Origin of the sequence: Clostridium sp. UBA3061, assembly GCF_002367465.1 — a bacterium.
Taxonomy (GTDB): domain Bacteria; phylum Bacillota; class Clostridia; order Clostridiales; family Clostridiaceae; genus Clostridium_J; species Clostridium_J sulfidigenes.
On sequence record NZ_DFCF01000002.1, the window covers coordinates 461373 to 519043 of the forward strand.

Annotated in this window: 47 protein-coding genes, 5 tRNA genes and 3 other annotated features (1 of these 55 only partly in view); of the genes, 42 read left to right on the top strand and 10 right to left on the bottom strand. The window is 29.7% G+C overall.

Features of this window, described 5'->3' with window-relative positions:
- The first annotated feature begins 237 nt into the window (after positions 1-237).
- The 3 genes from B2P65_RS02290 to dhaS all read left to right on the top strand — a co-directional run bounded on the left by B2P65_RS02290 (position 238) and on the right by dhaS (position 3135).
- Entirely contained in the window at positions 238-1428 is a 1191-nt protein-coding gene (locus B2P65_RS02290) for a pentapeptide repeat-containing protein (RefSeq protein WP_346848567.1), read from the top strand.
- Positions 1429-1614: 186 nt separating this feature from the next.
- Entirely contained in the window at positions 1615-2376 is a 762-nt protein-coding gene (locus B2P65_RS02295; protein WP_346848568.1) for a 4Fe-4S dicluster domain-containing protein, read from the top strand.
- A 192-nt stretch (positions 2377-2568) separates the two neighbouring features.
- Complete coding sequence (gene dhaS / locus B2P65_RS02300; RefSeq protein WP_035133092.1) at positions 2569-3135, top strand: dihydroxyacetone kinase transcriptional activator DhaS; 567 nt, start codon at positions 2569-2571, stop codon at positions 3133-3135.
- A 92-nt stretch (positions 3136-3227) separates the two neighbouring features.
- On the opposite strand, the gene B2P65_RS02305 is transcribed toward dhaS, so the two are convergent.
- Together B2P65_RS02305 and B2P65_RS02310 are read right to left on the bottom strand one after the other, a co-directional pair.
- Complete coding sequence (locus B2P65_RS02305; protein WP_346879524.1) at positions 3228-4670, bottom strand: WG repeat-containing protein; 1443 nt, start codon at positions 4668-4670, stop codon at positions 3228-3230.
- A 133-nt stretch (positions 4671-4803) separates the two neighbouring features.
- The gene (locus B2P65_RS02310) at positions 4804-6372 is read right to left on the bottom strand and encodes a DEAD/DEAH box helicase (protein ID WP_035133090.1); all 1569 of its coding nucleotides are present in this window, start codon (positions 6370-6372) and stop codon (positions 4804-4806) included.
- 248 nt (positions 6373-6620) lie between these two features.
- Here B2P65_RS02310 and B2P65_RS02315 point away from each other — a divergent pair, with 248 nt between their 5' ends.
- Genes B2P65_RS02315 through B2P65_RS02325 form a run of 3 tightly spaced genes read left to right on the top strand, consistent with a single transcriptional unit; the run spans position 6621 to position 9998 of the window.
- A complete protein-coding gene (locus B2P65_RS02315) occupies positions 6621-7868 on the top strand; it encodes a pitrilysin family protein (protein WP_346848570.1) in 1248 nt (415 codons plus the stop codon).
- Between the two features lie 37 nt (positions 7869-7905).
- The gene (recX, locus tag B2P65_RS02320) at positions 7906-8769 is read left to right on the top strand and encodes a recombination regulator RecX (protein ID WP_346879525.1); all 864 of its coding nucleotides are present in this window, start codon (positions 7906-7908) and stop codon (positions 8767-8769) included.
- Between the two features lie 41 nt (positions 8770-8810).
- The gene (locus B2P65_RS02325) at positions 8811-9998 is read left to right on the top strand and encodes a transglutaminase-like domain-containing protein (protein WP_346848572.1); all 1188 of its coding nucleotides are present in this window, start codon (positions 8811-8813) and stop codon (positions 9996-9998) included.
- Between the two features lie 115 nt (positions 9999-10113).
- Here B2P65_RS02325 and B2P65_RS02330 read toward each other — a convergent pair whose 3' ends face one another.
- Positions 10114-10473 carry a tetratricopeptide repeat protein gene (locus tag B2P65_RS02330; RefSeq protein WP_035133086.1) on the bottom strand — a complete coding sequence of 120 codons (360 nt, stop codon included), beginning with the start codon at positions 10471-10473 and terminating at the stop codon, positions 10114-10116.
- Positions 10474-10637: 164 nt separating this feature from the next.
- Positions 10638-10855, top strand: a binding site (T-box leader).
- Positions 10856-11054: 199 nt separating this feature from the next.
- Between B2P65_RS02330 and B2P65_RS02335 the strand changes: the two genes are divergently transcribed.
- The 3 genes from B2P65_RS02335 (at position 11055) to B2P65_RS02345 (ending at position 16182) form a co-directional block, all read left to right on the top strand.
- Complete coding sequence (locus B2P65_RS02335) at positions 11055-13697, top strand: valine--tRNA ligase (RefSeq protein ID WP_346879526.1); 2643 nt, start codon at positions 11055-11057, stop codon at positions 13695-13697.
- Positions 13698-13905: 208 nt separating this feature from the next.
- Positions 13906-15210, top strand: coding sequence for a folylpolyglutamate synthase/dihydrofolate synthase family protein (locus B2P65_RS02340; protein ID WP_346848574.1), 1305 nt, complete (start codon positions 13906-13908; stop codon positions 15208-15210).
- A gap of 87 nt (positions 15211-15297) precedes the next feature.
- Complete coding sequence (locus B2P65_RS02345) at positions 15298-16182, top strand: YncE family protein (protein WP_346848575.1); 885 nt, start codon at positions 15298-15300, stop codon at positions 16180-16182.
- Positions 16183-16231: 49 nt separating this feature from the next.
- Here the strand turns inward: B2P65_RS02345 and B2P65_RS02350 are convergent, their stop codons facing one another.
- The gene (locus B2P65_RS02350; protein WP_035133078.1) at positions 16232-16756 is read right to left on the bottom strand and encodes a DUF4364 family protein; all 525 of its coding nucleotides are present in this window, start codon (positions 16754-16756) and stop codon (positions 16232-16234) included.
- Between the two features lie 164 nt (positions 16757-16920).
- Here B2P65_RS02350 and pdaB point away from each other — a divergent pair, with 164 nt between their 5' ends.
- Positions 16921-17685 (top strand): polysaccharide deacetylase family sporulation protein PdaB, encoded by a 765-nt coding sequence (gene pdaB, locus B2P65_RS02355; RefSeq protein ID WP_346848576.1) that lies wholly within the window; start codon positions 16921-16923, stop codon positions 17683-17685.
- Between the two features lie 223 nt (positions 17686-17908).
- Complete coding sequence (locus B2P65_RS02360; RefSeq protein ID WP_150846033.1) at positions 17909-18643, top strand: single-stranded DNA-binding protein; 735 nt, start codon at positions 17909-17911, stop codon at positions 18641-18643.
- A gap of 69 nt (positions 18644-18712) precedes the next feature.
- Here B2P65_RS02360 and dapD read toward each other — a convergent pair whose 3' ends face one another.
- Positions 18713-19423, bottom strand: a complete 711-nt coding sequence (dapD, locus tag B2P65_RS02365) for a 2,3,4,5-tetrahydropyridine-2,6-dicarboxylate N-acetyltransferase (protein ID WP_150846032.1) — start codon at positions 19421-19423, stop codon at positions 18713-18715.
- Positions 19424-19646: 223 nt separating this feature from the next.
- Here dapD and B2P65_RS02370 point away from each other — a divergent pair, with 223 nt between their 5' ends.
- Positions 19647-20186, top strand: a complete 540-nt coding sequence (locus B2P65_RS02370; protein WP_035133066.1) for a cob(I)yrinic acid a,c-diamide adenosyltransferase — start codon at positions 19647-19649, stop codon at positions 20184-20186.
- Between the two features lie 19 nt (positions 20187-20205).
- Positions 20206-21354, top strand: a complete 1149-nt coding sequence (locus B2P65_RS02375) for a pyridoxal phosphate-dependent aminotransferase (protein ID WP_346879527.1) — start codon at positions 20206-20208, stop codon at positions 21352-21354.
- 92 nt (positions 21355-21446) lie between these two features.
- Here B2P65_RS02375 and dapB read toward each other — a convergent pair whose 3' ends face one another.
- The 3 genes from dapB to B2P65_RS02390 are packed head-to-tail and all read right to left on the bottom strand — an operon-like array spanning position 21447 to position 24114.
- Positions 21447-22196 (bottom strand): 4-hydroxy-tetrahydrodipicolinate reductase, encoded by a 750-nt coding sequence (gene dapB, locus B2P65_RS02380; protein ID WP_346848578.1) that lies wholly within the window; start codon positions 22194-22196, stop codon positions 21447-21449.
- Positions 22197-22208: 12 nt separating this feature from the next.
- On the bottom strand, positions 22209-23087 hold the full coding sequence (gene dapA / locus B2P65_RS02385; RefSeq protein ID WP_346848579.1) for a 4-hydroxy-tetrahydrodipicolinate synthase: 879 nt from the start codon (positions 23085-23087) through the stop codon (positions 22209-22211).
- A gap of 25 nt (positions 23088-23112) precedes the next feature.
- The gene (locus B2P65_RS02390; RefSeq protein ID WP_346879528.1) at positions 23113-24114 is read right to left on the bottom strand and encodes an aspartate-semialdehyde dehydrogenase; all 1002 of its coding nucleotides are present in this window, start codon (positions 24112-24114) and stop codon (positions 23113-23115) included.
- Positions 24115-25174: 1060 nt separating this feature from the next.
- Between B2P65_RS02390 and B2P65_RS02395 the strand changes: the two genes are divergently transcribed.
- From B2P65_RS02395 to B2P65_RS02420, 6 genes are all read left to right on the top strand, one after another.
- Positions 25175-26107: an ABC transporter permease gene (locus tag B2P65_RS02395; protein ID WP_346848581.1), complete on the top strand. Its 933-nt coding sequence runs from the start codon at positions 25175-25177 to the stop codon at positions 26105-26107.
- 11 nt (positions 26108-26118) lie between these two features.
- Positions 26119-27039, top strand: coding sequence for an ABC transporter permease (locus B2P65_RS02400; protein WP_346848582.1), 921 nt, complete (start codon positions 26119-26121; stop codon positions 27037-27039).
- 14 nt (positions 27040-27053) lie between these two features.
- Positions 27054-28076, top strand: a complete 1023-nt coding sequence (locus B2P65_RS02405; RefSeq protein ID WP_346848583.1) for an ABC transporter ATP-binding protein — start codon at positions 27054-27056, stop codon at positions 28074-28076.
- Position 28077: 1 nt separating this feature from the next.
- Positions 28078-29046, top strand: coding sequence for an oligopeptide/dipeptide ABC transporter ATP-binding protein (locus B2P65_RS02410; RefSeq protein ID WP_150846023.1), 969 nt, complete (start codon positions 28078-28080; stop codon positions 29044-29046).
- Between the two features lie 671 nt (positions 29047-29717).
- On the top strand, positions 29718-31403 hold the full coding sequence (locus B2P65_RS02415; RefSeq protein WP_346879529.1) for a peptide ABC transporter substrate-binding protein: 1686 nt from the start codon (positions 29718-29720) through the stop codon (positions 31401-31403).
- Positions 31404-31935: 532 nt separating this feature from the next.
- Complete coding sequence (locus tag B2P65_RS02420) at positions 31936-33633, top strand: peptide ABC transporter substrate-binding protein (RefSeq protein WP_346879530.1); 1698 nt, start codon at positions 31936-31938, stop codon at positions 33631-33633.
- Between the two features lie 144 nt (positions 33634-33777).
- On the opposite strand, the gene B2P65_RS02425 is transcribed toward B2P65_RS02420, so the two are convergent.
- Complete coding sequence (locus tag B2P65_RS02425) at positions 33778-35463, bottom strand: peptide ABC transporter substrate-binding protein (protein ID WP_346879531.1); 1686 nt, start codon at positions 35461-35463, stop codon at positions 33778-33780.
- Between the two features lie 565 nt (positions 35464-36028).
- On the opposite strand from B2P65_RS02425, the gene B2P65_RS02430 reads away from it, so the two are divergent.
- The 8 genes from B2P65_RS02430 (at position 36029) to B2P65_RS02465 (ending at position 38678) form a co-directional block, all read left to right on the top strand.
- Positions 36029-36271 carry a small, acid-soluble spore protein, alpha/beta type gene (locus B2P65_RS02430; RefSeq protein ID WP_346848587.1) on the top strand — a complete coding sequence of 81 codons (243 nt, stop codon included), beginning with the start codon at positions 36029-36031 and terminating at the stop codon, positions 36269-36271.
- 219 nt (positions 36272-36490) lie between these two features.
- Positions 36491-37237 carry a class I SAM-dependent methyltransferase gene (locus B2P65_RS02435; protein ID WP_346848588.1) on the top strand — a complete coding sequence of 249 codons (747 nt, stop codon included), beginning with the start codon at positions 36491-36493 and terminating at the stop codon, positions 37235-37237.
- A gap of 4 nt (positions 37238-37241) precedes the next feature.
- Positions 37242-38123 (top strand): Hsp33 family molecular chaperone HslO, encoded by an 882-nt coding sequence (gene hslO, locus B2P65_RS02440; RefSeq protein WP_346848589.1) that lies wholly within the window; start codon positions 37242-37244, stop codon positions 38121-38123.
- A gap of 141 nt (positions 38124-38264) precedes the next feature.
- Positions 38265-38340, top strand: a tRNA-Val gene (locus tag B2P65_RS02445).
- Between the two features lie 3 nt (positions 38341-38343).
- Positions 38344-38420: transfer RNA gene (locus tag B2P65_RS02450), tRNA-Asp, on the top strand.
- A gap of 22 nt (positions 38421-38442) precedes the next feature.
- Positions 38443-38518 (top strand) — tRNA-Phe (locus B2P65_RS02455).
- 7 nt (positions 38519-38525) lie between these two features.
- Positions 38526-38600, top strand: a tRNA-Gly gene (locus B2P65_RS02460).
- A gap of 4 nt (positions 38601-38604) precedes the next feature.
- A tRNA-Cys gene (locus tag B2P65_RS02465) sits at positions 38605-38678 on the top strand.
- A 125-nt stretch (positions 38679-38803) separates the two neighbouring features.
- On the opposite strand, the gene B2P65_RS02470 is transcribed toward B2P65_RS02465, so the two are convergent.
- The gene (locus B2P65_RS02470; RefSeq protein WP_346848590.1) at positions 38804-39511 is read right to left on the bottom strand and encodes a DUF6873 family GME fold protein; all 708 of its coding nucleotides are present in this window, start codon (positions 39509-39511) and stop codon (positions 38804-38806) included.
- A gap of 188 nt (positions 39512-39699) precedes the next feature.
- Here B2P65_RS02470 and ytxC point away from each other — a divergent pair, with 188 nt between their 5' ends.
- The 15 genes from ytxC to B2P65_RS02545 form a co-directional block, all read left to right on the top strand.
- On the top strand, positions 39700-40626 hold the full coding sequence (gene ytxC, locus B2P65_RS02475; protein ID WP_346848591.1) for a putative sporulation protein YtxC: 927 nt from the start codon (positions 39700-39702) through the stop codon (positions 40624-40626).
- Positions 40627-40662: 36 nt separating this feature from the next.
- Positions 40663-40774 (top strand) — a sequence feature (ribosomal protein L20 leader region).
- A 33-nt stretch (positions 40775-40807) separates the two neighbouring features.
- Positions 40808-41335, top strand: a complete 528-nt coding sequence (infC, locus tag B2P65_RS02480) for a translation initiation factor IF-3 (protein WP_035135821.1) — start codon at positions 40808-40810, stop codon at positions 41333-41335.
- 19 nt (positions 41336-41354) lie between these two features.
- Positions 41355-41552 carry a 50S ribosomal protein L35 gene (rpmI, locus tag B2P65_RS02485; protein WP_035135823.1) on the top strand — a complete coding sequence of 66 codons (198 nt, stop codon included), beginning with the start codon at positions 41355-41357 and terminating at the stop codon, positions 41550-41552.
- Between the two features lie 27 nt (positions 41553-41579).
- Positions 41580-41933 carry a 50S ribosomal protein L20 gene (gene rplT, locus B2P65_RS02490; protein WP_035135825.1) on the top strand — a complete coding sequence of 118 codons (354 nt, stop codon included), beginning with the start codon at positions 41580-41582 and terminating at the stop codon, positions 41931-41933.
- A 258-nt stretch (positions 41934-42191) separates the two neighbouring features.
- On the top strand, positions 42192-43559 hold the full coding sequence (locus tag B2P65_RS02495; RefSeq protein WP_346848592.1) for a TrkH family potassium uptake protein: 1368 nt from the start codon (positions 42192-42194) through the stop codon (positions 43557-43559).
- A 14-nt stretch (positions 43560-43573) separates the two neighbouring features.
- Positions 43574-44233, top strand: coding sequence for a TrkA family potassium uptake protein (locus B2P65_RS02500; RefSeq protein WP_346848593.1), 660 nt, complete (start codon positions 43574-43576; stop codon positions 44231-44233).
- Between the two features lie 12 nt (positions 44234-44245).
- A complete protein-coding gene (locus B2P65_RS02505) occupies positions 44246-45037 on the top strand; it encodes an RNA methyltransferase (protein WP_346877765.1) in 792 nt (263 codons plus the stop codon).
- 103 nt (positions 45038-45140) lie between these two features.
- Positions 45141-45355 (top strand) — a binding site (T-box leader).
- Between the two features lie 170 nt (positions 45356-45525).
- Positions 45526-46545 carry a phenylalanine--tRNA ligase subunit alpha gene (gene pheS, locus B2P65_RS02510; protein ID WP_346879532.1) on the top strand — a complete coding sequence of 340 codons (1020 nt, stop codon included), beginning with the start codon at positions 45526-45528 and terminating at the stop codon, positions 46543-46545.
- A gap of 18 nt (positions 46546-46563) precedes the next feature.
- Positions 46564-48942 (top strand): phenylalanine--tRNA ligase subunit beta, encoded by a 2379-nt coding sequence (gene pheT / locus B2P65_RS02515; protein ID WP_346879533.1) that lies wholly within the window; start codon positions 46564-46566, stop codon positions 48940-48942.
- A 288-nt stretch (positions 48943-49230) separates the two neighbouring features.
- Entirely contained in the window at positions 49231-51762 is a 2532-nt protein-coding gene (locus B2P65_RS02520) for an ABC transporter permease (protein ID WP_346879534.1), read from the top strand.
- A gap of 21 nt (positions 51763-51783) precedes the next feature.
- Entirely contained in the window at positions 51784-52455 is a 672-nt protein-coding gene (locus B2P65_RS02525; protein ID WP_346848601.1) for an ABC transporter ATP-binding protein, read from the top strand.
- A 305-nt stretch (positions 52456-52760) separates the two neighbouring features.
- Positions 52761-53363, top strand: a complete 603-nt coding sequence (locus tag B2P65_RS02530) for a cell division protein ZapA (RefSeq protein ID WP_346848602.1) — start codon at positions 52761-52763, stop codon at positions 53361-53363.
- Positions 53364-53529: 166 nt separating this feature from the next.
- Positions 53530-54522, top strand: coding sequence for a glycosyltransferase (locus B2P65_RS02535; RefSeq protein ID WP_346848603.1), 993 nt, complete (start codon positions 53530-53532; stop codon positions 54520-54522).
- Between the two features lie 176 nt (positions 54523-54698).
- A complete protein-coding gene (locus B2P65_RS02540) occupies positions 54699-57065 on the top strand; it encodes a U32 family peptidase (RefSeq protein ID WP_346879535.1) in 2367 nt (788 codons plus the stop codon).
- 17 nt (positions 57066-57082) lie between these two features.
- A protein-coding gene (locus tag B2P65_RS02545; protein ID WP_346848605.1) for an endonuclease MutS2 crosses the window boundary here: on the top strand, positions 57083-57671 show its beginning. The gene runs 1778 nt beyond the window's last position; only the first 589 of its 2367 coding nucleotides appear in the window; it begins with the start codon at positions 57083-57085; the stop codon falls past the right edge of the window.

Below are 57671 nucleotides of genomic sequence, written 5' to 3' on the forward strand. Positions count from 1 at the left end.
AAAAATAAAATTATAAAGAAATAGGATTTGAAACAAACTGTTTCAGCCTTGTAATTAAAGAGTAATAAAATTAACTCAGATAATTAAGGATGATACAGTGCTTTATTTTCCCTTTAAAAAGGTATAATGATGAAAAATAAAATAGCTATATAGCTACATGAGTAATTTTTATATAAAGGTATCATACTAAGTAGTATTAGTATAAAAAATAGTAGATATTAAAAGGAGAGGACTTTTATGCCTTATATAAACTTTAAAGAAGAAGTGTTTAAAGGAAAAGAAGAGCTATATAAAAGAATAGAAAATAATAAGAAACTATTTAGTGAAATAAAAAATAATAAGAACAAAATTAGCATCCAACAAGATGAAAAGTATAGTTTTAGAATCATTAAAGATAGAACTATAAATAATTCTAAAACTGAAAATGAGGGGGATTTTTTAGAGATTACTGATAAAAGTATCGTATGTACTGAGTTTATAAAGTGTAAATTTTATAATATAAAATTTAAAAATTGCACATTTGTGGCCTGTAGGTTCATAGAATGTGACTTTGGGGGTGGAGGAGTAATTTTTGAGAACTGTACTATGATTTTAGAAGAAATTAATAATGTACCATCACTAAATAAAAAGGATAATCTATCTTGTAGTTTTGAAAAATGTAAATTATACTGTAAATTTTTAAGCTCTAATATCACTTATTTAATAATTGATGAATGTGAACTTAAAGATACATCTTTTGAACTTACAGATATGACTAGTGCTATAATTATAAATTCTTATATGAAAAGAATTAATTTAATGGATGTGGATTTATCAGGAGGGAAAATAATATCAACTTACATTGAGGATTTAGAATTTAATGATAAATTAAAAAGCAAACTAGATCCAAAAACTTTTTTTGATAAAATTCAACCAAAGAAAAAAACAAAGACAGAGTATGAAGGAATATATACTGTATATGAAACTATTGCTGATAAATATAATGAAAATAATTTGAAGAATAACTTTGGAGAATACTATTATCTTTGTAAGAATATGCAAAGAAAAAGTTTGAAAAAGCTATTACCCAAAACAATATCTTATATTTATTGGTTTACATGTGGATATGGAGAACGAATATTATATCCATTAATAAGCTCTTTAGTTTTAATATTAATTTTTGCAACTATGTATTTGATCTTGGGATATAACTCACAAAATCAAATAATTAGCTACTGGTGGAGTATAGGATTACCAAAAAACTTTAATGAATTTCTAAGTCAAGTAAATCAATGTATAAATATAAGTGTTGAGGTATTTACAGGACTAGGATCTGATAATGAAACGCCAATACCGGCTTCTTTTATAGTAGCTAATACTGAGATGATAGTTGGAGTAATTATGATGGGGGTTGGAATAGGTACCTTAACAAGAAAATTAGTAAGATAAATAAAAATTTAGTTGCGTAACAAAAGTTACAGACCTATTATAGAAATCTAGTTATAATTAAGCTATATTAAATATAGTTTAATTTAAATTTGGTGTTAAAATTAAACAAAAGATAAGTGTGATAAAAAATATAATTTTGAAAAATATGATAAATTAGATTAAATAATAGGTTTAGGAGGATTTGTTATGAAGAGAAAAATAATTAAGATCCATGAGGAAAAGTGTAATGGCTGCGGATTATGTGTTACGGCTTGTCATGAAAAAGCTATAGAATTAGTCGATGGAAAGGCAAAACTTGTTAGCGATATATATTGTGATGGATTAGGAGATTGCTTACCCAATTGTCCTACAGCAGCTATAGAGATTATAGAAAGAGAAGCGGATGAATATGATGATGATGCAGTAAAGGCAAGAATTTTAGAATTAGATAATAAGTCTAAAGAGATTAAAGATATAAATATTGGTGGGGAAGAAAAGTTGCCATGTGGATGTCCTGGAACAATGGCTAAAACTATTGAAAGAAAACCAATAATCACTATGGAAACTATGCCTAAAAAAAGAGAGAATACTACTGAAAACAACTCTGAGCTTATGCAATGGCCAGTGCAATTGAACTTAATAAATACTAGTGCGCCATATCTAAAGGATGCTAACTTATTAGTAGCAGCAGATTGTACAGCTTATGCTTATGGAAATTTCCATAGAGACTTTATGAAGGATAAAGTTACAGTAATAGGATGTCCAAAACTTGATGACAATGAACATTATAAGAATAAATTAACTGAAATACTTAAGAAGAACAATATAAAGAGTATAACTGTAGTTAGAATGGAAGTGCCATGCTGCTCAGGAATAGTAGCTTCAGTTAAAAGTGCCATGCTTCAAGCACAAATAATAGTTCCTTACAAAGAAGTAACCATTGGAACTAATGGTGATATAATAGAGTGATAATTGAATATATTTTAAGTGTGGAGCTATCTATAAATCTGTTAACTTAATAGATTTATAGATAGCTTTTATTATTGCATAAATATTTATAAATTTTAAAGAGGGGTAATAGAAAATTAATGGATTAAAAAGATAATATAATGTATAGTAAATGTAAAGATGAAAAAATCCATAGGGAGGAAATAAGTACCTATGTCAAATTCAATAATAACAAAAAAAGCATTAGCTAAATCTTTGAAGGAATTAATGAATTCTATACCGTTAAATAAGATATCTGTTAAAGAGATAGTTAATAACTGTGGATTAAATAGACAAACATTTTACTATCATTTTCAAGATATATACAATCTACTGGAATGGATTTATGAAACAGAAGCCGTAGAAAGCATATCACAATACAGAAGTTATAACACCTGGACTGACGGGTTTCAAAAGATTTTCAACTATATAGAAAGCAATAGAAGATTTTGCATGAATACTTTAAATTCTTTAGGAAAGAATCACCTAGATTCATATCTTTACACAGTTACTTATGATTTAATTATTGGAGTAGTTAATGAAGTTTCTCAGAATATGAGAGCTACAGAAGACAATAAAAAGTTTATTGCAAATTTTTATACTTTAGCATTTACAGGTTTGGTAATTCAGTGGATGAATGGTGGAATGAAGGAAGATTCTCATAAGATTATTGAAAAGTTAAGTGAATTAGTAGAGGGTAACTTTATGAGAGCTTTAGAGAGATATGAAAAGGATGCATAATAAATATATCCATCATGCATCCTTTAAAACTTATATATTCTTTAAAGTATTAGTGTAATTATAAAATATTTCATATAACTATGATTTAAAAGTTACTTTAGTTTATTACCATCTTCATCAATGTAAAACCACTGATTATCTAATTTTACAGATATGGGGGCTATATCCCCGAAGGAAGGAGTGATTTCATCATATATGATATCTGTAAACTTATTAGAGGATTTATTATAAAGCCCCCATTTATTATCTTTACTTACTAAAAAGATATTTTCAGTGTAGGGGTCAATAATATTATATTCGCATTTTAAAATTTCTTTTTGGGTTTTATCTATAAGCCCCCATTTACCATTTAGGCATACTTGAAATATATTTCTAGATGAATCAATATTATAAACCTCATCATAAATAGGAGGAACTACCTCAATTCCATTAGAAGCTAAGATACCACATTTGCTTGACTTATAAATGGTAGCAAAGCCATCATAGAATGGATAAATTTCAGTATAGTCTGTGTTAAGTATAATTTCACCTTGTTTATTTATAAATACATTCTTACGGTTACCATCTTCATCTACATAGCTAGCAGCAAACATATTATCTCCTGAACCTAATTCTATGTATTCAAACTTAGGTTCAAAGAGCAATTCTCCTTTAGTATTCATAAGAGCAACCTTGTTATCTAAGGAAGCTACCAAAATATCACTTTCCCAAAAGGAGTTTATATAATCATATTTAAATGGAATTACAACATCACCATTCTTGTCTATACATCCAGTCTTACCATCAAGATATACTGTAGCTAGTCCATTAATAAATGAATCAGCCCCATCGTAAATAGGTTTAATTATCATTTTATCTTTAGTATTTATATAACCAAACTTTCCATCTATATCTACAGGAGCTAAATCATCATTGAAGCTTAAGTAATAAGAATATTTAGGTTCTACTATAGTTTTACTTTCTAGATTTACAAAACCAAATTTTCCGTTACTTTCAAGATGAACTATAGAATTGTTAGGCATTATGGCAGTATACTTGGGCTCTACCTTTAAATTAGTATTTAAAACTATAAAGCCTTGGTAATTGTTTTCTGTTATAATGGCTATATTTTCCTCTCCACAATTATATATTGAAATTGGGGTTTCAGATACGAAATCAACTACTATATTGTTTTTAAAGTCTATACAACCATACTTACTGTTCTTTTTAACAGAAATGAGAGTATCAGATACAATAGTAGCTTCTTCATAATCAAAAGGAATTATCACATTATTTTTTTTATCAATAGCACCCCAAAATCCATCTTTTTTTACAGGGGCTATATTGTTATAAAATGAATGTGTTTTGTCATAGGTTGGAGTTATAACTAGATTTTCTTCTGTATCAATAAATCCCCAAAGACCTCTAAGTTTAACTGCTGCTAGGCCATCAGTGAAAGAGGAGGCTTCTTCATATTTATTATTGTTATTACAACCACTTAGAACAACACAGAAAATTAATAATACTATTAATAGAATTTTGTTTAAAATCTTCATATGTCCTCCTTTTAAAATATTATTTACTATATTTTAACATTATATTTTCTATAGATATACAAGATTTGGCAAAAAAATAAAAAATGCAGTATTATGTAAAATACCGCATTTTGGCTATATATTAGATGTAAATCTATTTTCTTTTATTAGATATTTCAATGTTTACTTTTCTTTTACCAAACATTTTTCCTTTAGAATTCTCTAATATTATATTTACAAGATTGCTAGGTACATCAACAAAGGAGAACTTATCAAGGATATCAATTCTTCCAATTTCTTTACCTTTAACACCGGCAGTGTTATCTAAAAATTCAATAACATCTTTAGCTCTGGCCTTGTCGAGCTTACCTATAGATAAGAATAATCTTGTTGTATCATCTACATCTACAGACTCTTCAGCATAGTTACAATTTAATTCTTTATCAAACATTAGTTTTAGTAAAGAAGCAGTAACATCTTCAGCACCATACTCATTTATTAGCTCTTTAGCCATAGGTAAGAATGTATTGTATGAGTCTTCTTGTAATACATTCCCAATGTTTTCTATTAAACTTCCAGATTTAGCAGAGAATATATCAGCTAAAGTAGGAATGTCTTTTTTTACTATTTTACTTTTAGTATGATTTTCTATTTGTCTTATAAAAGAAACTTCTTTTCTTGAAGCAAAGCTATAAGCAATACCTTCTTTATTAGCTCTTCCAGTTCTTCCTATTCTATGCACATAAGATTCTATATCTTGTGGCAAGTCATAGTTAATAACATGAGTAACATCTTCAACATCAATTCCACGAGCTGCAACATCAGTAGCTACAAGAAAATGTAGTTGTCCGCTCTTGAATTTAGCTAATGTGTTCATTCTTTGGCTTTGTTTCATATCTCCGTGCATACCTTCAACACTATAGCCTTTACCATGTAAAGCATCAACTAATTCATCTACACCTTTTTTAGTTTTACAGAACATTATTGTTGTAGTTGGATTATCTACGTCTAAAATTCTACAAAGTGAATCAAATTTATTAGATGAGTTAACTAAAAAGTATGATTGTTGTATTTTGGATACAGTCATGGATTTTTTAGCTATTACAATATGTTGAGCATCAGGTTTCATGTAATTTTTAGATAGGTTTTTTATTGGTCTTGGCATTGTAGCAGAGAATAAAAGCGTTTGTCTTTCCTCATTTAAGTTAGATAGGATACTTTCAATATCCTCAATAAATCCCATGTTTAACATTTCGTCAGCTTCGTCTAAAACTAAGAATTTAACATTTTGAAGTTTTAATGTTCTTCTATTAATGTGATCTAATATTCTTCCAGGAGTTCCAACTACAATATCTACTCCTCTTTTTAGAGCAGCAAGTTGTCTGTCAAAGGATTGACCACCATAGATTGGTAGGATTTTATACTTTTCATACTTACACAATTTCAAAAGTTCTTCGCTAACCTGAATAGCTAATTCTCTTGTTGGAGCTAATATTAAGGTTTGGATAGCTCCACCCTTAGGACCCATGTTGCTAAGAATAGGTGCTCCGAAGGCAAGGGTTTTACCAGTTCCTGTTTGCGCTTGACCTATTATATCGTAACCTTGTAAACTTACAGGAATGCTTTTCTCTTGTATATCACTAGGATTTTCAAAGTTTAAGTCATTTATAGACTTTAATATGGAATCCTTAAGTCCAAGTTCTTCAAATTTAGTTTTTATCATTCATATTCCTCTTCTCTTTTTTCTTTAAATACATCTAATAGTAACACAGTAAATCTATAATAGCAATTGTAAACTGAAATTTTATCTCTAAGTATTTATCCCTAAGTATAATGAAATAAATAAAAATTATGCAGGTGGAAATATAAAACTCTATTACATTTATAGAAAATCATATATTATATTATGTGTAGATATAATTAGAATTATAGGTATAATTATATATAGATATTTTAAATTAAGGAGAATATATGAAAAAATTTTTATTTGATACAATGGAAACATATTTGGAAAATGGACTTAGGTTAATAACTATAAAAAAAGAAACCCAAATAGCTTCTTTAAATATCGGAGTTATGGTTGGAGCTGTTTGTGAAGAAAATCAAGAACGTGGTATATCTCATTTTATAGAGCATATGCTTTTTAAGGGAACTGTAAATAGAGATAATGAAAAATTAAATAGTGATTTAGAAAATTTAGGTGGAGAGTATAATGCTTATACAGATTATATGTCCACTGTTTTTAATACTACTACTTTAAACGAAGAATTAGATGTAAGTTTAGAATTGATTAGTGACTTACTTCAACATCCTACTTTTTTAGAGGAACACATTGAGAAGGAAAGAGGAGTAATATTAGCAGAATTAAGAAGTGGTAAGGATGATGTAGAAGATTTATCTTTTCAAAAAATAAATGATATGGCATTTACTCATAGTCCATTAAAAGTTGATGTAATAGGAAAAGAAGAGATTGTAAAGTCAATTAGTAGAGAAGATTTGATAAGATATTATAATAATCACTATGTTTCTAATAATACAGTGATAACAGTGGTATCATCTTATGAACATGAATATGTAATAGAGTTAGTTAAAAAATATTTTAGTCAGTGGAAAAGAAAAAAAGTAAGTAAGCCTATTTTAAATTTTGAAAAAAATAAAGACAAAATTAAGATTACGCATAGAGATAATATGGAGCAGAGTACAATAATATATTTATATACATTTAATGATCTAACTAAGAAGGAAGAGTTAGCTTTAAGAATATTAAATCACAAGTTTGGAGAGAGTTCTAATTCTATATTATTTAGAGAACTTAGAGAAGATAGGGGACTTGCTTATGATATTTATACAAGTCTTGACTTAACAAACAACTTGAAAACTTTATATATCTATGCAGCAGTAGCACCAGAGGATGTTGATGCAACTATAGAAACCATAAATAATTGTATAGAAAAAATTAAAGAGGAAATAATTGTATTTGATGGTAATACTATAAATTTAATGAAAAAGGTGTTTAAGACTGCTATAGCTTCTACTTTAGAGGATTCAACAGATTTAGGAAATTATGTAGTACATCAGGCTATGGAAGAGGATAATTTATATCAATTTAATGAAGATATGGAGAATTTGAATTATATAGTAGCTCAAGATTTATATGAAGTAGCTAAGAAGGTACTAAATAAGCCTACAATTCATGTGCTTCTATGTGATAGGGAGTAAGGTATAAAATTTCTATAGATGATGGGAAGGAAGAACAGTGAGTAAAATAATTACTAAGATTGAAGCCCAAAAGAAAAAGGATAACAGAGTAAATATATTTATAAATGGTGAATTTGCCTTTGGATGTAGCAGTGAGTTAGTATATTATCATAATTTATCTAAGGGAAAAGAAATTAATATTGAAGACCTAAAGAAAGTTATAGTTGAAGATAATTTTCTTACAGCAAAGACAAAGGCTTTAAAGTATATTGAGAGAGCTCTAAAGAGTGAGTTTCAAGTGAGAGAATTTCTACAAAGGAAAGAATATGAAGATAGTGTCATAGACAGAGTTTTAGAATTTCTAAAGGCATATAAATTTATTGATGACGAATATTATGCAAAAGCTTATGTAACACAAAATATTAGAATAGAAGGCAAAGGAAACATTAGATATAAACTTATAAAAAAGGGTATATCTGAGGAAATGATAAATAACATACTAAATGAAATTTCTTCTAAGGATGAAGAAACAGTGGCTTTAAAGCTAGCAGAAAAAAAACTTAAAGTGCTATGTAAAAATGAAGGCAATATAGTAAAAATAAAAAGTAAACTTAATACTTTTTTAATATCTAAGGGATATAATTTTGATACTATTAAATCAGTAGTAAATAAATTAGAAATCAAGGAAAAAGAAAATATAGAGGTCTTTAGGTCAGATGGTTATAATCAGGTTAAGGAAAATCAATGGGATGAACTTCTCAGTATTGCAGAGAAAAGATATGAACGCCTTAGCAAGTCAGAAGAGGATGCAATTAAAATAAAGAAAAAATTACAGGATTTCCTTTTAAGAAAGGGTTATAATTACAGCGATATCAAAACTGTATTAAACAAGATTATTAAAGGTGAAGATCCCTATTATTAAATCTAGAAGAAAATCTAACAGGAGAGAAAAGGAGGGATAGAATGGAATTTTTAGAGGAGTATAATATAAATATTGTTTCATTAGTATTGGTTATAGCATTTGTATATCCTGTAATAATGGGCATTGTATTTAAATTGAAAAGTAAAAGCATGGTGGTTACAATTAAGGGTGTATTAACTTCTATGGCAATGGTTTGTTCAATAATACTAACTACTGTGGTGGTAAAAAATGTGTTTGCATTAGATAAGTATGGATTAGTTGAATATATATCCTCAAAGATTTCTCCATCCTTTGCTTATCTTATTACTAAATCTAAGCTATTTAATGGGATTATACTATTGTTTACATTCTTAATTATTTATCAGATATTTAAAGCCCTTATAGAATTTATTAGCAGGACTACTTTATATCCAGCTTCAGATGCCATTGATACCAGTATTAGAAATACAGGCAGAGGTACTAGAGCTTTATTAGGAGGAATGTTTCAAATTCCTAAGGCTATATGTTATATGATAATATTATCAGCACTACTTAGCTATGCATCAATTTTTTTAAATAATCCAAAGCTAGATAATAAATTAAATTCATCTACCATATATAGTTATATTAATAAAAAGATTATAGAGCCGGTTACTGATTCTGAGATAGCTAAAAGTTTCCCCAATATATTAGAGAATTCATTTAAAGTAGTAGATGAGAAAAATAATATAGTAGATGATGTAAATGGATATCTTCAAGGGGTAGTTTTTTATAATGGAGTAACATTAGATGAGGGAATAAGATCTAATGAGATCATAGATAATACTGCGTTAAGTATAACTAGTAAGTATGATAACGATTATGATAAAGCAAGATCTTTATATGAATGGATAGGGAATGCTATAATTTATGATGATGATAAGGCTACAGAAGTTATGAATAATCCCATACCTACAGAGATTAATTCTGGAGCCATAAATACTTTTAATACAGGAAAAGGTGTTTGCTTTGACTATGCATGTTTATATGTTGCAATGTGTAAAGCAAATGATATACCAGTAAGACTAATTGTAGGAGAAGGTTATAATGGAATGTCTTGGGTTAGTCACTCATGGAATGAAGTGTATATAAAGGAAATGGATAAATGGGTAAATGTGGATTCAACTTTTTATAATGCAGGGAATTATTTTGATAATGATACCTTTAATTCAGAGCATAGAAATAGAAAAATCGCAGGAGAATGGAAGTAAAAATTTAATTAAAACTTAAGTTTTAATTAGTCTTTTATATTAGATTTATATAACTTTTATATTATAAAGTTTGTATTATGAAATTAAAATAATAGTTAAATATAAAAAAACAAGCTTATATGCTTGTTTTTTTATATTTAGAAAGTATGAAACTTATGGCCTTTTCACATTCAGTATCCGTATTATCTATGGACCATGCAGTATTAAAATAATTTAGGGCCTTTTTATTTTCATCCATCATTACATGACAATAAGCAAGGTTGAAATAATATTTACTTTCTTTTCGTAGATTCAAAGCTCTATGAATAAGAGGTATTGCAGCCTTATAGTTTTTTAGTTTAATAAAACATACAGCAGAATTATAAAATGAAGGTGCTTCATATTCCTTTAACTCTGCAGATTTTTTATACATATCAATAGCATTTTTATAGTCCTTAAGTTTATATAAATCATTACCTTGTGCAAAATAATTCAAGGAAAAGACCTCCTAATTAGTACTTTATCTTAATATTTTCCATTTTGTTCTAAAATATACTATAACATTTATAAATTTATGTAAATTATATTTTGAAATTTGTATTGACAAAAGAGTTGTATTGTATATAATATTATAAAAGAGAAATATATATAATACATAATAAATTGACTGTGATGAAGAGGAGTAAGAATATGAAATATTAAGAGAGGAAAATCCATGGGCTGAAAGGTTTTCTATAGGAAGTATTTTGAAGGTAGCTTCGGAGTTGCTTTAGCGAAATTAAGTAGCTAGAGACGGTGGTTCCTCATCGTTAAAATTAAGAGAGTCTTAAAAGTAATTTTGAGAAATAAAGGTGGTAACGCGCGCTGTCGTCCTTTGGGGTGATAGCGCTTTTTTTTATTAATTTTATACTAATCTATTAAATTACCCTAGTATTAAGTATATTAATAAATGTAATGCTAATTTCTGTGTAATAGTTTAGTTAAGGTTTTGTACATTATAGCTACTAAGAACTGTAATTGTTAGAACAAGTAATCAAAAGTAAAAAATAAAAACATATAGAAGGGCAGGTAATAACAATGGATGAAAATAACAATATAGCAAAGAATTATGATCCTAAAGAGTTTGAAGAAAGACTATATAAGTGGTGGGAAGAAAGTGGATTTTTTACTCCACAAGTAGATAAAAATAAAAAGCCATATACAGTAATAATGCCACCACCGAATATCACAGGACAACTGCACCTTGGTCATGCTTTAGATAACACTCTTCAAGATATACTTATAAGAACTAAGAGAATGCAAGGGTATAGCACATTATGGCTTCCGGGAGAAGACCATGCAAGTATAGCTACTGAAGTAAGAGTTGAAAAAGCTTTACTTGCAAAAGGAATTAAAAAGAAGGAAATTGGTAGAGAGGCATTTTTAGAAAAGGTTTGGGAATGGACAGAGGAATATAGAGATAGAATTAAAACTCAACTTAAAAAAATGGGTTGTTCTGCTGATTTTACAAGAGAAGCTTTTACTATGGATGAAAATTTAAGTAAGGCTGTTAGAGAAGTTTTTGTTAAATTATACAAAGATGGTCTTATATATCAAGGAAATAGAATTACAAACTGGTGTCCTAAATGTATGACTGCTATCTCAGATGCGGAGATTGAATATGAAGAGCAAGGAGGACATTTCTGGCACATAAATTACCCTGTAATAGGTATTGATGAAGTAGTTGAAATTGCTACAACAAGGCCAGAAACTTTACTTGGAGATACTGCAGTAGCAGTTAATCCTAAGGATGAAAGATATGCTCACCTAGTTGGTAAGAAACTTAGGTTACCATTAGTGAATAGAGAAATTCAAGTTGTTGCCGATGACTATGTAGATATGGAATTTGGAACAGGTTGTGTTAAGATAACTCCAGCTCATGACCCTAATGATTATCAAGTAGGTAAGAGGCATAACTTAGATGAAGTTGTAGTTTTGGAGGAAAATGGAACTATATCTGAAGGTTATGGAAAGTATTCAGGACTTGAGAGATATGAAGCTCGAAAGCTTATTATAAAAGATTTGGAAGAACACGGATATTTAGTTAAGATTAAAGAGCATAGTCACAATGTAGGAACTCATGATAGATGTGGATGTACTATTGAGCCAATGCTTTCTAAGCAATGGTATGTAAAAATGGATACTCTTGCAGCACCAGCAATTAAGGCCGTAAAAGAAAAAGATATAAAATTCATTCCAGAAAGATTTGAAAAAATCTACTATAACTGGATGGAAAATATTCAAGATTGGTGTATTTCAAGACAATTATGGTGGGGACATAGAATTCCAGTTTGGTACTGTAAAGATTGTGGAGAGATAATAGTTGATACAGAAGCTCCAACTCATTGCAGTAAGTGTAGATCTACAAATCTAGAGCAAGATAAAGACGTTTTAGATACTTGGTTTAGTTCAGCCCTATGGCCATTCTCAACATTAGGTTGGCCTGGTGATACAGAGGATTTAAAATATTTTTATCCAACAAGTACATTGGTTACTGGTGGAGATATTATATTCTTCTGGGTTGCAAGAATGATATTCTCAGGTTTGTACAACATGGATGAAGTACCATTTAAAACAGTATTTTTCCATGGTATGGTTAGAGATGATCAAGGCAGAAAGATGTCTAAGTCTTTAGATAACGGTGTTGATCCACTAGAAGTTATAGAAAATTATGGAGCAGATGCTCTAAGATTTTCCCTTGTTACTGGTAATGCTCCAGGAAGTGATATAAGATTCTATGAATCAAGAGTTGAGGCAGCAAGAAACTTTGCTAATAAGATTTGGAATGCATCAAGATTTGTTATGATGTACAATGATGAAGTTCTTATAGAGAAATATAAAGATTGTAAAAACTATTCTGTAGCCGACAGATGGATATTATCAAGACTTAACAATATAGTTAAAGAAGTTACAGAGAATATAGAAAAATATGAAATCGGTATTGCACTTCAGAAGGTTCATGACTTTATGTGGACTGAATTCTGTGATTGGTATATAGAAATTGCTAAACCATCTCTATATAGTGATAATGAAGAAGTTAAAGGAATAGCTTTAAATGTTCTTAATAAAGTTTTAGTTTCAGGATTAAAATTACTTCATCCAGTAATGCCATATATCACAGAAGAGATTTATACTCACTTAACTAAAGAAAGTGAATCTATTACAATTGCTAAATGGCCAGAGTTTGAAGCTGATTTAGAAGATTTCAAAGCAGAAGAATATATGAATTATATTATAGATGCCATAAGAAATACAAGAAATGCAAGAACAGAAATGAATGTACCACCTTCAAGAAAGGCTAAAACATATATATATGCAACTGAAGCAGCAGAAGCTTTTAAAGAAGGAAAAGTTTACTTTGAAAAATTAGCATCTGCTAGTGAAGTTATAATCTTAAACGCTAAAGAAGAAGCACCAGAAAATATAGTATCTGTAGTTTCAAAGGGCGCAGAGATTTACATGCCACTTTTAGAGTTAGTAGATGTAGAGAAAGAACTTGAAAGATTAAACAAAGAAAAAGCTAAATTACAAGGAGAAATTGAAAGAGTAGAGAAAAAACTTGCTAATGAAAGATTTGTTTCTAAAGCTCCAGCTGAGGTTGTTGAAGAGGAAAAAACTAAGGGTGAAAAGTACAGAGAAATGTATAATTCCGTATTAGAGAGTATAGAAAAGTTACAATAAAAAACATTTAAGAATGTTTATATAAAAATAAATTTTAATATTAATAAATAGAAGGATATCTAAAAGTGTATAGACTATATATTTTATTTATAGTCTTATACTTTTCAGATATCCTTTTTAATATTGATAATTACTAGTGTGATATAGTTGAGTATGGATATGTAATGAGGTAAAATAGGTTATGAAATTAGAATTCAGGAGGGGTATTATGAATTATACTGAAGCTATTAACTATATAAAGGATACTGCTAAGTTTGGAAGTAAACTAGGCTTGGAAAGAACAGAAAAGATACTAGAACTCCTTGGAGATCCACATAAGAAGATTAAAGCTATTCATGTGGCAGGAACTAATGGTAAAGGTTCAACCACAGCTATGATTACAAAGATATTAATACATAGTGGGTACAAAGTAGGATGCTATATATCTCCTTATATTGAAGAGTTTGAAGAGCGTATTCAGATAAATAATAAGAATATTCCCAAGGAAGATTTAGCTAGGATAGTTACAGAAGTTTCAATGGCCGTTAAAGAAGTAACTACTTTAGGTTATGGTAACCCTACTGAGTTTGAGATAATAACTTGTGCAGGATTTTTATATTTTCATAAAATGAAGGCTGATTTTGTTGTTGTAGAGGTAGGACTTGGAGGAAGACTAGACTCTACTAATGTTATAGAACCAATTTTATCTATAGTTGGATCTGTAAGCTATGATCATATGAATATTTTAGGAAATACCTTAGAGGAAATTGCTTATGAAAAGGGTGGAATTATTAAAAATAATACTCCAGTAGTTTTATATCCACAGGAAGATAAAGTCACTAAAGTCATAGAGAACATTTGTAAAGAAAAAAATTCACCACTTATAAAAGTGAAAAGAGAAAATGCATCTTTAGTTAAAGTAGGAGAGTATAAGGGAAATACAGTGGTTCAAAATTTAAACATTATAACAGAAAGAGACAGTTATAATGTTAAATTATCTCTTTTAGGAACTTATCAGGTTCAAAATTGTAATGTTGTTATAAATGTTTGTGAAGCTTTAATAGATCTTGGAGTTAATATTACAAAGGAAAGTATAACAAATGGTTTATCTCAAGTTAAATGGCCAGGTAGATTAGAAATTATGAGAATAAATCCTTTAGTGGTAATTGATGGTGCTCATAATATTGATGGTATAAGGAAGTTAACTGAAAGTATAGATATTTATTTTAAGTATAGAAAACTAGTGTTAATAATAGGAATTTTAGCAGATAAGCAAGTAGATGAAATGATAAGTATAATATGTCCTAAAGCAGAAAAAATTATAGCTGTAACTCCTCATAGTGAGAGAGCTGAGCTATGTGAAGATTTAAAGGAGAAGATTAATATTTGCAATAAAGAGTGTGAAGCTATTATGGATTATGAAGAAGCATACGTTAAAGCACTTTCCTATTGTGATGAGGATACTTTACTAGTCATATCTGGTTCTCTTTATATGGTGGGAGATATGAGGAAGATAATAAGAAATCATAATTAATTTTAAATATAATATATTTATGGTGTAACAAATTTTTCGTAGCATAATGGAAGGTTCCTTCATAGTATAATGTGAGGAGGGATTCCAATGAGGTACTTATATATTTGTAATACAACTCAAGATAGCATTAACAAAATTGGTATAGAGAAGTTTGCATTAGAAGATGTTATAAAGTTAGAAGGAGTTAATGAAAATAAAGTAGGTCCTCATGGATTATGTATACAAGGGGATCAATTATTCACTTCAAATTGTTACGATGGTTCAGTGTCTATAGTTAATTTGAAGGATTTAAAATCCTATAGCTATTATTTAGGAAGAAACTGTAGAGATATTTGTGCCTTGGGAAATCATTTATATATTATTTGCGGAGACTCAAATAATGTTGTAACTTTTGATTTGAATAAAAAAGAAATAATAGAGATTATTCCTTGTGGAGACTCTCCACATAGTATTGACTGTTGTAATCACAGCAATGAAATAGTTGTAGCCAATAATGGTGACGATACAATTACAGTATTTGATTCGTTATATGGTAGTGACATTAAAAACATAAAGGTAGGGCAAGCACCAACAAAAGCGTTATTTACTTTAAATGGGGATTATATTCTTGTTTGTGAAAGTAGTGCAGGTAGTTTGGATAAGGGGTGTGTAAGTGTTATATCAAGCAGAAATCATAAAGTAATACATAGATTATCAGTGGGAAATTGTCCTTTTGATATGTATTGCGATGAAAAGTATTGCTATGTATCTAACTATGGTGATGGAACTATATCCATTATTGATATTGTAAATTTTATAAATGTAAAGAGTATAAGAATTGGTGGTATGCCTAGAGGAATAATTTGCGATGAAAGGTATATTTACGTAGGAGATAGCTACAATGATTTGATAATGAGGATTAATAAAAATGATAATCATGAAAAATTAATCATCCCATTAAAGGGCCAGCCTACAGGGATGATTATAGATTAAAATATTTATGAAAATACTAAGGGTAGATTTATAATGAGCTTAATAAAAATTACTCAGTTAAAACTTTAATAATCTTAGTGTATAAGTCAGAGGGGTTAGCTTTCCATTTGGAACATAACTCTCTGGCTTGTTTATTTGATGCCACTGTTACCTTAATTTCCATGAGAGGGATATTATTTTCAGAAGCACCTAGGCTAACTACATAACTATTGGAATTTTCAATGGTGTAATCAGCTGAAATTGTAGCCTCTTTTTTTATTAGATTCATTTTCCCATCTATATAAGAATTTAATTTACTTAAACTATCCTTAGATAATCTATTTTTAAATAAAGATAGGACTTCTTTACCTTTACTTGATATTACTAATCTATCTTTATCTTTATAATTAATTTTATTTATTAGTTGAGACGAGATTAAATCATCTATATATTCTTGCAGTGTAAAATAATTTATAAAATTATTTTCAAGGACAATTTCTGTAAGTTGTATGTTTGATATAGGTAAATCAACTTTATCTATTATATGCAACAGTAGAAGCTTGTTTTCTGCTAAGTTCAAAGAATTATCAAACATAAAGTAACCTCCTTTAAACCATGTACTTTTATACATATTTATTATATTAAATTATAACACATATTTATTAAATATGAATTAAGTTTACATGATATAGTATAGCATATAATAACTGATTATGAATATAATTTTATAGAAAGTATGTTTATAAGTAAAGGAGGAATATGGATAGATCTAATAGAATTAAGATAAAAATAACAACTTATTTAGCATTGTTAATATTAATAGTGTGTATAAGTATTATGGGACGTGTATTTTATAAGGAGACCTTTATTCCAACAGATAGAAAGGTACCTATTTATTCAGTAGACACAAAAGAAAAGAAAATGGCTATAACCTTTGATGTTAATTGGGGTGATGATAAAACTAATGAAATTCTAGATGTTCTCGATAAATATAATGTAAAGGCCACATTTTATATTATCGGATTATGGTGTGATGATTATCCAGACAAAGTAATAGAAATTTCAAAGAGAGGACATGAAATAGGAAATCATTCTAATAAACATCCTGATTATACCAATCTGACAAAGGAGAGTATAATTAAGGATTTAGAAATAGCTAATGCTAAAATATTAAATTTGACTGGAGAAATGCCTAAAACGTTTAGATTTCCATCAGGCTCATATAATGATGATTCAGTAGAAGCTATACAAAGTACAGGGTTAAAGGCAATACAGTGGGATGTTGATAGTGTTGACTGGAAGGCTAATGGAGCAGATATAGAATATGAAAGAATAGTATCAAAGGCAAGGGAAGGCTCTATACTACTATTTCATAATGATGGAAAGTACACCACAGAAAATTTGCCGAAAATAATTGAAAAATACCAAGCTATGGGTTATGAATTTATTACAGTGTCTAACTTAATATATAGTGATAATTATTATCTAGATCATTCAGGGAAACAAATACTAAATGAAAACTGACAAAATTATTGCATATTTTAATTATAAGACTAAAAAATGTGAATTTTTGAAAATTAAATGTTGTAAAATTTAGACAATTATTCTATAATTAATTCACGGGGGTAATGTAAATAGAACTATAAGAAAAATATTTGATTTTTACTATAAATAGTTATATTTTTATTTTTTATGAATATAAATTATAGTAAATTTTACTAAAAAACCAAGGGAAAGAGGGGTTACCATGGATAATAATATTTTTAATAACAAAATTTACTTAGAGGGAAAAGTTATCTCAGATTTAGAGTTTAGCCACGAAATGTATGGAGAGGGATTTTACAATTTTGAATTTGAGGTTTCAAGACTTAGTGATACTTCTGACATATTAGTAATTACAGTATCAGAAAGATTAATTGCAGGAATTGATGTAAGTATTGGAAGTGAGCTTGTAATAGATGGACAGCTTAGATCCTATAACAAGTTTGTAGATGGTGCCAATAGACTTATATTAACTGTATTTGCAAGAGATATTCGCCAACTTGAGGAAAGAGGAAAAAATCCAAATCAAATTTTCTTAGATGGATATATTTGCAAGGCACCCGTTTACAGAACAACACCATTTGGCAGAGAAATAGCAGATATGTTATTAGCTGTTAATAGATTGTACAATAAATCAGATTACATTCCTACTATCGCTTGGGGAAGGAACTCTAGATTTTGTAAGAGTTTAGAAGTAGGGGATAACATTAGAATTTGGGGAAGATTACAAAGTAGGGAATATCAAAAGAAAGTTTCAGATACAGAAGTAGTTAAAAAAATTGCCTATGAAGTTTCAATCTCTAAAATGGAAAGAGTTACTGACGAAAATAGAGATAATGTAACTATTATAGGAAAAGTGGACAATGATCCATCTACAGATGAGAGTAACAATATACAAGAAACAAATTTAAATGATAATGAAGAGAAAGAAGTTATTTAATGAGATAAATCAACCCAAAAGCTATCATGAANNTTCATGATAGCTTTTGGGTTGTTATTTTATAATTTATTATTTTCTTAAATCAGCTAAGATTTCAGTTTTACTCTTAGTTTTATCATCTACATGTTTAATTATTTTAGCTGGAGAGCCAGCTACAACTACATTTTCAGGTACATCTGTTGTAACGATAGCACCAGCAGCTACTACTGAATGATTTCCTATTTTTACACCTTCTAAGATTACTGCATTAGCTCCTATAAGTACATGGTCACCAATTTCACATGGAGACTTGCTAGGTGGTTCTAAAACTCCAGCAACTACTGCTCCAGCTCCAAGGTGGACCCCTTTACCAAGCTTTCCTCTAGCACCTACAACAGCATTCATATCTACCATGGTTTCATCACCGATTTCAGCACCTATGTTGATAACAGCACCCATCATAATAACAGCATTATTTCCAATAGAAACTCTATCACGGATTATTGCACCTGGCTCAATTCTAGCATTTATACTTCTTGTATCAAGCATAGGTATAGCTGAGTTTCTTCTATCAGATTCAAGCCTGTAGTTATGTATTTTTTCTTTATTTGCATCTAAAAAATTATTTATATCAGCGCTATCGCCAAATAAAACATAAAAGCTGCCTTCGCCAAAACAGTCTACATTTTCAAAGTTACAATCCTTTAGATCACCTTTAACATAAGCTTTCACAGGGGTTGATTTCTTTGACTCCTTTATAAATCTAGCAATTTCATATGGATCAGTAAAGTTATATTCCATACCTCTAACTCCTTTCGACAAGTAATATATATTCATTTATATATTATCCTAAAAACTCAACAATAATTATAAATAAATAAGATATTTTTGAATATAATACTTAGTATATTTAATTTATCAATATAGTATATCTATAGTTATATCATAAAAATCATATATAATGGAATATTTTATTTGTAAATGATATAATAAAATTAAAAAAGTAGACCTAGGAGGTAAATATATGGGAAACTTAAACAAAGGATATATTCAAATATATACTGGAAACGGAAAAGGAAAAACTACAGCAGCGGTGGGGCTTGCAACTAGAGCTGCTGGAAATAAATATAGAGTATGTATGGTTCAGTTTTTAAAAAGTGATGCAACAGGAGAATTAGAGTCAGCTAAACTTATGGCTCCATATTTTACTATTCATAGATTTGAAAGACCTAGAGGATTTTTTTGGACATTAAATGATCAAGAAAAGTTAGAGCTAAAAGAGGATATTCAAGAAGCGTATAAGTTTTGTATAAAACAGTTGGAAGAAGGAAATTGTGATATATTGATAATGGATGAAATAATGGGAACTTTATCTAATGGGTTAATTACAGAAGAACAATTAATAGAATTGATAGATAAAAAACCAGATGATGTAGAACTTATAATGACAGGTAGAAATGTGCCAGAATCAATAATGCAAAGAGCTAATTTAGTTACTGAAATGAAAGATCTTAAACACTACTTTAATGAAGGGGTTCCAGCAAGAAGAGGAATAGAATTCTAAGGAGTATAAGGTATAAATTATGAGGTTGTCAAGTAATATAGACAATATAGAAATATCAGGAATAAGGAAATTTTATAATAAGGTCGCTAAGATAGAAGGTGCTATATCACTAACTCTAGGTGAGCCAGATTTTAAAATACCTGGGGAAATAAAAGAGGCTATGAAAAAGTCCCTTGATGAAGATAGGACTACTTATACACCTAATGCTGGGATAGAAGAGTTAAGAGAAGAAATTTCTAAGTATCTAAAATCTTTAAATATAAGTTTCTCCAGTAAAGAAATATGTATAACTGTAGGAGGAAGTGAAGGATTATTATCTACTTTTACTGGAATATTAAATCCAGGAGATAAAGTTCTAATACCTTCCATTGCATATCCTGCCTATGAAAATTGTGTTAAGATTCTTGGTGGAGAGGTAATAAATTATAATATTAAGGAAGATTTATCTTTAGATATGGAGCAATTGGAGAGAGTTATAGAGAAAGAGTGTCCTAAGGTGATGGTAGTATCTTATCCATCAAATCCTACAGGACAACTTTTGACCAAGGATCAATGTGATAGATTATTTAATATATTAAAAGATAAAGATATATTAATTGTAAGTGATGAAATTTATAGCTCTATTGTATTTGGAGAATTTAACTCTATATCACAGTATGGAAAGTTAAAAGATAAACTTATACTTATAGGTGGATTTTCAAAAATGTTTTCCATGACAGGAATTAGAATAGGATATGTATGTGCAGCGGAATGGATATTAAATAGCATAATAAAGGTTCATCAATACAATGTGTCATGTGCACCGTCTATTGGTCAATATGGAGCTTTAGAAGGACTTAAGAAGTCTATGTACCATATGGAACATATAAAATCAGAATTAAAGATAAGAAGGGATTATGTCTATGATAGACTAGTTTCTATGGGGCTTGAAGTTATAAGACCACAGGGAGCATTTTATATATTTCCGTGTATAAAATCCTTTGGATTTAGTAGTGAAGATTTTTGTGATAAGCTACTTGAGGATACTAAGGTAGCCGTAGTACCAGGAACTGCATTTGGAAAAGGTGGAGAAGGGTATGTTAGAATTTCTTATTGCTACAGCATGGAAAATTTAAAATTATCTTTAGATTTAATGGAACAGTGGTTAAATCAGATAAAGCTTAACTAAGGGTTAAATATAAAAGATAAGTAAATATTAAATAAAAGTGTTATGAAAATATAGATTTCATAACACTTTTTATTTGAACTAAATTTGATTTACTATTTAACTACATCGTCCATAGAATATATGCCTTTTGGTTTGTTATGAACATACTCACAAGCCTTTAAAGCGCCTACAGCGAATACTTCTCTTGAAATAGCAGAGTGTTTAATTTCAATTACTTCACCCATACCAGCAAATATAACTTCATGGTCACCTATAATATTTCCACCACGGATTGCATGAATTCCTATTTCCTTGTGTTCTCTTTTAGAGATTCCTTCTCTACCATAGTTGAAGGTTGTTTCTTCTTCTATAGAGTCCTTTATAGTATTTGCAAGAAGTAGTGCAGTACCACTTGGAGCATCTACCTTTTGATTGTGATGTTTTTCTATTATCTCAATATCAAAATCTGTATATAGTTTATTGCTAATAGATTTTAATAAATTATTTATTATATTAATTCCTATAGACATATTAGCGGAATAGAACACAGGAATTGAATTTTGTAGATTTTTAATATGAACTATTTGTTCTTCCGTATAGCCAGTAGTGCAAAATACTACTGGTAATGAGTGAGCTAAAGCATATTTTGATATAGAGTCTAAACTTGAAGGTCTTGAGAAGTCCAGAATTACATCTACTTCTTCTGTTACTTTATCTATGGAATCATAAATAGAGTAATTAAAATTAGATTCTGTATTCATATCTACTCCAGCTTGAATATTTAGTGTTTCAGAAGTAGAAGCTACCTTTGAAATCATATGACCCATTTTTCCGTTACATCCAACTAATAAAATCTTTACCATGTATAGTCTCCTTTATAATAAGTAGTAGTTTTTTAGAGCTTCTTTCAAAGTCTCTAAATTATTATCATCCATATCAACTAATGGAAGTCTTAAGTTTCCAACACTTCTACCCATAAGATTTAAGGCAGTTTTTATAGGAATAGGGTTTGTTTCACAGAAACATGCATTAGTTAAAGGGATTGTTTTTAAAAATAACTCTTGAGCTGCTTTTATTTCTCCATTAAAGAATAATTCACATATATTATGAACATCTTTAGGTACAATATTTGCAATAACTGATATTATACCAAGTCCGCCTATAGCAAGAGTTGGTATAATTTCATTATCATTCCCAGAATATATATCTAATTTATCTCCACAGAGATATTTTATTTCTGCAATTTGGCTTATATTTCCACTAGCTTCCTTTACAGCAACAATATTATCTAGCTGACAAAGTTCATGGAGAGCCTTTGGTGAAATATTCATGCCAGTTCTAGATGGTACATTATATACTACTATAGGAGTATTAACAGCTTCAGCAATAGTTTTAAAATGAGCAATTAAGCCTTTTACTGAAGTCTTATTGTAGTAAGGGTTAATTACTAAAAGTCCATCTACACCAACAGACTCAGCGTAGATGCTCATTTTAACAGAAGCCATGGTGTTATTACTACCAGTACCAGCTATAACAGGGATTCTCTTATTAACTGTATCTACAGTGAATTTTATAGTTTCTTTTCTCTCAGCCTCTGTCATAGTAGATGCTTCTCCAGTTGTACCACATACTATGATAGCGTCAGTTCCATTTTCAATATGCCATTCTAATAATTCTTTTAATTTAGGAAAGTCTACACCGTCTTTGCTAAATGGAGTTACAATTGCAACACCAGAACCTTTAAAAATACTCATATATACACCTCTTAAATCATTATATTTATTTTATTAAATTTTCTTTTATAAAAACTTCTGCAATTTGTACTGCATTAAGGGCAGCACCTTTTCTAATATTATCAGCAACAACCCATAGGTTAACACCATTATCAACACTAAAATCACGTCTGATTCTTCCAATATAAACGTCATCCTGACCTTCTACATCTACAGGCATAGGATAAATATTATTTTTTATATCATCCATTACAGTAATTCCAGGTAAAGTTTTAAATAAGTCGAAAATATCATCCAATTCAAAAGTATTTTCAAATTCTACGTTAATACTTTCGCTATGACCATGGAATACAGGTACCCTTACTGTGGTAGCAGTAACTTTAATTTGATCATTATGAAGAATTTTATGGGTTTCATTTATCATCTTCATTTCTTCCTTTGTATAACCATTATCTAAGAATACATCAATTTGAGGTATTACATTATAGGCTATAGGATATTGAAATTTCTTAGGAGGAACATTAGATACTCCATCCTTTAGATCATTAAACCCTTGAACTCCAGCACCGGATACAGCTTGATAAGTTGAGTATACAACTCTTTTTATTCCATATTTAATATCAAGAGGTTTAAGAGCAACCATTGCTTGAATAGTAGAACAGTTAGGATTAGCAATAATACCATTATGCCATTTAATATCTTCACCATTAACCTCAGGAACTACCAGAGGAACTCTAGGATCCATTCTCCATGCACTACTATTATCTATAACCACGGTATTGTGTTCTGCGAATATAGGAGCAAATTCTAAGCTGACATCTCCACCAGCTGAAAAAAGAGCTAAATCAATTTTTTTGTTAATTATATTTTCTTTCTTAAGTTCTTCTACCAATATATCTTTTCCATTAAAGTGTATAGTAGTTCCAGCAGACCTGGCAGATGAAAAAAGATATAAATCCTCTATGGGAAAATTTCTTTCAGCTAAAATATTTATGAATTGTCTTCCCACCATTCCAGTAGCCCCGACTATAGCAACATTGTATTTCAAAAATACCACCTCACTTAACTTATATTTATAATACATTATATAACTTAAGTAGATAAAGTTATATAACTTTATTAAATTTATATATAAAATTTTTATTATAGCAGAGATATATACCAAAGATGTCAACGGAAGTAAAAGCATAATACAATGTATGTAGATATTATTAAGCCCAGATTGTTAAGGGGAAGATGAAAGTAAGGAAGTGTTAGGTCAATTTAAAGAGTAGATAATAAGATTTTAGATATAAATGAATCATATTAAAAATCCGCAAGATAATATTTTAAATAAAAAGATGCATTTGTTTAAATATGTAAAAATATGAAGGTGTATAGAAGATTTAATAATATGAATTTAAAATATTATCTAATATTTTGTTGCAATTTGTAATCTTAAGAACAAATTATGTATTAAAATAGTTTGACAACTTACAGAACCCTGTGTTAATATTATAAAAAATGAATTTATTATTATTTTTATTTTCATACTTTTAACAATTATAACTACTAAAATACATAACCACATATTAACTATGAAATATGTATGAATGATTAAAATACTGAGAGTTAATTTCTTAGTGTTGCTTTTGAAAAGGAAGTGGCTTTGATATTGTGGCAATTGTCAAAATATTTGAAAGGAACTAACTATTTAAATAAATCATTTTTGCTAATTTCACAATAGCATCTTAAGTGTGTTTTAGTAATGTTAAAGGAGTGAAGCCTTACTAGATTTTATTATTAGTGTGGGAGGTGTTAGTAAGGGGAAATAATGCATTACATTTTAAAAGTTGATATGAGGCAAAAAAAGAATAAAAAAGTGCTAAAGTTTTATAATATCATAATACATAATGTTGCAAATTATAAAACAACGACTTTGTATACGATATCATCAATAAGCTTAGCGGTGTCTTAAATATTTACATTTCATTTATAGGAGTCTATAGGAGAGATGTAATTTCTAATAATGTCTCATTGTGCTTAAGGTAGAAAAAGGTTAATGTTGGGGGAAATGCAGTAGATGGGGATTTTATTGCATATTTTTACTTAAAAATGGAGGGATGACGATGTTTAAATTTACTCTAAAAAGATTTGGATATATGTTATTGACATTATTCATTGCATCATCAATAACATTTATGCTTATCCATGCTATGCCTGGAGATCCACTTGCGGTTGCAGCAAGAAAGCTTCCAGAGCAAATAAAAGCTAACTACTATGCTAAATATGGATTAAATAAGCCACTTTTAACTCAATATGGATTATTCGTTAAGAATGCTGTCAAAGGAGATTTAGGACAATCTCTAGCATCTCCGGGAAGAGATATTACAGAGACTATTATGAAACATGCACCTATTTCAGCACGAATTGGAGGACAAGGTCTTATACTGGGAGTTACAATAGGTATCTTATTAGGTATTGTAGCTGCATTTAAAAGAGGAAAATGGCCAGATTATTTAGTAATGTTTATAGCCATAGTTGGTATATCTGTACCAAGTTTTGTTGTAGCATCACTACTACAATTCTTCTTCACAGTTAAATTAACATGGTTGCCAACAACAGGGTGGGGCGAGTTTAAGCATACTATATTACCTACCATAGCATTAAGTTTAGCTCCTATAGCTACATATGCAAGATATATGAGAGCTAACTGTTTGGATGTTATTGGACAAGATTATATAATAACAGCTAAGGCTAAAGGGGTTTCTAATGTTAGTTTAGTATTTAAACATGTTATAAGGAATGCTATTTTACCAGCTATTACCCTTCTAGGACCACAAGTTGCTGGTATATTTACAGGTTCCTTCGTAGTTGAAAGTATATTTTCAATACCGGGACTTGGACAATATTTCGTATCAGCAATTACTGATAGAGATTATACTATGATAATGGGACAATCAATATTTGTATCAGCATTATTTATAGTTGCATTATTCTTAGTTGATATAATCTATGGATTAGTTGACCCAAGAATAAGAGTATCAAGCGGAAAGCGTTAGGAGGGATAAGTATGGCAGAATTTTCAAAAGAAAAATTTCAAATTATAGGTTGTGATAACCTAGATTCAGAGGGAATACTTAGACCTAGTATGACCTACTGGCAAGATGCATGGAGAAGACTTAAAAAGAATAAAGTTGCGATGCTTTCGTTGGTGTTATTAGGAATAATTACATTGATGACAATAATAGGACCTATGATAAGTAATTTTGAATATCAAGCTACAAATAATGATATGTTAAACTTAAAACCAAACGCAACATATTGGTTTGGAACAGATAGTTTAGGTAGAGATTTGTTTACAAGAGTTTGGATAGGTGGTAGAATATCTATCGCTATAGGGTTAATTGGAGCTGTTATCGACACTGTTGTAGGAACAATTTACGGTGGTATAGCTGGATATCTTGGTGGAATTGCTGATGATATCATGATGAGAATACTAGAAATTTTAGTAAGTATTCCATACCTAGTTTTAGTTATACTTATCAGGGTTATTATGGATGGTGGTAGTATGATACCACTTATTATAGCTATGACCATTACAGGATGGTGTTATATGGCTAGACTTGTAAGGGGACAACTTTTACAAATTAAAGAACAAGAATACGTACTTGCTGCAAAAGCACTGGGAGCAAATGCTTCAAGAGTAATAGCAAAACACTTAGTACCAAATACTTTAGGTGTTATGATTGTTGCTATAACATTCGATATACCATCATTTATATTTGCAGAAGCTTTCTTAAGTTTCTTAGGAATAGGTGTTCAATCACCAATGACAAGTTGGGGAGCTCTTGCAGCAGCAGGACAACAGACTATAATGTTCTACGCTTATCAATTAATTTTCCCTGCCTTAGCGATTTCGTTAACAATGTTATCTTTTAATTTATTAGGTGATGGTTTAAGAGACGCACTAGATCCTAAATTACGTCAATAAGGGGGGAATGGCAAATGGAAAGAATTTTAGATATAGAAAATTTACAAGTTTCATTTCATACCTATGCGGGTGAAGTAAAAGCAGTAAGAGGTGTAGATTTCCATCTTGATAAGGGTGAAACTTTAGCTATAGTTGGAGAATCAGGTTGTGGAAAAACAGTTACATCAAAGGCTATAATGAGGCTGTTACCAGAACCAATGCCAGCAGAAATTAAAAAAGATTCTAAAATCATTTTTGAGGGTAAAAATATTTTAGATATGAACGAGAAGGAATTAAGAAAATTAAGGGGATCAGATATATCTATGATATTCCAAGATCCTATGACTTCATTAAATCCTACAATGACAGTTGGTAAGCAAATTGCTGAGAGTTTAATAATTCATAGAGGTATGAATAAAGCTGAAGCTATGAAAGAAGCAATAAAAATGCTTGATCTTGTTAATATACCAAATGCTGATAAGAGAGCTCATCAATATCCGCATGAATTCTCAGGTGGTATGAGACAAAGAGCTATGATAGCTATAGCTCTTGCATGTAATCCTAAGATACTTATTGCGGACGAGCCAACTACTGCTCTAGATGTTACAATACAAGCTCAAATAATGGATCTTATAGGAGATCTTCAAAAGAAACTAGGAACTGCAGTTATACTTATTACTCACGATCTTGGAGTAGTAGCGGATACTGCGGATAGAATTCAAGTAATGTATGCGGGACAAGTTATCGAAAGAGGTACTGTAGAAGAAATATTTGCAAATCCTCAACACCCTTATACATGGGCATTGCTTCAATCAGTTCCAAGACTTGAGACAAAAAATAAGGATACGCTTTACGCTTTAAACGGTACTCCGCCAGACTTAGTTAAACCACCAGTTGGATGTCCTTTTGCTGCAAGATGTGAATATTGTATGCAAATATGTTTAGAGGAAATGCCAGAAGTAACTAATGTAGAGAACGATCACCAAGTGTTGTGTTGGTTAAAACACCCAATGGCACCTAAGGTTGAAGTTCCAGAAGCGTTAAGAAGAGGTGAATAAGATGGCTGAATCAAATAAAAAAGAAGTTTTAATTGAAGTAAAGAATCTTAAGAAATATTTCGAGGTTGGTAGGAATGCTACACTTAAGGCGGTAGACGATGTTAGTTTTAATATATTTAAAGGTGAAACATTAGGTCTTGTTGGAGAATCAGGTTGTGGAAAAACAACGTGTGGAAGAACTGTAATGGGACTTTATGGAGCGACTGGTGGTGAAATATTATTTGATGGAGACGATATTAGTAAATATGATAAAAAACAGAAAAAGGAGTTTACTAGAAGAGCTCAAATAATATTCCAAGACCCTTATGCATCGCTAAATCCAAGAATGACTGTTGGAGATATTATTGGGGAAGGAATAGATATTCATAACCTTCACAAAGGTAATGAAAGACAGGCTAGAATTTATGAATTACTACAATTAGTAGGACTAAATAAAGAGCACGCATCTAGATTCCCTCATGAGTTTTCGGGTGGACAAAGACAGAGAATAGGGATAGCAAGAGCTCTTGCTATAGAACCAGACTTCATAGTTTGTGATGAGCCTATATCTGCTCTAGATGTATCTATTCAAGCGCAAGTTGTTAACTTGCTGATAAAATTGCAAAATGAATTAGGATTAACATATTTATTCATAGCCCATGACCTATCAATGGTTAAACACATATCTGATAGAGTTGGAGTTATGTATTTAGGAACTATGGTAGAACTTGCTAGTAGTAAAGATTTATATGATAAGCCTTTACATCCATATACTCAAGCGTTATTATCAGCGATTCCAATTCCTGATCCTGATGCAACTAAGAAAAAAGCAAGAATACCTTTAGAAGGAGAAGTGCCAAGTCCAATAAATCCTAAACCAGGTTGTAGATTTGCACCTAGATGTAGATATGCAAAGCCTATATGTAGTGAAAAAACTCCTGAGTTTAGAGAAATTGAGCCAAATCACTTTGCTGCATGTCATATACTATAATTTAAATAAAAAAATAAGAGTGCTTAAGCACTCTTATTTTTTTATTTAAAAGCTTAGTCAAATTTTGTTTTTAATCATTGTAATTTCAAACAAAGACTTTATCCAATGACTATCAATTTTATTCATTTATTGAGTTTTATTACCAGGTATATAAATTCGTATATCTTTTAATAATATTATAAAAGGAGGTCATATATGGGTGTTTAGTAGTAAATATCATATTGAATTTAATTGAGTTTTATTTAAAGAAAATACAGAAAAAAGAATTTTATTAAAAAACGAAATTCATATATCTTCTTTTAATGATTAATTTATGAAAAAAACTACAAATTACGACAAAGAAAAATATGAAACCTTGAAGATAGGGTGTACCAATGGTAATAGAATCAATTGCCATTCGTGAATTTATAATACTTTGTTGAAATATAGGGAATTTTACGTAAAAAATATAGGTAATAATTCGTATAATTGAATAAAATTAAAATTATAATGTCTTAAGTGGAAGTGGTCAACATTGACATTGTCGTAAAAAGAGTGTACTATAAATATAAATAAAAGTTATGAGGAAATGTGTAGAAATATGCACAATGAATAACACAAAGATGAGCCGAGGTTAGAAAGAAAATTTTTAATTTTTGAACTAAACCAAATTATTTTAAGGGGGATTACTTATGAAGAGTAAAAAAATACTAGCATCATTATTAGCATTATCTATGATAACATCAGCGGCATTAGTTGGGTGTGGTAAAGGCGAAGAAAAGGGTGCAGGAACTGCTACTAATGGAGAAGCAGATGCTGAACAATATTTAAATATGCTTTTACAATCTGAACCAAAAACAATTGACCAATCTAAATCAAGTGATTCATATTCTTCACAAATTCTTGCAAACTGTCAAGAATCATTAACAAGAATTGTACAAGATGAAAATGGTAAAGATAAAATTGAAAAGGGTATAGCTGAAAGCTGGGAAACTTCAGATGATAAATTAACTTGGACATTTAAATTAAGAGATGCTAAATGGAGTGATGGTAAACCAGTTACTGCAGAACAGTTTGTATATGGTATTACTAGAACTCTAGATCAAAATACTGCATCACCATATGCTTTCCTATTATATCCTATTGCTAACGCTGTAGAATTCAACTCTGGTAAAGCTAAGGCAGAAGATTTAGGAGTTAAAGCTCTAGACGAAAAAACTGTTGAGTTTACATTAGCATCACCATGTGCATACTTTCTTGATTTAACATACTTTAAAGTAATGCAACCACAAAGAGAAGATATAGTAAAAGAACACGGTGATAAATATGGTTCAGAAGCTAACAGTATGGTATATTGTGGACCATTTATGATATCTGAATGGGTACATAATAATAAAGTAGAATTTGTTAAGAATCCTGAATATTGGGATGCTGAAAATGTAAAACTTGATAAAGTTACAATGAAAATAATAAAAGAAGAGTCTGCTAGAATGAATGAATTACTTAATGGTTCATTAGATATGGCTACAGTAGTTAAACCAGAATGGATAGAAAAGTTTGATTCTGCTGGTGAATATGAAGCTAAAAAAGGATATGATGGTTCGACTACATATACTTTCTTTAACCTTAAAGATAAATTATTCAGTAATGCTAAGGTAAGAAAAGCATTTATAGTAGCAGAAGATAGAGAAAATAAAATTAAGACTTTAAGAAAAGGTCTTGGCGAACCTGCTCTAGGTTTTGTACCAAAGTCTGTACAAATAGGTGGAGAAGAATATAGAACAAAAGTAAATGAATTACCAGTTCAAAAATTAATGGATGAAAATACAGATCCAAAAGCATTATTAATAGAAGGTATGAAGGAACTAGGGCTTGGAGAAGATCCATCTAAAATAACCATTAGTTACTTACAATCAGGTACTGATGCGGTAGCTAAAGAATATGCTGAATTCCAACAACAAGTTTATACAAAAAAACTTGGAATTAATGTTAAAGTTGATTTTGTTGAATGGGCACAATTCCAAGAAAGAACTGATAATTTTGATTATCAAGTTGCAGGTATGGCATGGACTGGAGACTATAATGACCCTAACACATATTTAGATTTATGGACATCAACAGCTGGAGTTGTACCAACAGGTTGGTCAAATCCTAAGTACGATGAACTTATAGCTAAAGCAGGAAAAAGTGATGATCCGAATGAAAGAGCTGAACTTTTCAAAGAAGCTGAAAGAATACTATTATATGAAGATGGTGTTGTAAGTCCAGAAGCTTGGAGATTTAAAAATACTTATGTAAGAAAGTATGTTAAAAACTACACTGCTCCATTATTTGGAACAATAGACTTAAAATATACTTATACTACTGGAAGAAAATAATATTATAATGAAATGAGAAAAAGTGAAGCAAATAACGAATGCTTCACTTTTTTTAGATGCTTTGATGTTTTTGCCTATAAAAGTGGGCTTTATAAGAAAATTCTAATTTAATGCATTATAAAGTTAGGGGAAAGAAGTCAATATTATCTAAAATACTATAATATATATAATATATGTAGTGATTAAATGATAAAATTCGTATTACAAATTTCGAATTTAAATGCAAATAAAACCCGATTAATAGAGAAAAAAGAAGAAAAAAGAAAAATAAACAAACGAAAAAAAGTAAAATAAATTAATAAATAAATTTTAATTAAAAAAATATTAATATAATTAATCAAAATGAGAGGTTGTATTAATATTTCATAAGATATTTGCACTTATATAAGATAATAAGTCGAATTGAGGTAATCTTATAAATATTCAGATAATGGGTATTGCAATAGTGAAAGTGTTAATATATAATAAATTTAAATCAGATGGATATGACATTATATCTATTATATTGATGATTAATGAAGGGGGATTATTCATGAAAAGCAAAAAAATATTAGCTGCTTTACTAGCTGTATCTATGGTAACTTCTGTTGCTTTAGTAGGTTGTGGTAAAGATGACAAAAAAGATGAGGGCAAAGGTGGAGAGACTGCTGCTTCTGGAGATATGGATAAAGAACAGTATCTTAACTTATTATTGAGGGCTGAACCAAAGACAATTGATCAATCAAAATCAAGTGATATGTATTCATCACAAGTTCTTGCAAACAGCCAAGAGGCATTAACAAGAATTATTCAAGACGAAACTGGAAAAGATAAAATCATAGAAGGTATAGCTGAAAGTTGGACACCTAACGATGATAAATCAGTTTGGACATTTAAATTAAGAGATGCTAAATGGAGTGATGGAAAAGCAATTACTGCAAAAGACTTCGTTTATGGTATCACTAGAACTTTAGATCAAAATACTGCATCACCATATGCATTCCTTTTATACCCAATCAAAAATGCTTCAGAATTCAACGCAGGTAAAGCTAAAGCAGAAGATTTAGGTATTAAAGCTGTAGATGATAAAACAATTGAATTTACATTAAATTCACCATGTCCATACTTCTTAGATTTAACATACTTTAAAGTAATGCAACCACAAAGAGAGGATATAGTAAAAGAACATGGCGATAAATATGGCTCTGAAGCAAATACAATGGTATATAGTGGACCATTCATAATCTCTGAGTGGGTACACAACAATAAGATTGAATTTACTAAAAATCCAGAATATTGGGATGCTAAAAATGTAAAACTTGATAAAGCTACAATGAAAATTATTAAAGAAGAATCTGCTCAAATGAATGAATTACTTAATGGTTCATTAGATATGGCTGGAGTATCTAAACCAGAATGGATAGAAAAGTTTGATAAAACTGGTGAGTATGAGGCTAAAAAAGGATATGATGGTTCTACTACTTATACTTTCTTCAACCATAAAGATAAGTTATTTAGTAATGCTAAGGTAAGAAAAGCATTTATGGTAGCTGAAGATAGAGAAAATAAAATTAAGACTTTAAGAAAAGGTCTAGGAGAGCCAGCTATGTCTTTTGTACCTCCTAAAGTACAAATAGGTGGAGAAGATTACAGAGATAAAGTAAGTGATGCACCAGTTAAGGATCTTCTAGATGAAAATCCAGATCCAAAGGCTCTATTAATTGAAGGAATGAAAGAATTAGGACTTGGAGATGATCCATCTAAAGTAACTATCAACTACTTAGAATCAGGTACTTCAGCTGAAAATAAGGTATGGGCTGAATTCCAACAACGTGTTTATGAAGATAAACTTGGTGTAAAAGTAAAAGTTGATTATGTTGAGTGGGCACAATTCCAAGAAAGAACTGATAACTTTGATTATCAAGTAGCAGCTATGGCATGGGGTGGTGACTACAATGACCCTAACACATTCCTTGATTTCTGGGTAACTGGTGCTAACGTTGTAATGACAGGATGGTCAAATCCTAAATACGATAAGCTTATAGCTGATGCAGCAAAAACTGTAGATCCAGCAGAAAGAACAGAATTGTTTAAACAAGCAGAAAGAATTTTATTATATGAAGATGCTGTTATAAGTCCAGAATCTTGGAGATTTAAAAACACATATGTAAGAAAGTATGTTAAGAGTTACAGTGCTCCATTATTTGGAACAGTTGATTTAAAATACACTTACACTTCAGGTAGAAAATAATATAAAATAGTATTATAATTTTAAAAAGGCTATCTCATTTCTTTGAGATAGCCTTTTCTGTAGTTTTTAACAAATACAATAAAAAACTGTGTTTAATTAGGTTCTTTAAGTAATATAAACACAGTTTTATTTTATAATTCTATATTATGGTCTACCTTCTGTATACACTTCTTTTAAATCTAAAGATCCAAAGGTTGGAGAAGTATAATTTTTAACATAATTATAAATATAAGTATTTTTGAATCTCCACGTAGTTGGACTACACACTGCATCTTCATAAATAAAAATTTTTTCTGCTTCTTGGAATAACTTCTTTCTTGCTTCTTGATCTGAAGTGGTTCTAGCTTTTTGTATTAACTCTTCATATTTATCGTTCTTCCATCCAGTTTTAACGGAAGCAGTATCATGAAGGAACATATCAAAATAAGTTAGTGGATCATTATAATCGGCAGTAACTGACATTCCTGCTAATTCATAATCCATGTTATCTGTCCTATCGCAGAAAATTGCCCATTCCACATAATCTACATCAATGTTAACTCCTAATGTTTTATTATAATTCTCCTGAGAAAATTCTGCCATTTCTTTACTGTAAGAACTAGTGCCAGATTGAAGAAGTTTAATAGTATGCTTTGAAGGATCTGGATCTAAACCTTCTTCCTTTAAACCCTCTATAAGTAATTTTTTAGGGTCTGGATTTTCTTTTATTAGCTCGGTTACCGGATTAAAATCAGTAGCACTTCTAAACTCTTCCTCACCTACTTTAACTGATGGTGGAACCCAAGCTGTACAAGGTTCTGCTAAGTTTCTATACAATGCTGAAACTGCACCTTCACGGTCTTCAGCTATGAGAAAAGCTTTTCTTATTTTTGCATTTTTGAAGTATCTGTTTTCTTGGTTAAAAAAATTATAGCATATTGAAGTATCGTAACCTTTTTTGACTGTAAAATTTCCGGTTTCATTTAATTTGTTAATCCAATCCTTGGAACTTACATTAGCTAAATCTAAAGAACCATTAAATATTTCATTCATTCTAGCAGATTCTTCTTTAATTATTTTCATTGTAGCTTTATCAAGTTTTACATTTTCAGCATCCCAATATTCGGGGTTTTTTACTAATTCAATTTTGTTGTTGTGTACCCATTCAGAGATTTTAAATGGACCAGTGAAGATTAAAGTGTCTGCATCTGAGCCATATTTATCTGCATGTTTTTCTATTAAGTCTTTTCTTTGAGGTTCCATTATTTTCAAGTAAGTCATGTTTAAGAAATATGCACAAGGTGATTCTAATGTGATTTCTAAAGTGTGATCATCAATGGCTTTTACACCAACTTCTTCAGCTTTTGCTTTACCAGCATTGAATTTAGCGGCATTTTTTATTGGATAAAGCAAATATCCCATTGGAGAAGCAACATTTGGATCTAATGTTCTAGTGATACCATACACAAACTGATCTGCAGTAACAGGTTGCCCATCACTCCATTTAGCATCTCTCAATTTAAATGTCCAAGTTAAGCCATTTTCGGATTGAGTCCATTTATTAGATATTCCTTCTTTAACTAAGTCATTACCATCTTCATCTACGCCTAATCTAGTTAAAGCCTCCATAGTATTAGTATGGATGTATGATGAATAGACATCATAAGTTTTTGAAGGGTCTAGACTTTGTGGTTCTGCACCTAACAGTACATTAATATATTGATTTTCATCAATAGTGCCTTCTTTAGTTTTCTTGGAGTTCTCTGAACTGCTTGATCTACCACATCCAAGTATTATAGTTGATGCTATGGATAAAGTAAGAATACAAGCTAAGATATTTTTGCTTTTCATAAATATTTCCCCCTATTTATAATATGAAAATATTAGCAATGCTAATATAATTCTCTAATTAAAGAATTATGTCATATCAACGAAGATGAGATATTATTAAAAATTTTGCAAAAGTAATGTAAGTTAAACTAAAAATGGTTATATTTAATTTGAATAAGGTTTGGTAAAGTTATAAATATATATTTCACAAATATAAAAGTTTGTGAAGCTAATAAGTGAAAAATGAAATAGAGTTCACAATAATGATGATAGATAATTAATGATATTGAAAAAAATATTAATTCATATGAAATTATATGAAATAATATAGTGAATATTTCATATTAAAATAATAATTAGATTTAATTGTTATAATATATAATTATACATAAAAAACTACTATATGTAAATATATTTATTTGAGTGAAAATATGTAATGAGATTAATTATTTATTTTGATAATACATAGGGGATGGATGAATAACTAATGTAGAATTTATAAAGGAAATGAATAAAAAAAAGTCTATGGTAGAAAATATAGTTATTACATTAAAACTATATTTTAATAACGCGGAGGTGGAAGCTTGTGGGTAAGACTCCTATAAAAAAAGTAATAAAATCTAAATTAAAAGCTAATAAAGAATTAACTCCACAGGAGGCTTTAAGAGAGCAAATAAAATATGATATAGTAGAAGAATTAGGTTTGGCTGAAAAAGTAAATGAATTTGGATGGAGTAGTTTAACTGCAGAAGAAACGGGGAGAATTGGAGGTATGATGACCAAAAAGAAGAAGGGTCTAAATATTCCCAAGAATGATGAGTTTTTTTAGTTTTATATAATATACTAATAATAATCAAGTTTAACTAAGACTTTGTTAGAATAATTAAGATAAATTATATTAATTTAGTGAAGAGATATAATTATAGCTTAGTTCATGAATAAACATATAGATATGAGATTTGTTACATGGTCATGGAAGAATTCTTAGACAAAATAAAAAAAGTAATGTAAAATAAATAGGTGATTATATAGAAAAGATGGTGAACCTATGGACTGTTATAATGATTTTGCTGATATATACGATGAACTTATTAATGAAGATATCAATTATAGAGGTTGGGCAGATAAAATTATTGAGATTTGCAAGGAATATAATGTTGGAAGAAGAGAGTATTTAGATTTAGCTTGTGGTACAGGGAATTTTACCAAGTTAATTGGGAAAAACTTCATATTTACAACGGCTATAGATTTATCAGAGTATATGTTATCTATTGCTGATGAAAAATTAAAGGCAGAAGGAATTAAAGCTAAGGTTATGTGCCAAGATATATGTACTTTTAATCTTAAAAAGCAGTTTGATCTGATAACCTGTGGATTGGATTCTACTAATTATATAATTGAGGATGAAAAACTTCAATTATATTTTGTGTCAGTTAATAAACACTTAAAGGATGATGGCGTTTTTATTTTTGACATTAATACAGAGTACAAAATAAAAAATATATTAGGAAATAATAGCTTTAACTATGACAGAGAAGATGTGGTATATATTTGGGAAAATCAATTACAAGAGGATATTGTTGATATGTACTTAACCTTTTTTGTTAAAGAAGGACAAGTGTATCATAGATTTGATGAACATCACAGAGAGAGAGCCTATAGTGAGAGTAAAATAGAAAAATTTATAAAAGAAGCAAACCTTGTCATAGAAAAAAAACTTAATTGCTATGAAGAAGTTGCCATAGGCGAGAATACACAAAGAATAACCTATGTTTTGAGTAAGAAAGGATGTTAGAGTAATGAAAGATAAATTAATTAGAGCCACTGCAAAGGATGGCCAAGTAAGAATAATTGCAGCTATTACTACTGAATTAGTGAATGAAGCAACTAAAACTCATGAATGTATGCCAACAGCTTCAGCAGCAGTAGGGAGAATGTTAACTGGTGGGGTTTTAATGGGTGCTATGCTAAAAAATGATACTGATAGTTTAACTATTCAAATAGATGGTGGTGGAGAAGCAAAAGGTGTTACTGTTACTGCCCATCATGATGGAAGTGTTAAAGGATATATAGGAAACCCAAAAGTGGATTTACCTTTAAATGAAAAAGGTAAATTAGAAGTTGGTGGTGCTATAGGTAAAAATGGATATCTAAAAGTAATTAAGGATATGGGGCTTAAAGAACCTTATGTAGGTCAAGTGCCTATATATACAGGAGAAGTAGGCGATGATATAGCGTATTACTTTACGGTATCTGAGCAAACACCATCTGCTGTTGCTTTAGGAGTATTGGTAGATACGGATTTATCTATAAAAGCTGCTGGGGGATTTATTATACAAATGATGCCAGGTGCATCAGAATTCTTAGCAGATATTATAACTTATAGATTGGAAGAAGTTCCATCAGTAACAGCTATGATAGAGAAGGGAATGACTATAGAAGAAATATTAGAATTTATATTTGAAGATATGGATTTGAAAATATATGATGCTTTAGTACCAGCGTATAAATGCGACTGTTCAAGAGAAAGAGTTGAAAGAGTACTGATTAGTATTGGTAAAGATGATTTACAAGAGATATATGATGAGGGCAAGACAGAAGAAATATTGTGCCATTTCTGTAATAAAACCTATAATTTTAAACCAGAAGATATTAAAAAAATATTAGAAGCTATTGACTAATTTCTATAATAAATTCTAAAAACCATATTGACAATAAACTAAAAATTTAATATAATAGTCTTTGTTAAGACTTGGAAGATTTATTGATTTTTAAGCTTAGCAAAGATTATTTTTAATAATGGTGTCACAAATTTAAATTTTGGTCGCATAGCTCAGCTGGGAGAGCACCTGCCTTACAAGCAGGGGGTCACAGGTTCGATCCCTGTTGCGACCACCATATGGCCCAGTGGCTCAGTTGGTTAGAGTGCCGGCCTGTCACGCCGGAGGTCGAGGGTTCGAGTCCCTTCTGGGTCGCCAATAAATTCTAAAATTTGTGTCTGGCTCGATAGCTCAGTCGGTAGAGCAGAGGACTGAAAATCCTCGTGTCGCTGGTTCGATTCCTGCTCGAGCCACCATTATTACGCGGGAGTGGCTCAGTGGTAGAGCGTCACCTTGCCAAGGTGAACGTCGCGAGTTCGAATCTCGTCTTCCGCTCCAATATGGCGCTATAGCCAAGTGGTAAGGCAGAGGCCTGCAAAGCCTTTATCCCCAGTTCAAATCTGGGTGGCGCCTCCAAAAAAGCAAGTAATTTATTTACTTGCTTTTTTATTTTTTTTGTGCATTATATAAATGTGCTTCTTAGAGAGAGGCATTAAAATTAAGTATTAAAAATTCATATTGTAGTATTTTGTATAGATGAGTTACTGAATATCTAAAAAGTATATACTACCTCTATCAATTAATTGAGAGTTGGCTAAAGAAATAGGTGTTATGCCATGCTTATCTAAAAATCTTTTTATTAAATTCCCGTGAGGATATAAATCTAGGTCTCCATAAAAAACTATAGTTTTAGAATCTACCATACCACAAGTTCCTCCAATAAAGCCATAATTCAAATGAGGTAAAAGAATGTCACCTGGTGGAATTAAGAGTACATCATATCCACAGTTATTTAATTCTTTGTAAATGCATATATCAGAAGTTATAAAGGCCTTATTAGATAATACTACAGTAGAGCATTTAGTATAACCTTGATTTATATTTATTAATGTCTTATGATTAATATTTTCTAATAAAGTTTTATCAGTATACCTTATATTATGCATAAAAAAATCAGGAGTATTTACAGCATTAAGGATAATATCATTAGGATATTTATCAGTTAAAGTGCTAGTGCTTCTCAATACTGTTAGATTTAGAGATTTTAGAGTTTCTTCAAAGGTAGAAGATGCATCCTTATGAATGATGGCATTATTATTGTCAATGAAATGCATAAGAATATCAGGATGACCACATATAGCTGGATATAATGAATTGCATGGTTCGCAAAGGATAACTTTACAATTTAAATTTTCTAAAGCAAATAATTCCTCAAAAGAAATTCTAAAGTCTACAAAAGCATATTTCAAAAATATCACCACCTTAAGGTTAGTTGTTACTAACTTAAAAATAATATATCATATATGTTATATTATTTGTAGAATAAATTGGATTTAATAAATTGTATATAGTAAAAAATAAAAACACATAATATACATAATATATTAAAGTAAAGTTCTGTATCTATAAAATTCTTAACATGAAGTGGGGTGATTGAATGCTACTGTTGACCATTGTAAATAATAGTTATAAGGATTATGTATTAAATCAAGTTAAGAGTATGAGTGAGTATTTAAGAGAAAAAAAGAAAAGTATAAATTTGAAAATTGAAAATGATGAATTAGATGAATGTATACATATATATTGGGAAGATGGTGATTACACTGAGGATGAAGTTAAGAAATTATTTAACTATTATACAGCTAATATTTTATATGGTGTAATTATTAATGAATTTTTAGAAAAAAGGGTTAATAAACATCTGAATGAAACATATAACTTTCTTAACTATAACGATATAAGTATTGTAAAAAAGGATATATATAAAATTTTAAAAGAAGAAGTACCTATAGATGATACTGTGATATATTATATGAATAAGAAAAATAGTATTTTAGATAGAATTATTAATTGTATAGAAGAAGGTAACGTATTAAATATTAAAGGGTTTATGGACTTTAGATCCAAGGAATTAATGCCACAGATATATGCGATAATAGAAAAAGTGGTAGAAAGTTATATGATAGAAAAGGAGTATAATGAATTTATTAGTCTTTTAAAGTATTTTGTTGAGATACAAGAAAGTAAGGCTGAAAAGGTAGATTTGTATATTGGAAAAAGAGGAGATTCATATATACTCAGAGATGAATTTGGAAATAATATTATGGAAACCCTTTTGAATGAAATTTGCGAAAATAAAAATATAGTAGACGTTAGTCAAGATGATTTAGTTATAAGTGGACTAATAACTATGTGCCCGAAAAAAATAGTAATACATTCTGCTAATAGATGTAAAAATAAGGAGCTAATTAATACTCTAGAGAAAGTTTTTGAGAATAGAATTTATCATTGTAGTGGTTGTAATGAATGTTTAATGTTTAAAGAAATTATAGAAATGCCTATTGACAATAATATAAAGGTGTAGTAAGATTAACTATGTTAGTGAAAAAGTAAATAACTAATTAACAAGTAGAAACTGCCGTTTCTCACCTTACAGTATTGCTAGTAAGGTAAAATTTTGGTTTACAATGATTGTAATAACAGGACGGCGTTTGCTGTCCTTTTTATTTTATATAAGATAAAAATATGTGGTTTAAAAGCCGGAGGTGAATGTTATCAGTAAAAATAAAGATTTCATGATGAATGAAGAGATAAGAGACAAAGAAGTTAGAGTTATTAACTCAGACGGGGAAGCACTAGGAGTAATTTCTACAAAAGAAGCATTAGAAATTGCATTACAAAAGGAATTAGATTTAGTTGTAGTATCTCCAAATGCAAAACCTATGGTATGCAAAATCATGGATTTTGGTAAGTTTGTTTATGAGCAACAAAAGAAGGAAAAAGAAGCTAAAAAGAAACAAAAAATCACTACTCTTAAAGAGATTAGACTAAGTGCTAGCATAGAAGATCACGATATTGAGATAAAAGCTAATAATGCTAGAAAGTTCTTATTAGATGAAGACAAAGTTAAAGTTACTGTGAGATTTAGAGGAAGAGAAATTGAAAACTCGCAAGTAGGACACAAGATATTAAACCTTTTTGTAGAAAAATTAGGCGATGTTTATGTTATTGAAAAGCCAGCTAGACAAGAAGGAAGAAATATGATAATGATATTAGCTCCAAAAAGAGCATAACCGAGAGGAGGACTTTACAATGCCAAAAATGAAAACACATAGAGGTGCAGCAAAGAGATTTAAAAAGACAGGAACAGGTAAGTTAAAAAGATCTAAAGCTTTTAGACGCCATATATTAACTAAGAAGAGCAGAAAGACTAAGAGAAATCTTAGAAAAACAGGATACGTTTCAACTACTCAAGAAAAAATAATGAAGAAATTACTACCATACTTATAGTAGGAAGTTATCTAGGAGGTAAATATAATGGCAAGAGTAAAAAGAGCGATGAATAGTCGTAAAAAACATAAAAAAGTATTAAAACTTGCAAAAGGATACTACGGTGGAAAAAGCAAGTTATTTAAAACAGCTAATGAATCAGTAATAAGAGCATTAAGAAATGCTTATGTTGGAAGAAAATTAAAGAAAAGAGATTTCAGAAAACTATGGATAGCTAGAATAAATGCAGCTGCTAGAATGAATGATCTTTCTTATTCAAAATTCATGAATGGAATGAAGCTTGCTGGAGTTGAAATAAACAGAAAAATGCTTTCTGAAATAGCAATCAACGATCCAAAAGCATTTGCTGAATTAGTAGAAGTTGCTAAGAAGCATCTATAAGATTAATTAAATATAAAAAATAAAAGCCAGAGGATGACTATGTCATGTCTCTGGATTTTGTTAGACTAAATTTTAATGTACATAATTATTTATTATTTTTATATAAGAAATAAAGATAATAAATAAATGGATATATATAGTATAGAAATGTAGCCATGGCTACATTTTTATACTATATATATTTTAATAAGGAAATGGGGAAACTATATATAAATATATAATCGTGATAAATTTTTTTAAAAGTTTGAGGTGTTATTTATGCAGTTAAGATTAAGGGATGTTCTAAGGCGTAAAAACTTTACTCCAGTTCAAATAATAGCTATGGGATTTGCAACTATAATATTTACAGGTGCCCTATTATTAAGCTTACCTATTGCTACTATAAAAGGTGTAGGAACTCCATTTATAGATTGTATTTTCACATCAACTTCTGCAGTTTGTGTGACAGGATTAGTTACTGTAGATACTGGTACTTATTGGAGTTATTTTGGAAAAACAGTAATACTTATTTTAATACAAATTGGTGGTCTTGGATTTATGTCTTTTGCTACACTTTTATCATTAATTATTGGTAAAAAAATAACTTTAAAAGAAAGATTAATTATAAGGGAATCATTAAATTCAACATCTCTTCAGGGAATAGTAAAATTAGCTAGATATATATTAGTTTTTACTTTTTCAATAGAATTTATAGGAGCTTTACTGCTTTCCTTTGAATTTATACCTGAGTTTGGAATTATTAAAGGTATATATTATAGTATATTTCATGCAGTTTCTGCATTTTGTAATGCTGGATTTGATCTTATGGGAAATTACGGTAGCTTAACTGCCTATAGTGATAATGCTTTGATAATACTTACTATATCTTCTTTAATAGTAATTGGTGGACTAGGTTTCTATGCATGGAATGATATATTTAATTATAAACGTACTAAAAGATTAACACTTCAGACTAAACTAGTAATAGCTGTAAGTGCAGGATTGATTTTGTTTGGATTTATAATGTTTCTTGTATTTGAACTTTCTAATCCAGATACTTTAAAACCTATGGGGATTAAAGAAAAAGTGCTGTCAGCATTCTTTGCATCGGTTTCACCAAGAACAGCAGGATTTAATTCTATAGATTTGACAAAGATGACTATGGCATCTACATTTTTATCCATAATGTTGATGTTTATTGGTGGTTCACCAGGATCAACGGCTGGGGGAATAAAAACTTCTACCGCGGGCGTGCTTTTTATGACAATACTATCAGTTATAAATGGAAGAGAAGATACAGAGTTATTTAAAAGAAAAATAAATAAAGAAACTGTATATAAGGCTTTAGCAGTAGTAGTAATAGCACTGGCGTTAGTGTTTACTACAACCATATTATTATCTATTACAGAAAGAGCATCAGGTGCTCCGTTTGAACATTATTTATTTGAAGCTACTTCAGCCTTTGGAACTGTTGGGTTAACATTAGGATTAACTCAAGAGCTTACTGCTATAGGTAAGGCTATAGTAGCACTAACTATGTATGCGGGTAGAGTTGGGCCACTTACATTAGTTGTAGCAATTTCTATAAGAAAAAGTAAAAGAGGAAATTCTATTAAGTATCCAGAAGATAAAATCTTAGTTGGATAAAGGGGGATATATTAATGAGTAAAAAACAATTTATAGTTATTGGTTTAGGTAGATTTGGAACTTCAGTAGCAGAGACTTTATATGCACTTGGTAATGATGTATTAGCTGTAGATATAGATGAAGAAGCTGTTCAAAACATTGCAGAAAGAGTTACTCATGCTGTTCAAGTAGATGCAAATGATGAGGTTAGCCTAAGAGCCCTTGGAATTGGTAATTTTGATGTGGCTATAATTAGTATTGGTTCTGATATTCAAGCTAATATTCTATCTACTCTTTTAGTTAAAGAAATGAATGTTAAGCATATTATAACTAAGGCTAATAATGCATTGCATGCAAAAGTTTTATATAAAATAGGTGCCAATAGAGTTATATTCCCAGAGAGAGATATGGGAATTAGAGTTGCTCATAACCTTTGTTCTTCTAACATACTTGATTATATAGAGTTATCACCAGACTTTAGCATTGCAGAAATTGTTACCCCAAAGGAATGGGAAGGTCACTCTCTAAAAGAGCTAGATTTAAGAGTGAGGTACAGTGTAAATGTGGTAGCTATTAAAAGAGATGATAACATAGAGGTATCTCCATCTGCAGATGAGGTTATACAGGAAGGCGATATAATAGTAGCCATAGGAGGAACTGCTGAGCTAAACGGAATTGAAAGTTTAGTTAGATAAGGAGATTTATAAGTGCAGGTTATAAAAAGTAAGGATAATAATACATTAAAAGAAATTAAAAAATTAAAAGAAAAAAAATATAGAGTTGAAAATAAGAAGTTTATTGTAGAAGGATTTAGATTTCTAGAAGAAGGTTTTAAATCAGATTTTATTATAGATAAACTTTTTATAAAGGAAAGCTCAGTTGATAAATTTAAAGAAAAATTTTCTTTTTATATTAATAAATATGAAGAAAAATTATTTATTATAAATGACAGTCTATTTAAAAATATTTCAGGTACAGAAAATTCTCAAGGAGTTTTAGCTGTACTTCAAATGAAAGAGGAAAATTTTAATAAAGAAGAAGGACTGTATATTTTAGCTGACAAGATACAAGATCCAGGCAATTTAGGAACTATAATAAGAACAGCTCATAGTGCTGGTTGTAGGGGAGTTATTTTAAGTAAAGATACAGTAGACTTATACAATGAAAAAACCTTAAGAGCTACTATGGGTTCCATATTTAATATTCCTATAATCCATGATGAAAATTTAGTTTTCACAAAAAGATTAATTAGTGAAGGGTATAATTTAGTATGTAGTTCCCTTGACACAGAAAAAAACTTTTATGAAGTTAATCTAGTAGATAATGCAATAATAGCTGTAGGTAATGAAGGTAATGGCATTAGTGATGAAGTTATGAATTTAGCTACCTTTAAGGTTAAAATTCCTATGCTAGGAAATACAGAATCCTTAAATGTTGCTATAGCTGCATCTATTATGATATATGAAGGTGTAAGACAAAAGTTAAATAAAAAGTATTAATACTTGAAATTTTTATATATTATATGTATAATGTTTCTATCAAGTTAGGATTTAAATGTTATTTAAGTGAAATAGTATCCAAACTGGTTTAGTAAAATAAAATATTTATACAATGACGAAGAGAGTAGATATATATTTTTATATAAGGGATGAAGAGCCAAAGACTGAAAGCTGTTCTTATAGGATTATATCGAAGTTCACTTCTGAGTACTAATTATGAAGTAATAGTAGTAATTAGCGGCTATGGTCGATAGATTTACTAAGAGGAGTTTTAATAAAACTCAATTAGGGTGGTACCGCGGATTTTCCGTCCCTTTTTAGGGACGGTTTTTTTATGTCTATAAAGCAAAAACTTAATTTCAGAAACTATTATTTATACTTGAATTAAGTAGAAATTTCATTAATTATGAAGTGGAAATTTTTTTCCAAAGAAAGTTTTAATCCATAATTTTAAATGAACTCATGAATTTTAGAAAGGAGCTTAGAATATGAAAGAACAATTAGAACAAATTAAAAAAATTGCCCTAGAACAACTAAGTCAAGTAACAGATAAAGCTGAACTTGAAAATATTAGAGTAAAGTATCTAGGGAAAAAAGGAGAGCTTACTGCAATCTTAAGAGGTATGGGAAAACTATCAGCAGAAGAAAGACCGGTGGTAGGTAAAATTGCTAATGAAGTAAGAGAAGAAATAGAAAGTGCCATTGATACAAAGGTAGTAGCTATTAGAAGTGCAGAAAAGACTGAAAAATTAAATAGTGAAGTAATAGACATTTCTATGCCAGGAAAGAAACAAACTATGGGGAAAAAACATCCATTAAGTTTAACTCTTGATCAAGTAAATGATATATTTTTATCTATGGGTTTTTCTATAGAAGAAGGACCAGAAGTAGAGTTTGATCATTACAATTTTGAAGCTTTAAATATACACAAGGATCATCCAGCGAGAGGAGAACAAGATACTTTCTACATAAATGATAATATAGTATTAAGAACTCAGACATCTCCAATCCAGATAAGAACTATGGAAAATCAAAAGCCACCAATAAAGATGATTGCACCAGGAAAGGTATATCGTTCAGATGCTGTAGATGCAACTCACTCACCAATATTCTATCAAATTGAGGGATTAGTAGTGGCAGAAAATATTACCTTTGGAGACTTAAAGGGAACACTAGAAATGTTTATCCAAAAGATGTTTGGAGATGACATGAAAGTTAAATTTAGACCGCACCACTTCCCATTTACAGAACCATCAGCAGAGATGGATGCAACTTGCTTTGTATGCGGAGGTAAGGGATGTAAAGTTTGTAAAGGTAGTGGATGGATAGAAATTGTAGGCTGTGGTATGGTGCATCCACAAGTACTTAGAAATTGCGGAATTGATCCAGAAAAATATAGCGGTTTTGCTTTCGGATTTGGATTAGATAGAATTGTAATGTTAAAATACGGTATTGAAGATATTAGATTATTATATGAAAGTGATATGAGATTGTTAAATCAGTTTTAATATATAAGGAGGAAGATTATGAAGTATCCAGTTAAATGGTTAAAAGACTATGTTGATATAAATGTTTCCCCTGTAGAACTTGCAGATGCATTAAATCTTTCAGGGTCTCATGTTGAAGAGGTTATACTTACAGGAGATGAAATTTCTAATGTAGTTACAGGAAAGATAACAAAGATAGAAAGACATCCAGATGCAGAAAAACTAGTTGTATGTGCAGTGGATATTAACAAAGAGGAAGAAATACAAATAGTAACTGCTGCTACAAATATGAAGGAGCAGGATATTATTCCAGTAGCACTACACGGAGCAACGCTGCATGGCGGACTTAAAATAAAAAAAGGTAAATTAAGAGGAGTAGTATCAAACGGTATGTTCTGCTCAGAAGAAGAGCTTGGAATTGCTGGAGATGAGCCAGTACATGGACTTATGATATTACCTAAAGATACATCTATTGGAGTAGATATCAAGTCTGTAATACCTCTTGAAAGTGCTATTATTGACTTTGAAATAACTTCTAATAGAGCAGATTGCTTTAGTATAATTGGAATGGCAAGAGAAACAGCAGCGACTCTAGGGTTAACTTATAAAATGCCAAATCTTAAATATAGTGAAGAAGATAAAACTAATATAACTGATAGTTATAAAGTAGAAATTAAGAGTCCACTATGTAGAAGATATATGGCTAAAGGAATTAGCAATATAAAGATAGAACCATCACCACAGTGGATGCAAGAGAGATTATTAGAAGCTGATGTAAGACCTATTAATAATATTGTAGATATAACAAACTTTGTTATGTTAGAGTTAGGTCAACCATTACATGCCTTTGATGCTAGAGATATAGTATCTAATACTATAGTAGTTGATACTGGAAAAGATGGAGAAAAATTTGTTACTTTAGACGAAGAGGAAAGAACTATAGATAGCTCTATGCTTTGTATAAAGGATGGGGATAAAACTATAGGACTTGCAGGAGTTATGGGAGGATTAAACTCAGAGGTTAAAGAAGATACTTCTATGATAGTCCTAGAAAGTGCAAATTTTAATGGTCTTAATATAAGAAATACATCTAAAAAGTTAGGACTTAGAACAGAAGCTTCAACTAAATTTGAGAAGGATTTAGATCCAAACCTATGTAAGTTAGCTATTGATAGAGTATGTGCCCTAGTGGAAGAATTAGGTGCAGGTAAGGTTATGACTGGGGTTATAGATATATATAATGAAGTTATAGAACCTCATACCTTAGAAGTAGATAGTAACTGGGTTAATAGATTCTTAGGTAGTAATATATCAAAAGAAGATATGAAAAGATATTTAGATGGATTAGATTTAAATACTGAAATTAAAGGTGATGTTTTAGTTGTTAATTGTCCAACATTTAGAAGTGATCTAAATATAAAAGAGGATATAGCAGAGGAAATTGCTAGAATTCATGGATATAATAATTTTGAATCTACCCTTCCTCATTGTGAGGCTATAAAGTCTGGAAAATCAGATAAGCATAAGCTAGAAGATAAAATAATAGAAGCTTTAGTAGGCAGTGGAATAAATCAATCTATAAGTTATTCCTTTGTAAGCAATAAAATTTTTGATAAACTTTTAATTCCACAAGATAGTGAACTTAGAAATGTAGTTGAAATTAGAAATCCTCTAGGAGAAGATTTCAAGGTTATGAGAACTACTACTCTTGCATCAATGATGGAATCTTTAGCTAGAAACTATGTAAAGAGTAATGAAAGTGCAATGCTTTTTGAAATAGGTAAAGTATATATAAAAAATACTGATGAAGAGAAGTTGCCAGAAGAAAGAAATATTTTAACCTTAGGAATGTATGGAGCGGGAGATTATTTAGAACTTAAAGGTGTGGTAGAAAATGTACTAAATGCTTTAGGAATAGATAATGGAATTTTTATTAGAGAAAGTGAGAACCCTAGCTTCCATCCAGGAAAAACTGCTGCATTAAAACTTAGAAATAAAATTTCTGGAGTTTTAGGTGAAATTCATCCAGATGTAAGTGAAAATTATGGTATAGATACAAGATGTTTTGTTGCTGAATTAAATTTAGATATGTTAATGGAATGTGCTAAGATAGACAAAAAACATAAAGCACTTCCTAAATTTCCAGCAGTAACAAGAGATATTGCAGTTTTAGTAGATGATAGAGTTCTAGTACAAGAGATAGAAGACACTATTAAAAAACAAGGTGGCGGCATCTTAGAAAGTGCTAAACTATTTGATGTTTATAAAGGAAGTCAAATTCCAGAAGGTAAGAAGAGTATAGCCTATGCTATAACCTATAGACATGCAGATAAAACTTTAACTGATACTGAAGTAAATAAGGTCCATGATAAGATTTTAAGAAGCTTAGAGCATAAGCTAGGTGCAGAATTAAGATAATTATTAATTAAAATAAGTAGGTGTAAATTTACATCTACTTATTTTTTTATGGGAAATTTTATATAGGGTTATCCTATTTGATTAGAGTGAAGGGTTTTGTGAGACTTATAAAGGGGTATGACATAGGTTATAAAAATAATTTGTAATTCTACAAAAAAGTACCTATAACATTGAATTTGTATACTCATTAATGTACAATTATGGATATATATAGATTAACATTATAATATTTTACATATAAAAATATAGTTATATCAGCTAATAAGGGAAAGTTAAGGTGGGGAAAATATGAAAAGTTTTTGGGGGATTATTCCACGATATATTAAAAAGGGGAAAAAAAGAATTATCTTTGTAGCTTTAGGTATTATAGTATCTATGGCACTAATAGTATCATTAGGCACTATATCAGAAGCTTTAAAGGAATCGCTATATCAGAAGATGAAGGATGATTCAGGAGGAATACATGATATCTATTTAGGAACTTTAGGTTATGTGGATTTTGATAGAGTTGCAAAAGAAGAGGTTGTAAAAGAAGTTACTACGGTTTGGCCAATTGGCAGATATGATGTGCCGAATACAGATAATAGTCTTCAAATTTCGGCATTTAAAGAAAATGCTACAGATATATTAAATCTAGAATTGATAGAAGGTAGATATCCAGAAAAGGATAATGAAATAGCTATAGAAAAGTGGATTTTAGATTTGTTTCCTAAAAAGTATGAAATAGGAGATAAGATAACCATTCCTTATACCATAGTTCACAGAGGCAGAGGTACAGAATTTTATTATGAGAAGGGTGAAACAGAGTTCGTACTTACAGGGACTTATGATTTTACCTATAGAAACTGGTTCTATCCAAAGGAAGGGAATGCATATATTACACCTGAATTTGGAGAAAAGATATTAAAAGAGAAAAAGCTTACTATGCAAAGTGTAGAAGCTGACGGATATATAATGATAAAGCCATCTTACTCTGTTGAGGATGCTGTAAAAAAGTTAACTGAATCAAGATATTCTACCGGAGGATTTTTTGCTAACGAACCTAAGTTACAATTAAAAAGTGAATATGAAAAATATGATAATATAATGTTTTTTGTTTCATTAATATTAATAGTAATTTCTAGTGTAATAGTTTATAACATATTTAATGTTAGTGTATCAGAGAGAACTAAAGAATTTGGTATGCTTAGGGCAATGGGATGTCCTCCATGGAAAATAAAAGCCATGATTTTAATTGAGGGTATGCTTATAACAATTGTATTTATTCCTATAGGAATTTTATTAGGAAACTGGATAACTAGGTATATTATAAAAATAGTCACTGGAATAGAGAATTTAGGTACAGTGAGAACAATGGATACTAAAATTATCTTAGTAGCAATTGTAGTGGGACTTTTAACTGCATTTATAGGAACTTATTTTCCAGCTAGAAAAGCTTCGGTTATATCACCCACAGAGGCTATAACTGGAGGAGCAAATACTAGTTTAAAGAGTAGTAATATGAGAGGAAGCTTAGATAAATCTATTTTAAAAAAGGTATCTTTTGAAATCAATTTGGCGTTTATAAATATAATTAGAAATAAAAAAAGATTTTTATCTACATGTTTATCTTTAATTATAACTATAACCATGTTTATGACAGTAAATTATGTGGTAGGTTCTACAAATCCTGTGGCAATCTTTAAAGATAGCTTCAAGGTAGATTTTAAAGTTGATTCTAAAAGTGGATTATCGCTAGAAAAGGTTTCTTCTGTGGAAGGATTGGATGTAACCTTAAAGCTTAAGAGAAGAGGCACAACTATGGATATTGAAAAAGAAAATTATACAGAAGAAGGATTAAGAACCTATGAAGAATTAGGAAAGTCTGTACAGTATATATCACAGTGTATATCTAGGGATAGATATTTAATAGAAGTTACAATTTTAGGACGTAGTGATGAGGAGTTAGAAGCTTTAAAGAAAAATGTCATTGCTGGTGAGATAGATATAGACAAGATGAAAAATGAAGATATATTAATTCTTGTACAAAATATAGATGGATTGAACTACACTAATTTATCTGTGGGAGATGTTGTACAACCTTCATTTACTAAGTTAAATGATAATGGAGAATTTTTAGGTGGAACTTATCCAGAGTTTAAAGTTGGAGCTATAGTTAGTGAAGAAGCAATAAAAGGATTACCTTTAGGTACTCCAAGCACAACAGTACACTCATCAGCAATAATTCTACCTGACTCTGCCATGAAGAAACATATGGAAATGACTAAATATCAATATTGGGAAGGGAATGTTAAGGAGGGATATGACTATGAAGAAGTTGAAGAAGAGTTAAGAGCAGTTGTAGATGGTGATAAGGGAGCTACATTATTATCTTACAGAGAAGAACTAGAAAAAGTAAAGGTAAATAATGCTCAAATTATATTTGCCATGTACAGTATAGTTATTGTTGTAGCCATAGTAAGCATAATAAATCTTATTAATATCATGAATATGAGCGCAATTATGAGGAAGAAAGAGTTTGGATTCCTAAGAGCTATGGGCCTTAGTGGAAAGCAGGTGAAGAAGATCATAATGTGGGAAGGGGCCATTTATGGAATAGTATCTTCTGCAATTTCAGTACTGCTAACTTTGGGAATTTCAGCAATTATAACTAAAAATTCAGAGCTTTGGCTAGGTCAGATTATAAGCTGGCATATACCAATAGGCCAAATGACTATAATTATAATAATTACAATCATAATCACACTACTATCATCTATATTACCGTCAAAAATATTATTTAAATCAAGTATTGTTGAGAGTATTAGGGATGTAGAGTAGAAGAGTAATGGAGGAATTAATATGAGTATGTTAATAACCAGTGGTCTAGCTAAAACCTATGGAATGAATGAAACTGCAGTAAAGGCGTTAAAACCTACGGATTTAGAGATTAAAGAAGGAGAATTTGTAGCCATAGTAGGACCTAGTGGCTCTGGAAAAAGTACATTACTACATCTTCTTGCAGGATTAGATAAGCCTTCAGCAGGAAAGGTATTTATTAATGAACAAGATATTTATGAGTTAAGTGAAAATGAGTTATCTAGATATAGAAGACAGAACGTAGGATTTATATTTCAAGCTTTTAATTTAATTCCTATACTTTCAGCAGAGGAAAATATAAAACTTCCAGTATTAATGGATGGTAAAAAGGTAGATGAAGGGTATATTGATGAAATTATGGATGTTCTTGATATAAAAGAAAGAAGAAAACATCTTCCAGGTGAACTATCTGGAGGGCAGCAGCAAAGGGTATCCATTGCTAGAGCACTAGCTAATAAACCGTCCATAATATTTGCAGATGAACCTACAGGAAATTTAGACAGTAAAAATAGTAAAGAAGTATTGCAACTACTAAAATCAACCATAGAAAAGTATAATCAAACACTAATCATGATTACTCACGATGGTAGTATAGCACAAATGGCAGATAGAATTATTACTATTACTGATGGAATGATTATAGAGGGTAAATAAGAAGAATGTTACATAACTAATATAAAGAAATAGTTGTGTAACATTTTTTATTTGCAATACTTTGGTAGTTAGAAAAGAATAATTTTTATAAAAACTGTGGCTTGATAATATGGTAAAATTTTACAAAATAATTATAAAATATGTACCATAATATATTATATTTATATTTAATTAAGTTTTATGAAACATATTGTTGACAAGTATTTGGAATATTTATTAAATACCTTATTTAATAAATAGCTAATATATGTTAAAATGATTATAAGTTTATGCAGATGTAAATTTATAATTAAGAGGGTGTTTATGTGAGCATTATAACAGTTAAGATAAATGGAATGGAATATAACCTTAGAGGAGAAGAAAATGATGAGTATCTACAAATGGTTGCTCAATATGTAGATAATAAAATAAATAGTCTAATGTTTAAGAATTCTAAAATAAGTCGTCCTGATGCTACTATTCTTGCAGCAATTAATTTAGGAGATGAGGTTTTTAAAAATAAAGAGGCCTGCGAAAGGGCAAATGAAAATTATAAAATGATTGCAAAGGAACAAAAAAATCTTATTTCCGAAGTAGAAGGACTAAAAAGAGATTTACAGGCTGCAAAAAAAGAAAATGAAGACTTAAGAAAAGTTAACACTTCGGATAAAGATGAAGAGATAGGAAAGCTAAAGGATGAGGTTACATATCTTAAAGAGCAATTAGAACTTATGGATCAAGTTGTTCAAGAGTTAAAAAAGGATAATAAAAAACAAATGACCTTTAATAAAAAGCTTCTATCTGAAAATAATAATTTAAGATATGACCAAATAGCTAGAGTAAGACAGCTAGAGCAACTTAGTCATGAGATTGAGGATAAAAACCTTCAGCTTATGAAAAATGGACAAGTTAATGTAAGAAAAAAGTAAAAGTTTAGGTGATAATATTATATTTATATATTATCGCCTATTTTTTATTTTAGGATAATTAGCTATATTTATGAATTAAATATAATTTTATTCTTTAATATTGTGATAATTAAAATTTTATGGGCATAGGTATTAGGTAAAACCATAATTCTTAGGGGGATTATACATGAAAGTTTTGCTATGTGCTAGAAGTAATTATATAAATTTAAGTTCAGGAGATACTACTATAATATTTAAAATATACACTTTTTTAAAAGAGAAAGGGGTTAATGTAGATATATGTGGAGCCAATGAGGAGGCTAATTATGATGATTATGATATAGTACATCTATTTGATATTAAAAATATATTTGATGCTTATAAACATTTTAAATTGGCTAGTAATAGTAAATGTAGTATAGTAGTATCACCGATGTATTTTAATATGGAGAAGTTTTTCGAATATAGTAATAATATGGAACGAAAAAATCTATGGAATAATTGCAAAGCTTATAAGGAATTAATTTTGAAGAAGAGTAAAATCATATTTTGCAATAGTATATACGAAAAGTCTTTAATAACCAAGGATTTCACTACAAAGGGAGATATTAAAGTTGTTTATAATGGAGTAGATATAAATTATGATGAGGTTCCGTTATATAATTTTAAGGAGAGATATAATTTAGATAATTATATATTGTGTGTAGGAAGAATTTGTGAAGTGAAAAACCAATTAGAATTAAGTAAGATATGTAATGAAATAGGAGTAGACTTAGTTCTAGTTGGAACGGCATCAGAGGAGCGTTACTTAAAAGAATGTTTAGCTTATCCGACTACACATTATTTAGGATTTATGAATGACTATGATTTGTATAATGCATACACCTTTTCTAGTGCTCACGTATTAGCTAGTTTTTCAGAAGTTACAAGTTTATCATCCCTTAAGGCAGCAGCTTATGGATGTAACATAGTGGTTACGGAGGAAGGGGCTTCAAAGGAATATTTTAAGGATATGGCAATATATTGTGATCCTTATAATCATAATAGTATAAAATTAGCAGTAGAGAAAAGTAGGGCAGAAAGAAAAAATAATAAACTAAAAGAATATATAAGATATAATTATAACTTGAAGAATATGTTAGAAGGCATATATGAGGGATATTTAAAATTGATGAATTAAGATGTATAGGGGCTAACCAATAAAAAGGTATTAGCTCCTATTATTTTTTACAGTTTGTAACAAAGAGAATTGTGATATAATAATCCATGAGAAGTAAAAAATAAGTACTAATAAAATAAGTATGACTTTTTTAATATAGAATAAAGACATTTCTTATTGATAGGAGTTGAGAACATATGGATAAAATAGAATTATTAGCGCCAGGTGGAAGTAAAGAAAGTATCTATGCTGCTGTTCAAGGTGGTGCAGATGCTATATATATGGGCGGGAGTAAGTTTTCTGCTAGAGCCTATGCAAATAATTTTAATGAAGAAGAATTAATAGAAGTAGTGAATTATTGTCATTTATATAATGTTAAAGTATATATAGCCTTTAATACTGTGATAAAAGAAGACGAGTTAGGTGAAGCTTTAGAGTATGGGAAGTTTCTATATGAAATTGGTGTAGATGCTATTATAACTCAAGATATGGGATTATTTAAAATTATAAAAGAAGCTATACCAGATTTTGAAATTCATGCATCCACACAAATGACTATACATAATGGAGAAGGGGCTATATTTTTAAAGAATGAGGGCTTTCAAAGAATAGTTTTATCAAGGGAGTTAAGTCTAGATGAAATAAGATATATTTCAAAGGACTTAGATATAGAAACAGAAATATTTGTCCATGGAGCATTATGTATAAGTTATTCTGGACAATGCCTTATGAGTAGTATCATAGGAGGAAGAAGCGGAAATAGAGGAAGATGTGCACAGCCCTGTAGATTACCTTATACTATAATAAAAAAATCTAGTGGAGAAAATAGAGAAGGGTATTTATTAAGTCCAAAGGATACTTGTACTATAGATGAAATTAAAAGTTTAATTGAAAGTGGGACTTCATCATTAAAGATAGAAGGTAGAATGAAAAAGCCTGAATATGTAAGTGGTGTTGTAACTACCTATAGAGAAGCTATAGCTAGTGTGTATCACAACAAATGTTTTGAGATAGCACCTAAAAAGGCCATATTAAATCAATTATTTAATAGAGAAGGGTTTTCAAAGGCATATCTTAGAGGAAACATTGGAAGAGACATGATGGCATATAATTGCCCCAAAAATACAGGTGTATTTTTAGGCACCGTTGAAAAAGATTTAACCATACAGCTTCAAAAGGATATAAAAGCCCAGGATGGAGTTAGAACTGATAATAGTGGATTTACAATCACAAATATTTTAAAGGGGAAAGAAAAGGTTAAAGAAGCCTCTAAAGGCGAAAAAGTGAAGCTTATGCCTACTAAATATAAGGTTGGAGATAAAGTATATGTAACTTCAGATACTGAACTTTTAACTAAACTTCAAAAAAATTATGAAGATATTTATGGTGTAAAGTTACCCTTAACTATAAAGGTTAGATTTGCTCCAGGAGAAAGATTTTATTTATCTACGGTTTATCAGGAAAAAGAATTTGAAGTCTATGGAGAAAATGTAGAGGTTGCAGCTAATAAGCCTATGGATAAGGAAGCCATAATTAAAAATCTCAATAAGTTAGGGGATACTCCTTTTAAACTAGAAAACATTGAATTTGAAACCTTTGAAGAAGGATTTTTAAGGGTATCATCTATAAATAGTGTAAGACGTGAGCTTATTGAAGATATAATGAAGTATATTAAAATTCGTGATAAACGGCATGTGGAAGAAAAGGCTTATAAAGAATTTAATAGGAATTCTAAAGAAGCTAAAGATATATTTAATGATGAGTATCTAATATGCGTTAAAACTCTAGAACAATTAAAAAGTGTATTAAGTTTTATAGATGAAAATCCAGATATAGATCCAGCTATAGGAGTAGATTTATTTAAAAAGGGTGGAGGTTTTAATTTAGAAGAAGTAGATTATGAAAATTTATATATGATTGTTCCTAATATAATAAAAAGTGAATTTAATTTAGTTACTGAAGCTATAGAAAAGAATATTTCTAAAATTAAGGGGTTAATTACAGCTAATTTAGGTATAATAAATGTGTTTAAAAACAGACTTAACATAATTGGAGATTATAAGTTAAATATTTTAAATAGTGAAAGCTATGATTTTTATAATAGGTATACAGATATATCAGCTTTAAGTGTAGAACTTAACAATAAAGAAATGTTTTCTATAGCTAAAAATATTAAAACTCCAGTGCAAGTAGTAGTTTATGGTAAGTATGAACTTATGGTAAGTGAATACTGTGTAATTGGCAGTACCTTTGGTGATAAGAGCTCTACTTCAAACTGTAATTTCAGATGTGACAAGGATAAGTTTGTATTAAGAGATAGGATGAATGAAGAGTTTCTGGTTACTACGGATAAATATTGTAGAAGCCATATATATAATACATTACCTGTAAATATAGTTCCATTCATTAAGGAATTAAGGAAAAATAATATTAACAATTATAGAGTTGACTTTATAGATGAAGATTATAATCAGGTTTTAAAGGTGATGAAATATATATTTAAAGATGAAGATGTAGATTTAGGGAAAACTACAAAAGGACATTATAAGAGGGGAATTGAATAGAAAGTAGGGGATAAGAAATGAATGAAAAGACCTTTAAAGTACTTGAGTATTATAAAATCAAGGAAATATTAAAAAAGTATACAGTTACAAAAGCGGGGAAAGATTTAATTGATAATCTGAAACCATATAACAATCTCTATGAAATCAAAGAGCATTTAGAGGAGACTAAGGAAGCATTAATTTTATTAACTACAAAAAGTGCACCACCCTTTGAAGGAATATATGATGTTAGGGAAGCGCTTTTAAGAGCTAAGAAAAATTCCACACTTATGCCAGTAGAATTACTTAGAATTGGTAATATGCTTAAAAGTTCTAGAAATTTTAAGGAATATGTACAGAGTAAGGACGATGAAACAACTTATAGAGTTTTGGAAGATATAATAGCAGGTATAGTTCCCTTTAAGAATATTGAAGATGAAATCTTTAGAGCTATTATTGGAGAGGATGAAATTGCAGATAGAGCTAGTGAAACTTTATTTATAATTAGAAAGAAACTAAAAGATAAAAGTTCTTCCATTAAAGACAGAGTTAATAGCATGGTTAGGACCTACTCTAAATATCTTCAAGAAAGTCTTTATACTGTAAGAGGAGATAGATATGTACTTC

Bases quoted from the DNA above. Each gene is read 5' to 3' on its own strand.
- hslO (WP_346848589.1), top strand. From the start codon at position 37,242: ATGAAAGATAAATTAATTAGAGCCACTGCAAAGGATGGCCAAGTAAGA.
- dapB (WP_346848578.1), bottom strand. From the start codon at position 22,196: ATGGTAAAGATTTTATTAGTTGGATGTAACGGAAAAATGGGTCATATG.
- B2P65_RS02395 (WP_346848581.1), top strand. From the start codon at position 25,175: ATGTTTAAATTTACTCTAAAAAGATTTGGATATATGTTATTGACATTA.
- B2P65_RS02400 (WP_346848582.1), top strand. From the start codon at position 26,119: ATGGCAGAATTTTCAAAAGAAAAATTTCAAATTATAGGTTGTGATAAC.
- B2P65_RS02410 (WP_150846023.1), top strand. From the start codon at position 28,078: ATGGCTGAATCAAATAAAAAAGAAGTTTTAATTGAAGTAAAGAATCTT.
- B2P65_RS02435 (WP_346848588.1), top strand. From the start codon at position 36,491: ATGGACTGTTATAATGATTTTGCTGATATATACGATGAACTTATTAAT.
- B2P65_RS02535 (WP_346848603.1), top strand. From the start codon at position 53,530: ATGAAAGTTTTGCTATGTGCTAGAAGTAATTATATAAATTTAAGTTCA.
- B2P65_RS02340 (WP_346848574.1), top strand. From the start codon at position 13,906: ATGAATTATACTGAAGCTATTAACTATATAAAGGATACTGCTAAGTTT.
- B2P65_RS02420 (WP_346879530.1), top strand. From the start codon at position 31,936: ATGAAAAGCAAAAAAATATTAGCTGCTTTACTAGCTGTATCTATGGTA.
- B2P65_RS02425 (WP_346879531.1), bottom strand. From the start codon at position 35,463: ATGAAAAGCAAAAATATCTTAGCTTGTATTCTTACTTTATCCATAGCA.
- dapA (WP_346848579.1), bottom strand. From the start codon at position 23,087: ATGAGTATTTTTAAAGGTTCTGGTGTTGCAATTGTAACTCCATTTAGC.
- B2P65_RS02520 (WP_346879534.1), top strand. From the start codon at position 49,231: ATGAAAAGTTTTTGGGGGATTATTCCACGATATATTAAAAAGGGGAAA.
- pheS (WP_346879532.1), top strand. From the start codon at position 45,526: ATGAAAGAACAATTAGAACAAATTAAAAAAATTGCCCTAGAACAACTA.
- B2P65_RS02415 (WP_346879529.1), top strand. From the start codon at position 29,718: ATGAAGAGTAAAAAAATACTAGCATCATTATTAGCATTATCTATGATA.
- B2P65_RS02495 (WP_346848592.1), top strand. From the start codon at position 42,192: ATGCAGTTAAGATTAAGGGATGTTCTAAGGCGTAAAAACTTTACTCCA.
- B2P65_RS02310 (WP_035133090.1), bottom strand. From the start codon at position 6,372: ATGATAAAAACTAAATTTGAAGAACTTGGACTTAAGGATTCCATATTA.
- B2P65_RS02540 (WP_346879535.1), top strand. From the start codon at position 54,699: ATGGATAAAATAGAATTATTAGCGCCAGGTGGAAGTAAAGAAAGTATC.
- B2P65_RS02405 (WP_346848583.1), top strand. From the start codon at position 27,054: ATGGAAAGAATTTTAGATATAGAAAATTTACAAGTTTCATTTCATACC.
- B2P65_RS02305 (WP_346879524.1), bottom strand. From the start codon at position 4,670: ATGAAGATTTTAAACAAAATTCTATTAATAGTATTATTAATTTTCTGT.
- pheT (WP_346879533.1), top strand. From the start codon at position 46,564: ATGAAGTATCCAGTTAAATGGTTAAAAGACTATGTTGATATAAATGTT.
- B2P65_RS02290 (WP_346848567.1), top strand. From the start codon at position 238: ATGCCTTATATAAACTTTAAAGAAGAAGTGTTTAAAGGAAAAGAAGAG.
- ytxC (WP_346848591.1), top strand. From the start codon at position 39,700: ATGCTACTGTTGACCATTGTAAATAATAGTTATAAGGATTATGTATTA.
- rpmI (WP_035135823.1), top strand. From the start codon at position 41,355: ATGCCAAAAATGAAAACACATAGAGGTGCAGCAAAGAGATTTAAAAAG.
- dapD (WP_150846032.1), bottom strand. From the start codon at position 19,423: ATGGAATATAACTTTACTGATCCATATGAAATTGCTAGATTTATAAAG.
- B2P65_RS02360 (WP_150846033.1), top strand. From the start codon at position 17,909: ATGGATAATAATATTTTTAATAACAAAATTTACTTAGAGGGAAAAGTT.
- pdaB (WP_346848576.1), top strand. From the start codon at position 16,921: ATGGATAGATCTAATAGAATTAAGATAAAAATAACAACTTATTTAGCA.
- dhaS (WP_035133092.1), top strand. From the start codon at position 2,569: ATGTCAAATTCAATAATAACAAAAAAAGCATTAGCTAAATCTTTGAAG.
- B2P65_RS02325 (WP_346848572.1), top strand. From the start codon at position 8,811: ATGGAATTTTTAGAGGAGTATAATATAAATATTGTTTCATTAGTATTG.
- B2P65_RS02370 (WP_035133066.1), top strand. From the start codon at position 19,647: ATGGGAAACTTAAACAAAGGATATATTCAAATATATACTGGAAACGGA.
- B2P65_RS02350 (WP_035133078.1), bottom strand. From the start codon at position 16,756: ATGTTTGATAATTCTTTGAACTTAGCAGAAAACAAGCTTCTACTGTTG.
- B2P65_RS02315 (WP_346848570.1), top strand. From the start codon at position 6,621: ATGAAAAAATTTTTATTTGATACAATGGAAACATATTTGGAAAATGGA.
- B2P65_RS02295 (WP_346848568.1), top strand. From the start codon at position 1,615: ATGAAGAGAAAAATAATTAAGATCCATGAGGAAAAGTGTAATGGCTGC.
- B2P65_RS02345 (WP_346848575.1), top strand. From the start codon at position 15,298: ATGAGGTACTTATATATTTGTAATACAACTCAAGATAGCATTAACAAA.
- B2P65_RS02525 (WP_346848601.1), top strand. From the start codon at position 51,784: ATGAGTATGTTAATAACCAGTGGTCTAGCTAAAACCTATGGAATGAAT.
- B2P65_RS02335 (WP_346879526.1), top strand. From the start codon at position 11,055: ATGGATGAAAATAACAATATAGCAAAGAATTATGATCCTAAAGAGTTT.
- B2P65_RS02500 (WP_346848593.1), top strand. From the start codon at position 43,574: ATGAGTAAAAAACAATTTATAGTTATTGGTTTAGGTAGATTTGGAACT.
- B2P65_RS02375 (WP_346879527.1), top strand. From the start codon at position 20,206: ATGAGGTTGTCAAGTAATATAGACAATATAGAAATATCAGGAATAAGG.
- rplT (WP_035135825.1), top strand. From the start codon at position 41,580: ATGGCAAGAGTAAAAAGAGCGATGAATAGTCGTAAAAAACATAAAAAA.